The organism is Hydrocarboniphaga sp. FW305-C-57, from assembly GCF_058783045.1.
This window is the reverse complement of sequence record NZ_JBYSYG010000018.1, coordinates 1-57,671: the sequence shown is the minus strand read 5'-3', so window position 1 is coordinate 57,671 and position 57,671 is coordinate 1. Positions and strand designations below refer to the sequence as shown.

The window sequence follows — 57,671 nt, the reverse complement described above, 5'->3', positions numbered from 1 at the left end:
CTGGAGGATGTTGCCGAAGCGGCAGGCTACTCGGAGCTGTCCGCCTTATGCCGCGCGTTCAAGCGAAGGACCGGGCTCACCCCTTCCGAGTACCGAGTAACCCGCGGAACCTACTGACACCGAATCGCATCGCACCCATCGAAATGGCGACGCGCAGAGACCACGGAGCAACCTATGAACATGATGTCTTCCCCGCTCGTACCGCAAGCTGCGCCTCAGCCCGATCAGGACATCCAGCGCATCTTCGACGCGCAGCGTGAAACGGCCCTGCGGTGGCGGCGCTCGACGGCGCAGGAACGCTTGGCGCGAATCAAGCGCTTGCGCGAAGCGGTGCTGGACCATCGCGAGGAGCTGTACCAGGCCGGCGCTGCGGACTTTCGCAAACCTCCCGTGGAGGTCGATCTGACCGAAGTGCTACCGGTGGTGGCGGATGCAGCCGAGTACGCGCGGCACCTCAAGCGCTGGATGCGTCCCACATCGGTCTGGCCCACGCGTCTGACCCTGGGACTCAAGAGTTTCGTTCAGTACGAGCCACGCGGCCGCTGCCTGATCCTCTCGCCCTGGAACTACCCGGTCAATCTCAGTTTCGGGCCGCTGATCGCCTGCTTGGGAGCTGGCAACACGGCGATTCTCAAGCCCTCGGAAGTTACCCCGTATTTCTCGGCATGGATGGCGAAGATCATCCGTGAAGTCTTTCGAGAAGATGAAGTTGCGCTGTTTGAAGGCGATGCCTCGATTTCTACTGCACTGCTCGAGTTGCCGTTCGATCACATCTTCTTCACCGGCAGCCCGACCATCGGCAAGGTGGTGATGGCCGCCGCCGCCAAGCACCTTACCAGTGTGACACTCGAACTCGGCGGCAAGAGCCCGACCATCGTGGATGAGACGGCCGACCTCGATCTGGCCGTCGATAACATTCTCTGGGGCAAGTTCCTCAACAGTGGCCAGACCTGTATCGCCCCCGATCACGTCTACGTGCACGAATCAGTTCGTAAGACATTAATCGACAAGGCGGTCACCGAACTTCGAAAGCGCTACGGAAGCACACCGCAATCGCAAGCGAAATCCGCTGATCTGACGCATGTGGTCAACTTGCGTCATACGCGTCGATTGGCCGGCCTACTCGAAGACGCCAAGGCGCGTGGTGGACAGGTCATATTCGGCGACTATGTCTCGGAATCTGATCATTTCGTGGCGCCCACGCTGATCGAGAATGTGCCCGAGAACGCCGCCGTGATGCAGGAAGAGATCTTCGGGCCGCTGTGCCCGATCATTCCGTACCAGGATCTCGATGCGGTGATCCGCAAGATCAATGACGGGCACAAGCCGTTGGCCTTGTATCTCTTCAGTCGCAACGCCAAGCACGTTGAGCGCGTCCTGCAAGACACCAGCTCGGGCGGGGCCTGCATCAACCACAGCGTCGTGCAATTCACCCATGGCAACCTGCCGTTCGGCGGCGTCAACAACAGCGGCATCGGCAACGCCCACGGCATCTGGGGATTTCGCGCGTTCTCGCACGAGCGGGCCGTGATCAAAAATCGGATCATGCTCGCGCGACTTTTCTTCCCCCCATACACCGGACGCACGAGGCAGATCGTGGAACTGTTGATCCGGACCTTCAAATGGACGTCGTAGCCCGAAATGCAGATAGGGAATTTCACACGTCGACCGAAGGGGGCTGCGCAGCCGAACGACACACGATGACCGCCCTCTACGTCACCAGCAGCTTGCCCACGAAAACGCCCAGGGTGAAACCGTAGAGCGCCCACACGAATCGGCGTTTCACGCGGCGGTTACCGCTGACAGGGTCGGTGTAGAACATGAAAGGCGCATTGGGTGATGGGAAGATTTCAGTGCAAACCGCGAGCCGGAGACGTCATTCTGTCGGCGAAGGCGGACAACGTTGGGTCCAGGTCTTCCTCAACGGCGGATCAGGCCGCGGCCAGTATTGTTCTCCGCTGCAGTTTTCTCCATAGCCCCCCACCACGGTCCAGCGACCGTCACGGTGATGGATCATGAAGCCGCCGCCGTTATCGACCAGGATGGCCTGATCCACGTTGATCGAGTTGGCTGACAGGGTGACACGTTGCGGCTTGAACGCCGCGAAATAGGGAGACGGCTCCTGGTCGATGTAGCGATCGAAAATCGCGCCAGTGCGACGCCAAGGCACTTTTTTGCCGGGTGGCGATGACGGGATCGGCGGCGGATGGTCCAGGATCACCCGTGCTTCCCGAAAAAGGGCTTCGTACTCTGCATCGCTCATATCGATCAGGGTGTTGCGCATCAAAGCGAGACGCACCTGGAACACCTGCACGTAGGCTACCGCGAGCCCCACTGGCACGGTGATGGCCAGCACAACGGCCAGCAGGCTCCACCGCAACACGCCGTAAGCAATCCGATTCACCGCCACATTGTCCGTAAAATGGAAGCAACGCACCGCTGGCCCCTCGTTCCTTTATGAGCTCCCCCTACACGATCGAACCCGGCAGCCAGGCCGCCACCGGGCTCTGCAACTGTTGTGGCCGCGAAACACAGGTGTTCCGGGGCTTCGTGTTCCGAGACCAGAACGCCTTCGCGGTCTACCTGGCCACCTACACTGACGGCCATCCCGAAAACGGAACCTCAATGACGCTGAGTATTCGCGGTTGGGGCGACGGCGCCGATCGCGGCGACAAGCAAGCGGTGAACCTGCTGTGGTACCAAAGCTCGACAGGACCATCCTGCCGGATCGTCGAGCCCGAGCAAGCCCTCTTCCGCGAGAACCTGGACTTCCTCGGACCCATGCTCACGCGCGACGAAGCGATGAGCTCCGGCCGCGCCACCGAAGCTTTTCAGATCGCCGCCGCGATTTGGACCTCGGACAGTCGGCTCACTCAGTCGCTCGCCTAGAAGTTCCTCACACCATACCCAGTACGCGCAACCAGCTCGCACACCGTCCGGGCGGCCCCCATCTGGAGTCACCCGGTGTCCGGTTGGTGTCAGGCCGCAACCGTCCAGCTCCCAGGTGAGCAGCAGCTTGAAGGACGGAAAGTCGATGACGGCGCGATCCTAGTCGGAAGCTGCTGCCTGAAAGCCGTTGAACTTCAATCGATACTGCTCGGGCGACTCGGCAGGTCGACGCGTTGTCCGAAACTAGTCGAATTCCGACGGCTTGATCCAGGACGTCCCGTCCTAGCGCATCAAGCGGCGATTCATCGTAGCCAATGTGGTACGTGAACGTTGCTGGCCGTACATCAATTTAAACTGAGTATGTCGCCTCATAATTAAGCAGTCTTTGATAGGGGGAATAAATGGCTAAGCGCGGCGCTGTACCTCCAGCTGCGGCTTCAGATCAGGTGAGCCTGCTGGTTGCTCGTTCCGAGGCGGCTGAGAAGCTGGTTGATCGCATTCGTCTTGGTGGCGAAATCCAAAACAGGGCGATGTCGGCTCACTCAGAACTGGACGTTGAGGCAGTCGTCGCATTGAGAACAAAATGGGATCAATACAACCGTGAACTTCTCGGCAGAATTTTCTCGCCAGATACCATTCAAAAGTCCTACGAACGTGTCTCTCTATTTGGCGCTCTCAGGATAAATCCGACGCCGCGCCAGAGAGTCGAGTCGATCATGAGCGGGCTGCAGAGCAAGATTACGAATCTGGAGTCCATCGTTGAGCGCTTGGAGCTGATTCCGGAGTCAGGACCTGCCCCATTGGTAGCCGCCGGCGCCACAGAGGACCAGAAAGTAAAGAATGCGGTTTTTATTGTGCACGGCAGAGATGACGCGGCCAAAGTTAGCGTAGCTAGGTTTATCGAGCGGTTTGGCGTTGAAGCCATCATCCTTCATGAGCAAGCCAACAAGGGCCTCACGATCATCGAGAAGTTTGAGAAGAGCGCGAGTAACGCCAGCTTCGCAGTCGTGCTTCTTACGCCTGATGATTTGGGTTGTTCAAAAGATCAGCCGGAGAAGGCCCAGCCTCGCGCGCGCCAAAATGTGATCTTGGAACTTGGGTACTTCTGTGGGGCGCTTGGAAGAAGCCGCGTGTGCGTGCTCTACAAAGAAGGTGTTGAGATTCCTGGGGACTACCTAGGCGTTGTCTACACACCTTTTGACGACGCAGGAGGATGGCATTTGCGGCTGGCCAAGGAGATGAAGGCGGCTGGTTTGGAGCTTGATCTCAACAAGGCCATGTAGTTCGTGGCGGCCATTAGAGGGGGGGGCAGCAGGCCCGGGGCGGCGCACTGGTCTCTCCTTCGTTATGTGCGTCCGTGAACTAATGCTGTGCACCAAGTCTCCATCGTTGCTCACGAGCTCGAAAATTAATGATGAACTTCATTGCCGGTGTTGCGTCTAGCCTCATAGCAACGCTGTTGATTTATCTGGTGAAAAGGCATCTGTGGCCTGCCTTCAGCAACTCCGTTTTGTATAGGGGAATCCGCGTTGACGGTGCTTGGGAAATATTTGATCAGAAAGATAACGCGCAGCGACTGGTCGGCAAAATTCGGCTGGAACAGACAGGGCGACTAATCACTGGCGAGAGTGCGAGATCATTAACTCGAGACGGAAAAAGCTCAAATCGTCGATTTCTATACAGTGGTTCTATTCATGGAAACCAAGTAACCCTAACCTTTGAAGATAGAAAGGGTATTGGCTTCGACGTCGGAAGTTATTTGTTTATCGTCCAGAACGATGGAAACACGATGATTGGCATGGCCACATTCCATGGGAAATCGGAAAATTCGATCGTCGCCGAAAAGCGCATTCTCACCAAGGTTCTGGAGTAATCTTCGATGTGGCGCCACCGTGGTTGCTGTCGCGCACGACAGCAACCAAATATTTCCCGGTAGCCTAAGCTTGAGCCCACATCTGTAGTTGACTAAAGCTTGGCGGCCTTTTTGATAAGTGCCCACTGCTTTGCTGTGGCTGGAGTAACCGAAAGCCGATTACCTCTGCGCAGGATGATCAGCTCGTCGGGGAATTCCATCTGGCGCAACTGATCAAGCGTGAGTAAATTAATTGCTTTGTTTCTAAATTGAAAGTCGACTGCTGACCAACGCGGATCGTCACTAATGGACTTCGGGTCATAGTAATCACTCTCCGGATCGAATTGAGTTGGATCGGGATAGTGCTCCCTGATTACTTCCATCGACCCAGCGATTCCTGGGATTGCACAGCTGGAATGATAAAAAAAGGCTTTATCACCAGATTTCATCGCGCGGAGGTGATTGCGCGCTTGAAAGTTTCGTACGCCGGTCCAAGCCGTGACCTGATTATCAGCGGCGGCCAGGTCGTCGATGCCAAACTCATCGGGTTCGGATTTTAGAATCCAGTAGTTCAAGCAGTTGAGCTCCGTTTATTGAGGAAAAAATTACTGTACAAGTATGATTATTACGTAGAAGACAGGGTCGGTTGTAGGCGTTCAGACGATTCTGTGCCTCGTTCGCTTGCCAATCAGAAGTCTTCAGGGCGATTCCCTAAGGTGGTGCGCTTAGTTTGATTTGTCAGTGCGCCGGCAACTCGCGATCTGATTGCTTCTAATTTTGCGATTGCCGACTCAACGATAATTTTATTCGCATCTAAAGGATTGGCACCGACATCGCATATTAATGTTGACAAATCGGAAATGGACTGCTCAACGGAGTCTATTAACTCTTGAGCCGGACCAACATAATCGAATGTGCCCATTTCGTCCCAGGCCATATCTATGTAGGGCCACAAGCTATCTGAACTGCCATGTCCAGTAAATGCACAAACTTTTTGCAGAATGGTGCGATAATCTGATCGAGACATCATAGCTCGGGAAATAGCCGGATTATCATTTTGATAAGCAAGAATATGAATCTGGACCATTTTGGTTATGAAGCGATGTCGAAACATCGACATGCAGGCTTGTTGATCTTTAATCTCTGCCGCGACTACAAGACGAGAGAACTCACGAGTCATCGCGCCTTCGCTTAACGGAAATCCTTTGCAGGTCAAAAATAAGTAATCATTGGGTTTTGGTTCGAAGCTGCGGCGTCTAGCGTAATTCAGTAAAAGCGCTCTGTGTTTGACTATAAAAAGATCGATTTGTATCGCCAAGCCATGCTCAATTGGAATGCGGCGATAAGCTTTCTTTCGACGTTTTAATGTTTCCAATTCAAGAATGGAAGTTGAAGTGCAATCCTCGTTGCGTGAAACCAGGAGGCGAGCCAATTCTCCAGGGCGCGCCCCAGTTGCCTCGAGCAATCTCAGAAGAAGCTCTCGGCGCTTTCTTAAATACTCGGTTACAAGCTCGAAATCGGTTTGATTGACGAGAGTATTTCGGTACCTAGCATGTGCCGAATGAGGATTTCCGAGTCGGGCCACAGCCTCCCATAGACTCACGCGTAAACGACGCGAAATCGGGCCTTTAGGTTCAGGTGTGGCATTAACCGGGGAGTAACGATACTTCAGAATGGAGCGAGGTCTGCCGGCATAATCGTGAGTATCTTTGATCTCTACCGGGATCTGTGGGCCGTCTTCGCGGAGACCGATAATTCGCCTCTCGGAGGCCCAGTTTTCTTGTAGCCAAATTAAAAAGAACTTCCAGGAGTCGATGATTCGGTCGACAGTCGTTCCGTTTCTTCTGCGTTGAGTTGGGCGGCTAGGATTGGTTTCATCCTGGAGCTCTCGTATCGCAAGCTTGAAATCATTGTCGTCCAGCTCCCAAGTATTTCTTCCGGCCTTGTAGCAGTACTTAAGGAGATGCGATAAATGGGATGCAATAACTTTCAGTGAGCCGCCGTCTAATTGGCGGGTCGTGTATCTATAAGAGATGTCTGCTAGATACAACTCGATCTCGATGCAAGGCCAGCCATTTGGCCAGACCATTGCTATCGCGGCATTCTCTGTTCTAAATTGAAGGGTATAACTTGTTCCCGATCGATCGATTATCGCCGTGTCCGGAAACTTGAAATCCTTAACCAAGCGATAAAGCATCGATTTTTTCGCTCAAGGCTTCTTCAACGGGAGTGTGAGCTGATCTCGCCATAACGTTTCATGGCGCTTGAGCCTTTCCGCAAGTTCGTCGTCCTTCTTTGCAAAGGTGCGCGCTAGTATAAGTAGATCGTTATACGCTCGCCCGAGGAGAAGGCGGGCTCGATCAGCGTTGTCCAAGCTACGAGCATTGGTTTTGTATTCCGATTCTGGGGCAGGTTGGCTGTTCTTTTTTGAGAGGGTGCATAGTCTGCGAATATCTCGACGACGGCCATCGAATGCATCCCACCCTCCATTCTCCACGACTATTTCGACCGCGGCTTTCAGCGAGTTTAAGGAAATCGGTCGAAGTCCCAAATCGTCGGAGCTGAAAGCGGCAAGAGCGGGTTGAGAAGCGCAAGCTGTTAAGAATTTATCGTTGATGGATGATGGGCGCTCCAAGTATCTGGTCATCAGTGCCCATCGCTTTTTTGCTTGTGTCAGCGTTGAATCCTTCATTTAAGCTCTGGGGAAATTCGGAAGCAGATTTGGGTGCCGACTATCCCATCGTTAGTCTTGATTGAATGTGGCTCCAGTTTCAATCTACCTTTTATAAATGCGATCTCAAGCCACTCCAGCAGATCTTTCTCCTGTACAAAGCTTATAGCGCTGACTTTGAAGTGCTTACACGTGCTTCGATAAAGATCAACTACGTTTTCCGCTTCGGATGGCGACTTATTCTCATACGCCCAAAGCTGTAGCGCAGCATATTCAGCCTCCAAAGCTGGGAGTTCCATTCCAGGGAAGTTGGCTTCGATGTATGCATAAACATGGCGAGCATCAGACTGGCCGGCGATCCACCTAGCTGCGTCCAAGCTGGCATACCTGAAAGTCCAAAAGAAGGTAATCAAAAAGCTCTTGCGCGCCTCGTGAACCCGCAAATACCACCTTCGACCATGCTCATCTGGGGGGAGTCCAGTCCAGTCGCAGAACATGTCGATGTAGCGGGTTGCTTTAATTCTGGTCAGCTTGGTCATGCGAGAAGGATTTCGTCCCATCATGTACGGCAGATAAAACAGCCGGTCAAATGGAGAGCCGTAATCATAAATTTCAAACATCCCATCTTGAATTGCCCTGATCTGCTTTATTCCGCGGGCAAGTACTCGTGGAATTGGTTTCTCAGCTTCGACTAACGCATGAGCAATACCCGACTTCGAGATTTTTTGACGAAGCCAATACCCGTCGCCTTTTACGAATCGAACACAGTCAACAGGAAGATTTGTGAGTTCATTTTCGCGAATCGGTTTGAGGAGGCTGATAAGGCTAATTACGGAACCAACTAGGATGCACAGTAATTGCTCGATCGTAGGTTGTGATCGTAGCTTACTGTAATCGATTGGATTTTTCCCTACAGTAAAACCCGTATTTACATTAAGTTCGTGCAGAAGAGGTGGTACATCCCACTCGCTGCAGCCGTCCAAGTGTGCTCGGACTTTGTTCAAGTACCCCTCGACTATAGCGTCGCCGTAGACTTGAACGATCCTTAGTGCTTCTGCTGTGTATGCTAATGCTGTTTGAAGTGGCATCCACGGAGTATGCTCCGGGTCGGAGAGTTGGCGTTTCACCAGCCTATTGATTTCAGGGAGGCGAAGGGACGCAGGCTCCGGTAGGTGGTCCTTCAGATGCCTGTACAGAGAGAAGGTTTCGGTTATCGCGTTTGTGTACTTTGAAATATGGCTTATATTCCCTAGTTTTTGTGCATCCTCCAGCAATGGTGTGCGATGAGAGGGAAATTCTCTGAACGAGCTAGTTGTGATCAGAAGTGGCGAGTCGATGTCCCATTCAAACTGACGCAAGAAAGCATTAATTAGGTGTCCGGTGCGTAGGTCATCGGCTGACATCGCGAGACGTGTAGCGGTTGCGGCGCGATTTAGATAATAGGAACGGTTTTGCCCAGACCAGGTGTACATCTTTTCGGCTTTGAGGTAGTCGATGATGGCATTTTTGTCGTCGGCAGGAATGGAAAATGGATCGTTAAGAACTTCAGAAGAAGGTGCCTTTCCAATAGCGTTGCTGTACCAATAAGTTAATAGGTCTTGGGGGATTTCAAGAGCCCACGCAGCCCCGCCAAGTGCGAGCCGAGAGTAAAATTCCCTTATTGCGTGATGATCGATTGCTTTGAATGATGATGACGCTGGGTTGTAGATTCCTTCCCTCCGATACATCCATCGGATGAAGACAAGTAGCCCAGTTTGAAAGTCCAACAATGCTTCGCTAGTACTACTCCCAAAGTTAGGAAGTTGGCGGTGCAAAAACGTGATCTGAGCTGCAGCGATCCGCATTCTTTTATTCGCAGCGTCCGCCAATGTGGAGTTATTTGCTAGCTTCACGTGCCAGTAAAGGCGTGTTCCGTCGCGAAGCGTCCATACGGTGTCCTCGATATCCGACAGAAGCCATTTTGCTTTCCAGTCGCCTTTATAAGGTGCAGCCTGTGAACGAAGGTCAAGCACAATCGCTGAAATAAGCGATTGGCGAGCAGAAGGACTCGACGCTTTAATTGCAGGCATAGGAATCCTTGCTAAGAAAAAAATTTCCCCAATCTATCGAGAGTGCAAGCTTCGCCGATCGGCTCATCGCTTCCGCATGCGCGGCTCGAAGCGACGCATCTACATCTTCGGGGAGCCGGCTTTTTAGTAATGTCGCAAGATCTATAAATTGACGCGGCGTAAGACCGTTGGCATCGGCTTTATCAAGAAATTCTTCCGTCAGTCCCGAATTCAATGCTGTTGATTGGTAAAGGTATAGAGCTGTTAGTGAGCTGGATGAAACTGCAACACTTAGTTTTGCGTCGGCGGAATCGACTTCTTCTTGCTCTTTTTTGCTATGCGAAAACCGTAGATGTAGTTCGCGCGCAAGAGGGGAGTCATTTTGTCCATGCTGCTGAAGCATATTCGCTAAGAAGGCGTTCAGGTCACTCAATGATGAAAAGTCAGTGACCTCTAACATAAAGGACTGATTAGCTGCGGCGACAGTGATCCAAAGGTTCTGGAAACGACGAATAATGCGCGTGTTCCATGCCAGCAATAGAGGCGGCGGAATATAGTGATAGAGAGCAGTCCTCACTTTATTTCCGAGTTTTCGCGACATTTCGGTTGCGCTTTGAGTCCGAAACCATTCAAGTACGCCCTCTGTGCACCTAATTCGCCGAAAATTGACAGTGCCGCGATCAAGCCCCGCAGCGGCGAGTTCAGGTCGTAACGATCCCATCCAAAAACCTAGGCGATATGGGCGCCCCTCCGGATCTTGTTTTACGACTGTTAGGCCCGACAGGAACTTCACACAGAATGATTGAGATGGAAGGCCTACCTTCGATCCGCTGTTGCGGTCGAATGTCAGGAAAAGCATGTCTGCCAACTGTTGCTTTTGCTCCTGCAGCGCCGTGCGAACATCACTATTAAAACTTGCGCAGTGCTCGATTATCTCGGACGCGATGGCGCTGAGACCCTCCGATTTCATCGCATGCGCTCGGCCTTTCGCAACAGAGAACTGCTCACCGTTGTCGGTAAACTGGACATACTTGCGGCCAGTCTTGTCCACAATTCGGGCGAATGTAATGGCTTCGGGGGTAAATCGGGGGTGCTCCATCCCGATCAGTGCAGCCATCGCTGCGACGTCGTCGGAATTCGGTCTGCCTAGCAGCCAGCGAAGCCGCATCCGGCTAAATCCGAGTGTTCTTTTGTTTGTGCAGTAACTGTTTTCGAACGGCCAATGCAGTTCGGGGAGCGAGGGTAGCTTGAAATTGCTTATCTTCAGTTCCCGCGGAAGATATTCGGATTTTGTGATTTGCTTGTAACTAGGTATGCCGCCGTACTCGTGCTTTATGTATGCAAGTAGATTGGAAAGGCCATCAGCAGAACTGAGATTCAATAAGTCCGTTTTACCTTCTGCCAGTTGATGGCGTAGGGATGTGATATCGACGCTAGTGGCAGCGGCTTTGCCCCACTCCATATGGCTTCGCAGCGTCGACCAATACTCCAACAGGAACGAATGCAGAGCTCCGCGCCGACGTGTAAGTTCTCCTCGAATCTCATCAAGATATTCGGCGTCAGTCCTTGACAGCGAGACATCGCACAGCAGTGTTGAGTGATAGGTCGCTTCGCTCGATGGCGTTCCGATGTGTTGCCTGTTTGTATGAGGTGTTTCTGCTGCAGCTCGCCGGTTAGTTGGTTTTTTGACGCGAGGGATGACCACCGTGAAAGGGATCAGTGATTCGACCTTCAGGTGTTTGAAATACGCTGCAATGTTCGACACGCAAGAAAGGCGAGTATGCAGCGATGCGCGTGACTCGGTAGACGTAAGAATGTCTTCCATCACGTCCAGCACTACTTGTTGCCATTCTTCGTGGTCGTCTTCTTCGGGAAGTGAAAGCGTTACTCTCTGAAGAGCTCGACCTAACTGAATTAGGTCCTGCAGCATGGTTGGTCTGCTGCGAGGATGTAAGCGCTCGATGTACCTGATCACCGAATGGATGATCTTCCAAGCCTGAATGCCGAGGTTAGAAAAGGTTGAGAGATCGCAGTTGATCTCGTTGCCTAGATGGCCGTCATAAACGGCAAAAATCCCAGTTTCGTCGAATTTTAGACGGATCACTCAGAGACCCCAGCAGTCTTGGTGAGAGCAGGCGTCTAAGGCTGATGGAAAAAACCCAGAAGATCAATGTGTTGGCTTTCGGCCTGAGTGCGGCTATCGTATTTGACGCTTTTAACTGTCTGGAAAATGCAAGCTGATAGTTGCGCACGCCGTTCCAGGGCTCGATCTGCTTCGGACGCTTTTCGAGATCGTCGATGGAAAAGGCGTCGGGCTCGGATTTCATGAGCCAGTAGGAGGGTTTCTGGGTCGCCATGTCGTTGTGTTCTAACCATGAAAGCGCCGCAGCCCGCGTTCGGTGCAGACGGCGTGAAGTTTGATGTCCCAGGGATCGTCGGCGATCTGCGCGCATTCCTGCAACGCATAGGCGTAGCCGATGCGCCAGGGTTTGCGACGATGGCTCAGCGCAGCGAGCGTGCGGTCGTAATAGCCGCCGCCGGTTCCGAGCCTGCGGCCTTGCGCATCGAAACCCGTGAGCGGCATCACGATCGCGTCGATACGCGTCGGCATCACCCGAATGCGGCCGCTAGGCTCGTCGATACCGAAGCGATTCGATCGTAGCGCTTGCCCTATTTTCCATTCGACGAAATGCATGCGCTGCCCACGCAATCTCGGCAGCAAGATGCGAAGACGCGAATGCCGCAGCTTCTGCAGCAGCGGCGCGGTCGAGAGTTCGGAACCGTAGGAGAGATACAGCGCGACGCTGCGAATGTCGCTGCGCTCGATCACGCGCATCAGGTGATCGGCGCATCGCTGCGCGGCGCGTCGCTGGTCGCGTCGCGGAATCGTGGCCCTGCGCTTGCGCAGCGTTTTACGCAGCTGCGCCTTGTGCAGGGCTTCGGAAGAAGAAGTGGTGACTCCCGCCTGTGCCGTCATTCGCTCGGTACCTTGAGACGAGGTCTCAAGTGGGTGCCGCAATCTGGCTTTCGGGCTTCCCGCCGACAACGCGGGCTTGCACGCCCAACCAGCTTTGGCTCCCGGGGGTTTGCAAATAGGCTCAAGGGTTTAGAGCGTTCGTCGAACACCGCAGGAGACACCGTCGCCATCATAACACCGACGACGCATGCGCTTTGAGCAAACCACCCGACGCGACGATGTCGCCGACGAGCGCGTACACCTATGTGCAATGAGCCCGCGCTATTCGAGCGCGAGTGTTGAATCGATGTCGAGCTTGAGCTGGCGAACGCGCGCAAGCGCGGCCTCGTCGAGCTTGAGCACCGCTTCGGCGCCGCGCAGCTCGAGCAACTCGCGCGAGATGTTGAGCGCGGCCATCACCGCGATGCGTTCGGCTCCGAGTGCCTTGCCGCGACGACGGATCGCGGTCATGCGCTCGTTGAGGAAATCGGCCGAGGCGACGAGCGCTTCGTGCTCGTCGGGCGGGCAGACCACGGTGTATTCGCGGCCCATGATGCGCACGGTCACGCTGAGCGCATCGCTCTTCTCGCTGTCTTCGAAGCGGTCCTTGTCGCTCATGATGCATCACTCATGATCCTGCTCCGATTCGAGGTTGCGGACGCGATCGACGATGCCTTCGATGCGTCGGCGCAACTCGTTGTTGAGCGCCATCAGGCGATCACGTTCCTGCTGCGCGCGACGCGCTTCGAGCCTGGCCTGGCGATAAGCGGCGGTCAGGCGCTGGATGCGTTGTTCGAGCTGTTCGAGTTCCGAGTCCAGCATGCGCGTGGGTTGGGTGGAGACGTGCGGGATCAGTATAGCGGTCGCTATTACGATGTTCCCCTCTCCCACTTGTGGGAGAGGGTGGTCCGCAGGACCGGGAGAGGGGAAGCCCGAAAAATGCGCTCACTTTTCGAGCCAACCCTCTCTCCCCTCGCTGTCGCGAGGGACTCTCTCCCGCAAGCGGGAGAGAGGAACGTCAAGGTCTCAGCGAATGATCAGGAACAGCGCGCCCGGTCCGCGCTGGATGTGCAGCAGCAGCTCCGGCGCCTTCGGATTGGCGAGCTTGGTGAATTGCTCGATGGTCTTCACGGGCTGGCGGTTCACGCTCAGGATGATGTCGCCCGGGCGCAGGCCGGAGCGGGCGGCGGCCGACGAAGGCGACACTTCCTGGACCTGGATGCCGACATCGGTGCGGGCCCGGCGGGCGCTGGCTTCGTCGAGCGGTGCGAAGCTCGCGCCGGCCAGCGAGGGATGCAGATCGCCGCCCTTGCCATCGGTGCCGCCGGCGGTCTCCGCGCCGGCCTTGCCGATGGTCACGACGACCGTCTGCGGCTTGCCATTGCGCAGAATCGACAGCTCCACCTTCTCGCCCACGCGCATCAGGCCGACGATGTTGCGCAGCTGGTCGAAGCTCGAGATCTCGCGCCCGTTGACCTTGAGCACGATGTCCTCGCTCTTGACGCCGGCCTTGTCGGCCGGCGAGCCGGGCACCACCTGGGTGATGACCGCGCCGCGCGAGGACGACAGGCCGAAGGCCTTGGCGAGCGCCGGGTCGAGATTCTGGCCGCCGACGCCGATGCGTCCGCGTTCGATCGAGCCGAACTGCGTGAGCTGACCCATCACGGTCTTGGCGAGGTTGGTCGGAATGGCGAAGCCGATGCCGATGTTGCCGCCGCTGCGCGAGAGAATCTGGCTCGGAATGCCGACCAGTTCGCCGCGCAGGTTCACGAGCGCGCCGCCCGAGTTGCCCGGGTTGATCGAGGCGTCGGTCTGGATGAAGTCCTGATAACCCTCGCCCATGCCCTGGCGCCCGAGACCGCTGACGATGCCCGAGGTGACCGTCGTGCGCAGGTTGAACGGCGAGCCGATGGCGACGACGAAATCGCCGACCTCGAGCTTGTCCGAGTCCGCCAGCACCAGGGCCTTGAGGTTGTCGGCCTTGATCTGCAGAACGGCGATGTCGGTCTCCGGATCCTTGCCGATCAGCTTGGCGTCGAACTCGCGATCGTCGACCAGACGCACCTTGATCGAATCGGCGCCGTCGATGACGTGATTGTTGGTGAGGATGTAGCCCTTGGCCGCGTCGACGATGACGCCCGAGCCGACCGCCTGGCTTTCGCGCTCCTGCGGGGCATCATCGGGGATGTCGAAGAAGCGGCGGAAGAACGGGTCCTGCAGCAGCGGGTTCTGGATTTCCTGCTTGGCGGTGACCGCGATGTTGACCACCGCGGGCGTCGCCTGCTTGAGCATCGGCGCCAGCGAGGGCATGCCCTGCTGCAGCGGCAGCGCCGCCTGCATCTGGGCCTGGGCCGGAAGATTGAACGCAAGACCCAGTGCCAGAACGAGCGGGGCGAGGGCGAAAGTCGAGGAAGTGCGGAGCATTGAGCGAATCTCGAAAGAGAACTCGAAAAGGGCGGGTGGCGATGAGTCGCCTGTGACCATCGGGCCGATCGCAAGTTTCGCGGCTGGCCCCGTCACTTTTTAGTTCTTGTTGGCCTTAGTTCAGGCGAATGCGCGGGTTGAGGCTGTAGCGACCGGTCAGGCTCGCGCTCGCGAGCACGTGTCCTTCGATGGCCTTGAGCACGTCGGCGGCGGTGAAATCGGCCGGCACGGCGAGGCTGTCGACATCGAGCGCGAATATCTCGAAGCAATAATGATGCGGAACGCTGTCGTTCCACGGCGGGCAGGGGCCATCGTAGCCGCGATAGGTGCCGCCCATGTCGGCGTCGCCCTTGAACCAGCCGGTGTAATCGTTGACGCCCTGACGGGCGCCTTCGATGCCGCCGGGCTGCTGCTTGCCGCGTGCGGTGACGCCGTTGGAGGCCGCGCCTTCTTCGATCTGCGTGATGGTCGGCGCGATGTCGACCACGGCCCAGTGGATGAACTTGGCGCGCGGCAGCTTGAGCGGCACTTCGCGGCCTTCCTTGTTCACGTCGTCGGGCTTGGTGGGGGCGTCCGGATCGGTGCAGATGAGCGCGAAGCTGCGCGTGCCGGCCGGGGCGCCGCTCCAGGCCAGCTCGGGATTGAGGTTCTCGGAAAGACGTACGTGGCCCTTGGGGGCCTTGACGGCAAAGGCGCAGCGTCCGGGTATCACGCCGCCTTCCGAGAACGTCTTGCTGGTCAATTTCATTCCGAATCCTTGGTTTGAGAAACTGTGGCTGACTTTCGAGGGGCCATGTCGAGGCAAAAGCAGCGCGGATTATGAGTCAGAGCCGCGAGTGACGACCAGCTTGCGCATGCGATCCCGCAAGCCAAAGAGCCCGCATTTGCGGGCTCTTTGGCTTAATGCTCGGTCTACGGTCGGACGCTTGCGGTCCGATCCGGTCATCAGAACTGATAGCGCAATCCCACCTGCACGAAGTCGCGGTCGCGCAGCAGGTTGGCCGAGCCGCCGCCGAAGAACGCGGTGTAGCCCACGGCCGCGTTCCAGGCGGGGGAGAAGCGGATCGTGGTGCTGACGATCACCGACTTGCGGCCTTCGACGAAGTTTTCGCCCGGACCGGGCGAGACGCCCTGCACGTCGTGCGACCAGACGATGGTCGGTTCGATGCCGATGCCGGGCAGCACGTTCTCGTAGCGCAGGATGCTGATGATGCGATAGCCCCACGAAAAGTCGGTGACGAAGCCGCTCTTCTGCTGCGTCGGGTTGAAGCGGATGCCCGAAGGCCCGATCACGCCCGAATTCGACTGCGCCGAACCATCGGCGCCGGTGCCGTCGGCGCCCGCGCTCGCATGCGTGAAGGTGCCGGGGCCTTCGAGCTGCAGGCGCGATTTGCTCGGCAGGTCGAAGATCTGGTTGGCGCCGAGTTCGCCGATCAGGATGATCTGGTCGGCGGCGACCCAGTTGTTCGGACCGATGACATTGGTCGCGCCGAGGTTGTAGTTGGCGGTCTTGAAACGTTCCCAGCCACGAATGTAGGCGCCCGGCGCATAGCCGAGCGGATCGAGCCCGCGATAGGCCGAGACGAAGTCCGGAATGCCGTAGCGCGCGCCGGGCAGCTGGGCGATGGTGCCGGCGTTGAGCAGCGCGCCGGGCAGGCCCGGAATCGAGTTGCCGAGGTCGCCGAGGACGCCGAAATCGTAGGAATCGCCGGTGGTGCCGGTGCCGTTGCCGCGCGGGAAGATGTTCTGCAGCGCGGCGAAGGCGAGGTCGGTGTCGTCGACCTGCAGCGGCTGGTTCGGACGATAGGCGACTTCGCCCTGGATCGACAGGTCGCCGAAGGCGGTGTTGAAGCTGATGCCGTAGAGATCGATGTTCTCGGGGTATTGCAGCTGGGCTTCGACGGTGTCGAGCACGAAGGCGCTGCCGTTCTCGCCGATGTTCTGATCGCGCACGGCCGGAGCGATCGCGCCGGGCAGGGCGTTGGTGATGAACAGCGTCGAATCCAGGCCTGGGCAGGCGCCGAGCACGCCGACCGTGTCCAGCGGCGTCTTGGTGGGGCCGACTGCGGCGGGCGCCAATGCGTCCGGGCCGGACAAGCAGCCGTAGTCGCCGGCGTAGAAGCTCAGGTAGGGCAGGCGGCTGTGATAGCGGCCGGCGTAGAGCGCGATCTCGGTGCCGCTGTTGAGCCACTCGGCGTAGTACTTGAGCGAGAAGCCAAACTGGCCGCTGCTGCGCGCCTCTTTTTCGGGGCGCAGGTAGACGGTGCCCGAGGTGTCGGTGATCGCCGACAGCATGAGCTGATCGGGCAGGCCGAGGCGGTCCGGATCTTCGGCGGTCTTGCCGAAGTCGAGGAAGATGTAATCGCGCTGGCTGTCGGTGCCGATGTCGACGGTCGACAGGTACGAGCCCGCGGTCGGCACGATCGCCGGTTCCCAGTCGTACTGGTAGAAGGCTTCGAGCGTGAGGTTCGGCATGATCGTGGTCGAGGTCCAGATCGCCGGCGTCGGCTGCAGAACTTCGGAGAGTTCGAGGAAGGCCGGGCGGTACAGCGAGTTCACGTTCGGCGTGGAGAACGAGTTGAGGCTGCCGACGACCAGCAGCGTGCTCTCGCCCCAGTTGATGTTCTGGCGGCCGATCTTGATGGTGAAGTCGCGCTCGTCGCTGATGGCGTAGGTCTTGGCGACGTAGAGGTCGAGCAGCATCGCGCCGACGCCGATCTGGTCTTCGGTGACGCCGTTGCGCCGGCGCGAGGACGCTTCGCCGATGCCGCGGCGGATCTGGCCCGGACCGCTGGTGCTGTCGACCGTCTGGATGTTCGGGTTGTAATCCTTGCGATTGTGGTTCTCGGCGTCGTAGAAGCCGTAGCCGCGCACGAAGAAGTCGTAGCCCTTGTAGTTGAGCGTGAGGTCCATGGCGAGCTTGCCGATCGCCTGGGTCACGTCCCACTGGTCGTAGTTGATGTTGCCGTCGTCGTTGTTGTTCGAGAACTGGCCGGGCGCATCGACGGCGACCTGGTTGGCGTAGCTACCTTCGCCGATGTAGCTGTTGAGACCCAGTAGCTCGTGCGAAGAGTTGGCGTAGTCGAGGTGGCCCTGGCACGAGGTGCCGGCGCCGTTCGGCGCCACCGGGCAGAAGTTCGGGTTGACCTTGTTCTTGGCGATCAGGTCGTTGGAGCGGTTCTCCGCTCGCCACTGGGCGCCGACGCTCAAGTTGGTGTTGAGCACGCCGGAGATGGAGTCGTCGCCGAAGTCGAGGCGAAAATCGGTCGCCAGCGCGGCGGTCGGCAAGGCCAGCGCACAGGCCGTCAGCAAGCCGATCCAATGCGAATGCGCACGGGCACGAACCGCCGGGCGCGGACGCCCTGGTCGAACGGAATCCATCAGCTTCTCCTCTTGCTTCTAATAGTCTGTGTTCGCCGTCTTCCGATTCGTTGTCGGTGCTTGTCGGCGAGCCCCAAAATCAGGGGAAGGCTACTCCGCTTTAAAGCGGCTGATAAGCCGGAGTTTTGCTCAAATCAAAGTAAATCCAGCTCAAAGCAGATCGAGCTTGCTGGGCCGCATCTGGCGCCGACCGGCCAGCAGCAAGCGCGTTAACTGCTGCGAAAGCCGCTCCGACAGCGGACGCGGGCGCCGGTAACGGATTTCGTAGACTTCGGCCTCGCTGGCCTTCTCGAGCAGATAATCGTCCGACGTGAGAATGCGGTCGATCAGCTTGAGGCCCAGCGCCTGGCTGCCGAACCAATGCTCGCCGGTCGCCACCTTGGTGATGTCGAGCACCGGGCGGTTCTGCAATACGAAGCGCTTGAACAGCGCATGGGTTTCCTCGATCTCTTCGCGGAACTTGGCCCGGCCGCTGTCCGTGTTTTCGCCGAACACGGTCAGCGTACGTTTGAAGTCGCCGGCTGTATGCAGCTCGACATCGATATCGTGCTTGCGCAGCAGCCGGTTGAAGTTCGGCAGCTGGGCTACCACGCCGATCGATCCGACGATCGAGAACGGCGCGGCCAGAATCTGGTCGCCGACGCAGGCCATCATGTAGCCGCCGCTGGCCGCGACCTTGTCGATGGTGACGGTCAGCTTGAGCCGGCGCTCGCGCAGCCGCAGCAGCTGCGACGCCGCCAGGCCGTAGGCATGGACCAGACCGCCGCCACTCTCGAGCCGCAGCACCACCTCGTCGGCCTCCCGGGCCACCTGCAGGACGCTGCTGATCTCCTCGCGCAGCGCCGAGACCGCCGAAGCCTGGATGTCGCCGTCGAAATCGAGGACGAACACCCGGTTCCTGACCGCCGTGTGCGGACTCTTGGCCGCCTTCTGGAGCTGCTTGTCCTGCTTCTTGCGAGCCGCTGCCGCCTTCTTTTGTTCGGCAGGCGAAAGCAGTTCGTCGTTGAGTGCGTCCGAGAGCTCGCGCAGACGTTGGTTGACGTGCCGAATCTCCAAATGGCCCTGCGAACTTTCCCGGCGGGCCCGAGCGGCCGATGCAACGGTTACGATGATGATGACCACTGCTCCAAGCCATGTCAGGGTCTTGGCCAGGAACAGGCCATACTCGGTCAGAAAAACCATCGTGTTTGACGACTCCGGGATGCGAAAACAAAGGTGAAACACCACTCAGAACTGACGTTCATTGCAGGTTTCGAAGAAAGCCCGCATGCTACGCTCAAGAAAGCTTGCGGTGGTGCAACAAATTTGTATACGAATGTCGTTCAGCTTTCTCTATAATACTGTTCAGGGTTAACAAAAGCCGATAAAGGCTGGCTTGTTTAAGGGAGTTACAGGAATGAAAACGATGCTTCGCGCCGGGCTGATCCTTGGCCTGTCGTCGCTGGCTTTTGTCGGGCACGCACAAGAAGCCGACTCGAACGTCGCTTCCGAAACGCGTCCGTATCTGTCGGTCTTGTATACCTATACCTTCGAAAACTCTGACCGCGTCGGTGTCGAGGAAGGTCAGGGTGCCCAGCTCGGTGTCGGCAAGGCACTCAGCGAGCACTGGGGTTTCGAACTCAATGGTTTCTACACCGAGTTTCCGCACGACAATACGCCGGGTGCGAATGCCCAGCGTGAATACGGCGGCAAGCTCGACGGTCTGTATTTCTTCAGCCGCAATCCGAAGTTCTCGCCTTATTTCGGCGCGGGCGTCGGCGGCGTGGTGACCGAGCTGCGCGGCACGGCCCTCGACAGCTCCGATCCGTTCGCGGATGTGGGTCTGGGCTTCATGAAGTACTTCACTCTGGCGGGTGCCGATCTGGGCTTCCGCGCCGATCTGCGCTATCGCCACATCTGGTTCGACGACAACGCGCTCGGCGGCACCAACGTCGGTGATCTCGGCGAGGCGGTGCTCAAGGTCGGCCTCGTGGTTCCGCTCGGATCCAGGGCTGTTGCCCAGGGTCCGGCCGCTCCGGCCGCCTGCATGGATAGCGACGGCGACGGCATCTGCGATACCGCCGACCTCTGCCCGGGCACGCCGGCCGGCACGGTCGTCGATGCCAAGGGTTGCCCGAAGGCTTCGGCCGAAGGCGCCAACCGCAAGTTCGATGACGTCCACTTCGAGTTCGACAAGTCCGATCTGGCCGAAGCCGAGAAGAGCAAGCTCGACAAGACGGCAATGACCATCGACGGTATGTCCAAGACCTATCCGAACCTGAAGGTCGACGTGTCGGGTCACACCGACTGGATCGGCACCGACGGCTACAACCAGGGTCTGTCCGAGCGTCGCGCCAACACGGTCAAGAGCTACCTGAGCCGCAAGGGCGTCGATGCGGGCCGCATCAACACCTTCGCTTACGGTGAGTCCAAGCCGATCGCGACCAACGAGACTGCGGAAGGCCGTGCCCAGAACCGTCGTGCGGAAATCCAGACGCACGAGTAAGTCTGCATAGGCTCGATGCGACATCGAGCGTAGTTCCGAGCCCCGCCGGCGCAAGCTGGCGGGGCTTTTGTTTGGCTTGCCAAAAAGCCATCCGTCGAGCGGGCGGATCGTGCGGTTTCAGCGGCCTTGAGTCCTGTGAACCACGTCGCTAGTCTGCCCTCATAACTCGAATCGAGAACGTGATGGGGCGGCCGGGCAGATCAGGAAGGGAGCGCTTGGGTCAGGCCTGTTCGGTTGGATTGCTTGGACTGCTCGCGGGCGCTTCGCTTGCAGCCGGAGTCAGCGTGGTGCCGGTCCGGCCTTTTGTCGACGGTGACGGAGATCGGGTCGACGACACGCTCGATCAATGCCTGTATTCCGCGCCGGGTGCCGTCGTCGATGTGCACGGCTGCAGCGCGGACAACGATCAGGACGCGGACAAGGTGCCCGACAACGTCGACGACTGTCCGTACTCGCCACCCGGCGCGAGAGTCGATGGTCGCGGTTGTGCACTCGATTCCGATTTCGACGGTATTGCCGACGGGCTGGATCGCTGTCCGGATTCGGAGCTCGGCGCCATCGTCGATGAGCTCGGTTGCGCGAGCGGGCAGCGTCCGCTTGCTGCCGCCGTACCGCCGCCTCCGTCGTTCATTCCGCAGCCCGCGGCAGCGACGGCCCCGCGATCGGCGGTGCCATCCTCCACTGCGACCGCCACGGCACTCGAACAGGCGCCGCGCGTTTCTGCACCCTTGCCACCGAAGCCCGCGCCAATTCCGGCGGCGCCCAGCGGTCCGTCCGCGCGGTCCCTGCCTCCGCCCTCAGCTCACCCCGCGTCGCCGCCGGCTCCCGCAGCGTCGTCCGCGGCGGCGTTGACGGTGCATTACGGCAAGGGCGTTGCGGCACTCGGACCCGGCGAGCTGCAAAACCTGCGCAGCGCCTTGCCGGGCCTGCGTCGGCAGCTCACGGGCCATGCGTTGATCGTGGTGCAGGGCTACGCCGACCTCGACGAGGGCCCGAGCCCCGACACGCTCGCCCGCACTCGCGCGAATCGGGTGCGTCGCTTCCTGGAGCAGAACGGCTTCGAGACTCATGAGCTGTCGTCGGTCGGCCTGCCGGCCGGCAGGCCGGTGCCGGGCGCGAGGGCGGATGCGATGCGCCGCGTGGAGCTCGTGATCGAGCGCGACTGATGAGGTCGCGGCGCGGCGTGCTCTTACGTCGATTGCGTCGGGCGTGGCGGCGTCAACAGGGTCGGTGAGTGCAACTGGGCCTGTGCGGCCTGGGCTCGCGCACTGCGCCGTTTCGCCTCGTCGCCATTTTCGAGGTCGAGCCAGCCGGACAGATGCCGCATCAGCAGCTGGCCGAGCGCCTCGATGTGCGAGGCATCGGCATTGAGCGCTGGTACGTAGCGGAAGCTCGAGCCACCCGCCTGAATGAAATCGTCGCGATAGCGCAGGGCGACCTCCTCGAGCGTTTCGAGGCAATCGGCCGCGAAGCCCGGGCAGATCACGTCGAGCGTGCGCACGCCGGCCTGGGCGAGCTGAGGGACGACCAGATCGGTATACGGCTGCAGCCAAGGCTGTTTGCCTAGCCGGCTCTGGAAGCTGACCGACCAGGAGCCTTCGGCGAGCTCGAGTTTCTCGGCGAGCAGGCGCGCGGTCTTGTGGCACTGGCAGAAGTACGGGTCGCCGGCCAGGAAATACTGGCGCGGAATGCTGTGGAACGACATCAGCAGGTGATCGCCGCAGCCGTGGATCTTCCAGTGCTTGCGCAGGCTGTCGGCGAGCGCATCGATGAACGGGCCGTGGTCCTGGTAGCTGTTGATCGTGCGCAGTTCCGGCACCCAGCGACGCGGCTTGAGCGCGGCGAACACGGCGTCGAGCGCGGCCGCGGTGCTGGTCGCCGAATACTGCGCGTAGAGCGGCAGCACGAGCACGCGCCGAACGCCTTGCGATTCGAGCTCGTCGAGCGCCTTGGCGATCGACGGCTCGCCGTAGGTCATGCCGAGCGCCACCGGCACGTCGAAGCCGACATTGGCGAACAGCCATTCGCGGATCAGCGTTTTCTGGCGCAGCGAGTGATGCATGAGCGGCGAGCCTTCGGGCCCGGGCTTCATCCAGATGCTCTGGTAGCTGTGCGCGAGCTTGCGCGGACGCAGCGGCAGGATGAAGGCGTAGAGCACCATCAGCCACAGCGGCCGCGGCAGCTCGACCACGCGCCGGTCCGACAGGAACGGACGCAGATAGCGGCGGATGGCCGCGGGCGTGGGCGCTTCGGGCGTGCCGAGGTTGATCAGCAGTACGCCAGGGCGAGGGCCGTCCGCGTGCGGACGGTCGATCGGGTCGGTCACGGTGAAGTTTTGGAGCGTTCGGTATTAGGGCGCTTGCGCAGCTTTGCGGGCGATTTCGCCGTTCTTGAGGCGGCGGAAGTAGTCATGATACTGGCGCATCGCCTTGTTGCCGAGAATCAGCAGCAGCGGCAGGTTGATGGCGTACATGAAGCCCATGCCGATGGTGCTGAGCGTATCGAGCTGCCCCGAGGTCTTGATGAAGCCGAAGCAGGCGCTCGCCGCCGCCACGCACCAGAGCCAGCGGAACGGCGTCACCCAGCGCTCGCCGATCAGGTAGATCACACCCTGCTCGCCGTAGTAGCCGTAGCTGATGATGCACGAGAGCCCGAACACCCAGACCGCGATCGTGATGAGCCAGCGGCCGAGGCCTTCGTGCACGGTGTCGAAGCCCTTGGCGACGAGCGTGGAGCCGCGATAGTCGGCGAACACGCCGCCTTCGGCGTAGCCCGGGGCCTGCGCGCTGGCAACCGGCTGCCAGTCGAAGCGCATGCCTTGGCTGTTCATGACGTAGGTGCCGTAGACGCGCTGGCGCTCACCGCCGATCTCGGCCATCACGAACACCGGCGTTCCGGCCGGATTGGCGGGCAGAGCGCTGCCGCGCACCGATAGCGAAGCGGTGTCGATCTGCGGCTGCCAGTGGCCAGGGGCGGATTCGACCCAGGCCGGCGGCGTCTGCCAGCTCGCGGCCGGCGCGCGGTTCCACACGCCCGTCAGCAGTACGACGAGGCCGGTGACGGTGCAGACGAAAATCGTGTCGATGAAGGGTTCGAGCCCGGAGACCACGCCTTCGGTGACCGGCTCGGGCGTCTTCACGGCCGCATGCGCAACCGGCGCGGTGCCCAGGCCCGCCTCGCTCGAGAACAGCGCCCGCTTCATGCCCCACATGAAGGCCGAGCCGATGGTTCCGCCCATGAAGGCGCCGACGCCCTCGGTCTTCGAGAACGCGCCCGCGAAGATCGCGCGAAACGTATCGGGCAGCGCCTCGGCGTGCGTGACGATCACGTAGAGCCCGCAGAGCACGTAGACACCGCACTTGAACGGAACCAGCGTCTTGGTGACGTTGCCGATGCGCTTGATGCCGCCGAGGATCACCACGCCCGCGGCGATCGCCAGGATCAGGCCGGTGATCCAGGTCGGCACGCCGAAGTATTCGCGCGTGGTGTCGGCGACGCTCCAGGTCTGGAACATGTTGCCGCCCGTGAACGCGAACAGCAGCAGCGAAAGTGCGAACACGAAGCCGACGGCCTTGCCGATCGGCTTGAGCGCCGGTGCTAGCCCGCCGAGGCCGTCGCGCGCCACGTACATCGCGCCGCCGTGCGGATTCTCGGGATCGTGGGTGTCGCGATAGAGCAGCGACAGCGTGACCTCGGTGGTCTTGAGCGCCATGCCGACGAGGCCGACGACCCACATCCAGAACACCGCGCCGGGGCCACCGAAATCGACCGCGATCGCCATGCCGGCGATCGCCCCGAGCCCGACCGTGCCGGACATCGCGGCGGTCAGCGCCTGGAAGTGCGTGAGCGCTCCAGGCCCATGCGAGGTGTCGATGCCCTTGCCGGCGACCAGTGCGACACCGTGCGTCAGCGAGCGGTACTGGCAGAAGCCGCTCCAGAGCGTGAACAGCAGGCCGATGCCGAGCAGGGCCAGCAATACCGGAACCGACAGCAGAACGCCGTTGATGGCGTCGAGGATGGCGAAGAAGGCATCCATGCCGGTTTAAACGATCGTCGGAGTGACGACGCCCTTGCCGAGCCGGCTGTTGCGATAGCCGTAGAGGAAGTAAGTGACGAGGCCGATCGCCATCCAGCCGCCGAAGGCGATCCAGGTGTGCGGGCCGAGCTTGTACATGAGGTAGCTGCAGGACAGCACGCCGAGCGCCGGAATGAGCGGGGACCACGGCGTCTTGAACGGGCGCGGCAGATCGGGGCGCGTCTGGCGCAGCACGATGACGCCCGCGCAGACAACGACGAAGGCGCCGAGCGTGCCGATGTTGGCGATCTCGGCCAGGCGACCGAGCGGCACGAAGCCCGAGAACACCAGCATCACCAGGCCCGAGACCAGGATCGAGCCGAGCGGCGTGCCGGTCTTGGGATGCACGTAGGCGAAGAACGGCGGCAGCAGGCCGTCGCGGGCGATCGCGAACAGCACGCGCGTGAGGCCGAAGTACATCACCAGCATGACGGTTGTCAGGCCGGCGACGGCGCCGATCGAAATCAGCCCGGCGGTGGTCTTGGCCCCGATCTGCAGCAGCGCATGGGCGACCGGCGAGGGCACGTTGAGCTCGGTGTACGGCACCAGCCCGGTCAGCAGCACCGACACCAGGATGTAGAGCGCCGTGCAGGCGAACAGCGAGCCCAGGATGCCGATCGGCAGATCGCGCTGCGGATTGCGGGTTTCCTCGGCTGCGGTGGAGACGGCGTCGAAGCCCAGGTAGGCGAAGAAGATGGTCGCCGCGCCCGTGAAGATGCCGTTGATGCCGAAGTGCGCGCGGCCCTCGGCGTCGATGACTTCGGCTGGAATGAACGGCGTCCAGTTCGCCGGCACCACGTGCGGAATCGCGGCGACGATGAAGGTGAAGATGGCGAGCACCTTGACCACCACCATGATCGCGTTGAACTGCGCGCTGACCTTGGCCCCGACCGCGAGCAGGCCTCCGAGCACGAGCACGATCACGAAGGCCGGCAGGTTGATGAGGCCGGGCAGCTTGGGGTCGAGCGGCGTATGCGTGAGTGCATCGGGCAGGCCGAGGCCGATCGTGCGCAGGCCGTCGGCCGCGTAGCCCGACCAGCCCGCCGATACCGCCGGAATCGCCACCATGTACTCGCAGAGCAGCATCCAGCCGATGATCCAGGCCGGAAACTCGCCGAGCGCCGCATAGCCGTAACCGTAGGCGCTGCCGCTGCCGCCGATCGACGAGGCCATTTCCGCGTACGACAGCGCCGCACAGGCGCAGGCGAAGCCGGCGACGACGAACGACAGCACCACGGCCGGCCCGGCCTGGGTCGCGGCGGTGATGCCGCTGAGCACGAAGATACCGGCGCCGATGATCGCGCCGACGCCGAGCAGGGTGAGGTCCAGGGCGCCAAGAACGCGTTTGAGGCCCGAGTCGGTACCCGCTTCGACGATGGGCTTGGTGCGCAGCAGTTTGGCGGTCAGACTCATTGATTCTCCCAGGGCACTTCGGTCTGTGATCGTAATGTGGGCGAGAGCCCGTTGTTTGCAGAAAGTATGCCGCCCGGCCCAGGCGTGTGCCTGAGCAGATTCCCGCGACCGCGAGGCGGACGGAAACTCAGGACGCGCAACGAAAAACGGCCTGATGCGGGTCGCGCATCAGGCCGTCGTTCGGCCTTCTTTGGAAGAAGGCGGATGAAGCAGCTTACGGCCGGTTGAGGCCGAGCAGACCGCCGATGTAATCGACGACTTCGCCGATGGTGGAGCCCAGGCCGGTGAACAGGTTCTGCAGCGCCTGCACCAGGCCGCTCGGAACGCCGGCGTCGGCGTCGCCGATCAGCAGCACCTGCAGCGCGGTGGCGAGCTGGCCGTCCTGGATCAGGCCCTGGAGCAGGTCCGGCAGCGAGCCGTTGGATTCGAGCAGGTCGCCGAGCGTGGCGACGACGTCGTCGGTGACGCCGTTGGTCAGCGTCGGGCTCAGCGCGCCGAGCAGGCCGTTCGAGGTGGCGAGCAGATCGACGAGGCCGGTCTGGTCGCTGTTCTCGCCCGCGATCAGGCAGAGGGTGCCGAGCGGAGCCTGGCAATCCGAATCGGCGCCGTTGGCGAGCGCCACGACCAAGCCCTGGATGCCTTCCTCGCCGAACAGGTTGACCAGGCCCTGGCCCTGCGCGTTCGGGGTCAGCACGCCCTGGATGATCGAAGCCAGGCCGTTGTTGCCGGTGCCGTCGACGCCGAGCAGCAGTTCCTGCAGGCCGGCGGCAAGCTGGCCGTCCATGAACAGCCCGGTGAGGATGCTCGCCAGCGAGCCGTCGTCGTTCTCGAGCAGGGTGACCAGCGCGTCGGTCAGTTCACCGGTGTCGATGGCACCGGCGATCGGGCCGAGCGGGCCGTCCGGAGAAAGCAGCACGTCGACGAGGCCGCCTTCGTGATCGCTGCCGCCGAGCACGCACAGCGTGCCGCCGACCGGGACCGCGCAGCCGTCGGTGTCGACGATGCTGCCCGCGCTGCCGTTGCCGGGAAGGTCGCTACGGTCGCCTTGGGCCTCGCATCCGGCGAGTGCGGCGGAGGCCAGCACGAGGCCGGCGACCAGGGTTTTCTTGATTCCGTCAAAAGTGTTCATTAGCGAGTCCATTTAATAACAAGGGAGGATTTGCGTGTCCAAGGGAAGGCAACACGAAAGCCGCAATCGTCGCGATCGGGGCGGTAGCCGGCTCTGGAAGGCCGTTGGGCGAAACGGGTACAGCGCGGGGGTGCAGCGAAGAGTTCCTGCATAGCCACGATGCGCGCTCTGCTGTGAGGGCGCGCATCGTGGCCGTATGCCGCTATCTAAGCCTCAGAGCGGAGCCGCTGCTTCGGCGGCCGGTGCGGCCTCTTCGGTGGGCGCCGGAGCGTCGGCCGGGGCGGCTTCGGCAGCCGGAGCTTCAGCAGGCGCCGGGGCAGGGGCTTCGGACGGCGACGGAGCGGCAGCGCCTTCCAGCGGAGCGCCGTTGGCATCGACCGGCACGCTCGGCGCGGCCTGCTGGCCGGCGATGTGCAGTTCGACGCGACGGTTGAGGGCGCGGCCGGCATCGGTGCCGTTGTCGGCGACCGGGTGGCTTTCGCCGAGGCCCTTGGCGGTGAGCTTGTCGCCCGGGACGCCCTGCTCGATCAGGAACTCGCGCACCGAGTTCGCACGCAGTTCGGAGAGCTTCTGGTTGTAGGAGTCCGAACCGATGCTGTCGGTATGGCCTTCGAGTTCCATCGGCACGTCGGTGAAGTGCTTCACCTTGAGCGCCACTTCTTCGAGGATCTTGCGCGAATCCGGGGTCAGCGAAGCCTTGTTGAAGTCGAAGTTCACGCCGGTGAGCGTGATGACCTGCGAGAGGCCGCAACCGACGCCGTCGACCGGCATGCCCTGCGGGGTGCCCGGGCACTTGTCGCCGGCATCCGGCACGCCGTCACCGTCGCTGTCGGCCAGGGTTTCGGTGCGGACGACCGAGACCGGCTCGGCCACCGGCGGCGGGGTCGGGGCGCGTTCCTGCTCGTACGGGGACAGCGGCAGCTCGAGACCGGCGCTGTAGCGGAAGTCGTCGAAGCCGCTGTCGTAGTTGTCGTAGACGTAACGCGCTTCGACGCGGAAGCGCAGGCCGTAGGTGCCAATAGGCTTGGTCACCATGCCGATGCCGGCGTTGGCGAAGAAATCCCACTTGTCCTCGCTGTCCGGCACCACGTCGGTGTAGTCGCCGCCGACGCCGAGCAGCAGGAACGGCGAAAAGGTGCGGCGCTGGTTGAGCGAGTAGACGAGGTCGAGGCCGCCGGCGTGGCGGTAGAAATCGGTGAAGCCGTTGGTGTCGGTCTCCTGCACGTCGGTCTGCAGCTGGGCTTCCCAGAACCAGTTGCCGCCACCGAGCTGGCGACCGTAGAGCAGGTTGATGCCGGTGCCGTCCTTGGGGAAACGCTTCTTGTCGAGGTCGATGTAGCTGCCGGTCACACCGATGTAGCTGAGCTTGTGCGAGCTGGTTTCGGCCGAGGGCGAGGCGCTGGAGTCCGTCGATTCGGTCGTTTCGGTGGAGGTGGTTTCGTCCTGCGCCAAGGCCTGCGCGGAGATCATCGAGACGAGCAAGGCGGCCGCGGAGGCCCACGCGTTACGTCGGAAGCTAGGCATTTGAAGGTTCCCTGAGGTGATCAAACATTCTTATCAGGCTGGCGATCCAGCCAGTTGCCTTCCAGATTAAACAGCTCTTGTACGCTTGTGAAGGGTGATTCAGACCGGCGGTTGTAGGCTAGGTCGAATGCGTCCCCGGACAATTACTTACAAAGTCGCCTTCCAGACCCCTTGAAAGCTGAAAGCGCGTCCACAAGAATTAGCAGCCTCGAGGGGAGAGTGCTAACAAAGGTCGTCCAAGACCGCCGCGCCGCCTTCGATGCCCGACCAGTTTTAAACAATGAATGGAGTGAACCCTATGAGTCTGCGTCCCCTGCACGATCGCGTGATCGTCAAGCGTCTCGAAGAAGAGAAGAAGTCCGCCGGTGGCATCCTGATCCCGGACTCCGCGGCCGAAAAGCCGCTGAAGGCCGAAGTGATCGCCGTGGGCCCGGGCAAGCGCACCGACGACGGCAAGCTGCAGGAGCCGGCCGTGAAGGCGGGCGACACCGTTCTGATCGGCAAGTATTCGGGCACCGAAGTGAAGATCGACGGCGCCGAACTGGTCGTGCTGCGCGAAGACGACATCCTGGCCGTCATCAAGTAAGCCGTCGCCTCAACCCCTATTCGATTCAAGGAGCAATCAACATGGCTGCAAAAGACGTCAAGTTCGGCGACGACGCTCGCTCGCGCATGGTGCAGGGTGTCAACGTCCTCGCCAACGCCGTTAAAGTCACCCTCGGCCCGAAGGGCCGTAATGTCGTGCTCGACAAGAGCTTCGGCGCCCCGACCGTGACCAAGGACGGCGTGTCCGTGGCCAAGGAAATCGAGCTGGCCGACAAGTTCCAGAACATGGGCGCGCAGCTGGTCAAGGAAGTGGCTTCCAAGACCTCCGACGCGGCCGGCGACGGCACCACCACCGCCACCGTGCTGGCCCAGGCCATCGTCAACGAAGGCCTCAAGTCGGTCACCGCCGGCGTCGACCCGATGGACATCAAGCGCGGCATCGACAAGGCCGTCGAAGCCGTGACCGCCGAACTCAAGAAGTTCTCGGTTCCGTGCAAGGACCGCAAGGCGATCGCCCAGGTTGGCACCGTTTCGGCCAACGCTGACGACGCCATCGGCGCCATCATCGCCGACGCCATGGACAAGGTCGGCAAGGAAGGCGTGATCACGGTCGAGGAAGGCAAGGGCCTCGAGAACGAACTCGACGTCGTCGAAGGCATGCAGTTCGACCGCGGCTACCTGTCGCCGTACTTCATCAACAACGCGCAGAGCCAGACGGTCGAGCTCGACAACCCGCTGATCCTCATCACCGAGAAGAAGATCAGCAACATCCGCGATCTGCTGCCGATCCTCGAAGGCGTCGCCAAGCAGGGCCGTCCGCTGCTGATCATCTCCGAAGACGTCGAAGGCGAAGCGCTCGCCACCCTCGTCGTCAACAACCTGCGTGGCATCCTGAAGGTCGCGGCCGTCAAGGCTCCGGGCTTCGGCGACCGCCGCAAGGAAATGCTCAAGGACATCGCCACCCTGACCGGCGGCACCGTGATCGCCGAGGAAGTCGGCCTGTCGCTCGAGAAGGCCTCGATCCAGGATCTGGGCCACGCCAAGAAGGTGCAGATCGACAAGGAAAACACCACCATCGTCGACGGCGCCGGTGAGAAGAGCAAGATCGAAGCGCGCGTGCTCGAGATCCGCAAGCAGGTCGAAGTGGCCACCAGCGACTACGATCGCGAGAAGCTGCAGGAACGCCTGGCCAAGCTCGCCGGCGGTGTTGCGGTGATCAAGGTCGGCGCCGCCACCGAAGTCGAAATGAAGGAAAAGAAGGCCCGCGTCGAAGACGCCCTGCACGCCACCCGTGCGGCCGTCGAAGAAGGCATCGTCCCCGGCGGCGGTGTCGCGCTGGTCCGCGCGTCCAAGGTGCTCGAAGGCCTCAAGGGCGGCAACGACGACCAGACCATCGGCATCAACATCCTGCGTCGCGCCATTCAGGAGCCGCTGCGCCAGATCACCAAGAACTCGGGCGACGAGCCGAGCGTGGTGCTCAACAAGGTGCTCGAAGGCACCGGCGCCTATGGCTACAACGCCGCCAACGGCAGCTACGGCGACATGATCGAGTTCGGCATCATCGACCCGACCAAGGTCACGCGCCTGGCCCTGCAGAACTCGGCCTCGGTGGCCGGCCTGCTGCTGACGACCGAAGCCATGGTCGCCGAAGCGCCGAAGAAGGAAGCTCCCGCCATGGGCGGCGCTCCGGACATGGGTGGCATGGGCGGCATGGGTGGCATGGGCGATTTCTGAGGTCGTCCTGACGGGTCGCCGCCATCCTTGGCGGCGCCTTTCAAAACCAGTAGTACGAAAAGGGCGCCTTTGGGCGCCCTTTTCGTTTGCAGCAGCGGCTGCCGAAACAAAAGCTTCGAAAGGTTTTTGAAACTAAAGCGGCGAGCAGGCATCTTTGCCTCATGCGCTCCGTGATCACCCGATGGTTTCATCGCTGCCGGCTGCCGGCCGCCTTCGCACTGCTGGCATTCGGCGCGGGCTCCGCGATCGCGGAGGTGCCCGCCGCCGTGCAATCCGGGCTCTCGCGTGGCATCAACCTGTCGTTCTGGTTCGCCAATCGCGACAACCCGAAGATCGAGCCACGCCTGTTCTGGCCCGACCGCAGCGACCTGGCGCAACTGCGCAGCATCGGCTTTCGCCACGTGCGCATCCCGCTCGAACGCGCCTGGATCGCCGATGCGCGCGATCCGTCGAAGATCGACCCGGCGCATGCCGACGAGTTCGCGCGCGCGGTCGAGCTCGTCGCCTCCGACAAGCTGCTCGCGGTGGTCACGCTGACCACGACCACCGACGATCTGAATCGCATGCTCAACGACAAGTCCTGGCGCGACACCGTCGCGGCGCTCTGGTGGAGCCTTGCCAGGCAGCTGTCGACGCGCGTTCCCGCAGACAAGCTGGTGTTCGAGGTGATCAACGAACCGGCGACCGAGAACGCGGCGCTGTCGGTTGCGCTCATGCAGACGCTCGCCGGCGCGGTTCGCGACGCGGCGCCCCGGCACACGATCGTCGTCGCGGGACACAAGTATTCGTCGGTCGACGAGCTCATCACGCTGAAACCCTTCCTCGACACCAACCTGGTCTACAGTTTCCATTTCTACGAGCCGATGAATTTCACGCACCAGGGCGCCTGGTGGGGCTGGTCGATGTGGGCGAAGTTGCGCGGCCTGCCATATCCGTCGACCGAAGCGCTGGTGGCGCCGCTGCTGGCCTCGCTCGACGCCGATGCGCAGCCGCACGCGCGCTACTACGGCCAGCAGGAATGGAATCGAGGCAAGCTCGCCGCGATTCTCGACAAGGTTGCGCAATGGCAGGCGCAGAACGGCGTGCCCGTGTGGTGCAGCGAGTTCGGCGCGGTCAAGACCAATACGCCGCCGGCTTCGCGCCAGGCCTGGCTGCGTGACACGCGCACGCTGCTCGAACAGCGTCGCATTCCGTGGACGCATTTCGATTTCAGCCAGCACATGGGCATCGTCGATGGAGCGCAGGGCGAGCGACAGTGGGATCGGGCTGCGATCGAAGCGCTGGGCCTCAGCGCGCCGCGCTCGAACCAGTAGCGGCCGCGCTCGCATGCCGCCGAAGCTGCGACTGGTCTATCCGTACTACGACAATCCGCAGATGCTGCGCCGCCAGGTGCGCAACTGGAATGCGTATGCGCCCGAACTCGCCGATCACGTCGAGATCGTGCTCGTCGACGATGCGAGCCCGCAGCATCCGGCGCTGCCGATCTTCCGCGAGTGCCGGCTGCAGAAAAAGCTGCTGCGCGTCGATGTCGACATCGCCTGGCATCAGCACGCGGCGCGCAACATCGGGGCGCATGAAGTCGGCGAGGACGAAGCCTGGATGTTCATGAGCGACATGGACATCCTGCTGCCGCCCATGGCCCTGCGGCGGCTGTTCGCCAAGACGCTGCTCGCCGATCGGCACTACGGCTTGCAGCGCGTGTTCCTGCCGCGTTCGCTCGATCGCCTGCTCGGCGACGCATCGACCGGAGTGCTCGACGCGATGCTGCATCGCCCGGGCTTGAGCGCGCTGCGCGATCGCTTCGCCTCGAAGCCGCATTGCAACAGCTTTCTCGTGCGCCGCGACCGCTATTGGAAGATCAATGGCTACGACGAGGATTTCGTCGGCACCTACGGCGGCGACGGCCTGTTCCTCGACCAGCTCGGCGAGATCGCGCCGCAGGCGATGCTCGACGACGTCTACGCCATCGCCATCACGCCCAAGCTCGTCGCCGATGCGAACACGCAGCGCTGGGAGCGCGGCGGCGAGATGCGCAAGGCCTTCGAGCAGCGCCTGCAGCGCAAGCGCGAAGCCGGCGACCTGCGTTCGCGCAATCCGCTGCGCACGCCGTGGACGCGCCTGCTCTGAGACGTCTGCGAACGGCCCGGCGGACGCTGGCCTAAACTGCGCCCCTGACAGAGTCCGACGCTCATGAATCCGGGGAGTTTCGATGCCGCTTGCCGACATTGCCGATACCGTGCGCGCCAGCCGCTTCATCGGTGGCGTGCTCAGGCGCCATTCGCAGTGGGCCGAGGAAAAAGCCTATGCGCAGCCGCGCGCGGCCGGTGAGCTCGAGGCCGAACTCAGGCAACTGCTGAGCGGCGAAGCGGACGAGGCCCGCGTGATGCGCGAGCTGCGCAGCCTGCGCGATCGCGAGATGGGCCGCATCGGCTATCGCGAACTCGCCGGCCTGGCCGGGCTCGACGAAACGCTCGGCGATCTGTCCACGCTGGCCGAAGTCTGCTGCGTCGCGGCGCTCGATTACGCGATGCGCACGCTCGGTGCGCGCTACGGGCGGCCACGCGACGCTCGCGGCGCGCCCGTGAAGCCGGTGATCCTCGGCATGGGCAAGCTCGGCGGGCGCGAGCTCAATTTCTCGTCCGACATCGATCTGATCTGCTGCCACACGGCGGCAGGCGAAACCGACGGCGGCAATGCGCTCGACAATGGTGAGTTCTTCAAGCGCGTCGTGCAGCTCTTCACCAAGCTGCTCGCCGAGCGCACCGAACATGGCTTCGTGTTCCGCGTCGATCTGATGCTGCGGCCTTTCGGCAGCGCGGGTCCGGTGTCGATCGCCTTCGACGCGGCCGAGGACTACTACCAGCAGCATGGCCGCGAATGGGAGCGCTACGCGCTGATCAAGGCGCGCCCGGTGGCCGGCGACATCAAGGCCGGCAACGAATTGCTGCAGCGCCTGCGGCCTTTCGTCTATCGGCGCTATCTCGATTTCAACGCGATCGGCAGCCTGCGCTCGCTCAAGAAACTGATCGCCGACGACGTCGCGCGCCGGCGCCAGGACGACAACGTCAAGCTCGGCCGCGGTGGAATTCGCGAGGTCGAGTTCATCGTGCAATCGTTCCAGCTCGTGCGTGGCGGACAGGAGCCGCGGCTGCGCGATCCGCGTCTGCGCCCGGTGCTGCGCTACCTCGCCGAAGCCGGGCATCTGCCGGAGCCGACCGCGAAGAGGCTCGACGAGCACTACGTCTTTCTGCGCCGGCTCGAGAACGCGATCCAGATCTACGCGGACGAGCAGACGCATTCGCTGCCGCTCGCGGACGAGCCGCGCGCCGCGCTGTGCCTGGCGCTGGACTTCGAAAGCTGGCCCGCGCTCGTGCAGCGTTTCACCGAGGTGCGCGAAGACGTGCACCACGAGTTCGCGCGCGTGTTCGCCGAGCCCGGACACGAGGATCCGGAGCAGGGGTTGGCTGCGCTGATCGAGCGCCTGTGGGCCGAATCGCCCGAACTGAGCATCGAACACAGCGCGCTCGAGCCGCTCGCCCGCGAAGATTTCGGCGATGCCGCGGCCGAGGTCTGCAAGCGCCTGCGTGACCTGCGCGATGCGCGCGGAACCCGCACGCTGTCGCAGACTTCGCAGGACCGCCTGCGCGCCTTGCTGCCGCTGCTGCTCGCCGAGACCCTGCAGCAGAGCGAGCCGGCCACCGCTGCGACGCGCGTGCTCGGCGTGCTGCAGGCCATCGGCGGACGATCGACCTATCTGACGCTGCTGCGCGAATCGCCCATCGCGCGTGGGCATCTCGTGCGCCTGTGCGCGGCGAGTCCGTGGGTGTCGCAGCTGCTGTCGACCAACCCGGCGCTGCTCGATCAGCTGCTCGACGCGCGCACGCTCTACGCGCCGCCCGACAAGGCCGAGATCCGCGCCGAACTCGATCACGTGTTCTCGCAGATCGCCGATGACGAAACCGAGGCCGGCATGGATGCGCTGCGCCGCTATCGGCTCGAAACCACGCTGCGCATCGCCGCGGCCGACGTCGCCGGCAGCCTGCCGCTCGTGCAGGTTTCCGATCGCCTGACTTGGCTCGCGGAAGCGGTGCTGCAGGTCGCATTCGATCGTGCCTATGCGGAACTGCGCGCGAGCTATGGCATTCCACTGCGTCGCGATGGACAGGCGGCCGGGCTCGCCGCGATCGGTTACGGAAAATTCGGCGGCATCGAGCTCGGCTACGGCTCCGATCTCGACCTCGTGTTCGTGCACGACTGCGATGCGCCCGAGCAGGAAACCGAAGGCGGGCGCCGCCCGATCAGCGGCGACGTCTTCATGGTGCGCTGGGCGCAGCGCGTGATTCACTGGCTGCAGACCTTGACGCCGGCCGGGCGCGCTTACGAAGTCGATCTCGAACTGCGGCCGAGCGGACGCTCGGGGCTCACCGTGAGCAGCATCGAAGCCTTCGCCCGGTATCAGCGCCACGAAGCCTGGACCTGGGAGCACCAGGCGCTCACGCGGGCGCGCGCCGTTGCCGGCAGCGCCAGTATCGGCGAGCGCTTCGAGGCCATACGCCGCGAGGTGCTCAGCGCACCGCGCGACCCCGCCAAGCTGCGCAAGGACATCATCGACATGCGCGCCAAGATGCGCGCGAGCCTCGATAAATCCACCGCCACGAGCTGGGATGTGAAGCAGGGGGACGGCGGCCTCATCGACCTCGAATTCATCACCCAGTATCTGCTGTTGCGCGAGGCGCCCGGCACGCCCGGGCTGCTGCGCTGGTCCGACAACTGGCGTCAGCTCGAAGACCTCGTGAGCGCCGGGATACTCAGCGAAGCCGATCGCGACACGCTGATCGCGGCGTATCGCAGCCTGCGCGCCTGGAGCCATGCGCGCGGCCTGCAGCAGCAGCCCGTCCTGGCTCCGGCCGATGCGTTCGCGGAGCAGCGCGCGCAGGTACGCGCGATCTGGCGCAGCGTAGGGCTGGCGGACGACGAGGCGGAGGTATCCCGCAACTGAAATCCAAGCTTGGGTAGACTAGCGGCCAGATTCCAGCCGAAGCTCCGCCGTGGTCCTGAGTCATCGATTCCGCTTCCTGTACGTTCACATCGCCAAGACCGGCGGCACCAGCGTGCGTGCCTCGCTGCGCAGGCTGCAGATGCGCGATCCGATGTACCTGCTGCAGGCGATCTGCTCGCGTCTCGACCACCTGTCGGGCCACCGCATCGCGGCCAAGCTGCCGCGGCATTCGAAGATCATCGCGGCGCTCGAAATGCTGCCGCGCGATTACTTCGATTCGCTGTTCAAGTTCGCGTTCGTGCGCAATCCCTGGGATCTGCAGGTGTCGAGCTATCACCACCTCAAGCGCGAGCGGCCGCAGCTGCTGGCGGGGCAGGAGGATTTCGCCTCCTTCCTGCGCTGGAAGCTCAATCTCGAACGTCCCTGGCAATATCATCTCGACACCTCGATCACCCTGCAGACCGATTACCTGATCGACCTGCAGGGCCGCACGCTCGTCGACTTCATCGGCCGCTACGAGAGCTTGTCCGATGACTGGGACACGATCTGCAAGCGCATCGGCGTGGGCCGCCGCGAGCTTCCGCACAAGCGCAAGGCCACCGATCGCACGCGTGACTATCGCAGCTACTACACGGACGAGACCGCCGAGCTCGTCGCGCGCCACTTCGCACGCGATGTCGAAATGCTCGGCTACCGCTTCGATCCGACCTGATTTCATGGGCCCTTCTTCGCGGGAACGCAGCTGATGTGCGGCATCGCCGGAGTCGTGCATCGCGACCGTCGCGCGCAGGAGTCCGAGCTCGCGGCCATGGCCGGGCGCATCGGGCATCGCGGTCCCGAGGACACCGGCTTCTATCTCGCGGGCGGTTTCGGCATCGCGCACACGCGGCTCGCGATCATCGACATCGCAGGCGGGCATCAGCCGATCTTCGATGCACGCAAGCGCTATGCGATCGTCTGCAACGGCGAGATCTACAACTTTCCGGAGCTGCGCGCCGAGCTCGAAGCGCTGGGCCGGCAGTTCTCGTGTGCTTCGGACAGCGAGATCGCGCTGCAGGCTTTCGCGGCCTGGGGGCACGAATCGTTCCAGCGCCTGCATGGCATGTTTGCGTTCGCGCTCTACGATCACCTGACGCAGGAGCTCTGGCTGGTGCGCGACCGGCTCGGCATCAAGCCGCTGTATTACGCGGTGCTGCCCGATCGCGTGCTGTTCGCTTCCGAGCTCAAGGCGCTGCTGCCGCAGATGCCGACCGTGGAGCTGCACGAAGGTGCGCTCGCGCAGTATTTCCAGAACCAGTACTCGACCGGCGAAGACACCATCGTGCGCGGCATCCGGCGCGTCCCCGCCGGCCATGCGCTGCGCATCGATGCGAAGCTCGGCATCGAGCGCCAGCGCTGGTGGTCGGCGCTCGACGTGGAGCCGCGCCAACTCGATCGGCAGCAGGCGCTCGAAGAGTGGGAGCCGCTGATCGCGCAGGTGATGCGCGAGCACGTGCGCTCCGACGTGCCTTACGGACTGTTCCTGTCGGGCGGCGTCGATTCGGCGGTACTGCTCGGCTTGCTGACGAAGTATCAGAGCACGCCGGTGCGGACGTTTTCGATCGGCTACAGCGATGCGCAGATGCGCGACGAGCTCGACGATGCAGGCCGCATCGCGCAGCACTTCGGCGCGCATCACACGCCGATACGTCTGAGTCGCCAGCAGGTGTTTCATCGCCTGCCGCGATCGGTGTGGGCGGCCGATGATCTGATGCGTGATTACGCCTGCCTGCCGACGCTCGCGCTCGCCGAAGCCGCGGGCCGTGAGCTCAAGGTCGTGTTCAGCGGCGAGGGCGGCGACGAAGCCTTCGCCGGCTATGGACGCTATCGGCCCGGCGCGGCCGAACGCTTCTACAAGCGCCTGCGCTTCGGCGGCAGCGGCGGCTTTCGCGTGCGCGCGGAACTCGACGCCGCATGGACGCGCAAGCTGTTCGTGCCCGAGCTGCAGCCGGCGCTCGCGGCATATCGCCATGGCGTCGTCGCGGCCTGGCAGCAGACGCCGAAATCCTGGAGCGATCTGCAGCGCCGGCAGTACGTCGACATCGTCGGCAACCTGCCGGACGATCTGCTCGTGAAGGGCGATCGCATGCTCATGAGTTTTTCGGTCGAAGGCCGCGTGCCGCTGGTCGATCATCGCGTGATCGAGTTCGGGCTTTCGCTGCCCGACGCGCTCAAGGTATCCAAGAAGGCCGGCAAGACCTTCATCAAGCATTGGGCCGAGGGCTTCATTCCGAAAGATCACCTGTGGCAGCCCAAGCGCGGCTTCCACGTTCCGGTGCGCGAGTGGCTGGCCGGCGCGTTTCTCGACGGTCTGCGCGACAAGCTGCCGCGCAGCGAGGCGATCCGCCGCTGGTGCGACGTGTCGGCCGTGCAGCAATTGCTCGCCGGCGATACCGCACAGCGTTCGCGCGAAATCTGGAGCCTGCTGCAGTTCGCGATCTGGCATCGGCTGTTCATCGAGCAGGCTGCGAGCGCGCCCGGTGCGGAAGAAGATCCGCTGGCCTGGCTGTAGCGGCGCATGCACGACCCTCATTCCGGGCAGGCTTCCGGCGGCCTTGCGAACAAGCGCCTCGCCGTGCTGCTGTCGTTCTCGGGCGATGGCGGGGTCGAGCGCATGGTCACTCACCTGTGCGCCGAGTTCGCGAATCATGTGCAGGTCGATCTGCTCGCGATCAAGGCACAGGGACATCACGTGAGCCGCATTCCGCCCAGCGTGAACCTGATCCGGCTCGAGTCCCGGCATTCGTGGACCAGCGTCGGCGAGATCGCACGCTACCTGCGGCAGGCCAGGCCCGATGCGATGCTCGTCGCCAAGGATCGCGCCGGGCGCGCCGCGATCCGCGCGCGTGCGCGCGTCGGTGCGCAGATGCCGCTGTGGATACGCCTGGGCACCAACCTGTCGGCCGCGCTCGAGCGCAAGTCGGCGTTCAACCGCTGGCTGCGAACGGCGCCGATGCGCAGGCTCTACGCGCACGCGAGCGGCGTCATCGCGGTCTCCGAAGGCGTGCGCCAGGACACCCTCGCGATCACCGGCCTGCCGCCCGAGCGCGTGCGCGTGATCCGCAACCCGGTCATCACGCCGACACTCGAAGCGCAGGCGCGCGAGCCCGTCGATCACGCCTGGCTGCGGCCGCGCGAGCAGCGCAGCGAGCCCGTGATCATGGGCATGGGCAGGCTCACGCGGCAGAAAGATTTTCCGACCCTGATCCGCGCGTTCGCGGCGATGCAGGCTCAGCGGCCCGCGCGGCTGATCCTGCTCGGCGAAGGGCGCGATCGCGAGGCGCTGTCCGCGCTTGCGCACGAGCTCGGCGTCGCCGATCGCCTGCACTTCGCAGGCTTTCAGAAGAACCCGTACGCCTGGCTCTCGAAGGCGGATCTGTTCGTGCTCTCCTCGGCCTGGGAAGGCTCGCCGAATGCGCTGACCGAAGCGCTCGCGCTCGGTGTGCCCAGCGTTTCGACGCGCTGCCCGAGCGGCCCCGACGAACTGCTCGCCGAGGGCCGCTACGGCCCGCTCGTGGAGGTCGGCGATCATGCGGCCATGGCGCGTGCCATGACGCAAACGCTCGCCGCCCCGCTGCCGGCCGATACGCTTCGACAGGCAGTCGACGACTATCGCGTGGAGCGCAGTGCGGCGGCTTACCTGCGCACGCTGGGGCTGTAGCCCCGGAATCGGGACCGGTAAACCGATAGTCGCAGTAGCGAGAAAGCACCGCGTTTCAGCGTCAACGATTCCCGTCTTTCGATTCAGGATTTCCGCTGCTGCGGGCGGCCCGTAAGTGGACAGCGAAGGTTCAGGCGTTCGACAAGAAGATTGCCTCGTACCCGCAGGAGCGCGGGACCACGAATCCAAGCAAGAATTCCAAGGACGGAGGCGGCTCAATGCTTGCAAAACTGCCGATGAGGCTGCCGCTGCGCGCTGGTGAACGGCGCACGCTTTCCGCACTGATCATCTGCTGCAACGAAGCCGACCGCATCGAAGACTGTCTGCGATCACTGCACGGCTGGGTCGACGAGATCATCGTCTTCGACAGCGGCAGTACCGATGGCACCCTGGACATCGTTCGTCGTTACACCGACAAGATCTGGAAGACCGACTGGCCTGGCTACGGTCCTCAACGCAATCGGGCCTTGCAGCAGGCGAGCGGGGACTGGGTGCTCTACATCGATGCCGACGAGCGAGTCACGCCCGAGCTGCGCCAGGAGATCGACAACGCGTTGATCGATCCGCATCTCGACACCACCTTGTTCCGCATTCCGTGGCGCACCTATCTGTTCGAAGGCGAGCTGCGCCACGGGCGCTATGCAACCCCGCAGAATCGCCTGTTCAAGCGCGAAGGCGCACGGTTTCGCGATCACCAGGTGCATGAACAGATCGTGCTGCCCGAGCGCCGCGCCGCGGTGATGAAGGCGAAGCTCGAACATCGCAGCTGGCGCGACTATGCGCACCTGCAGCGCAAGCATCGTCGCTATGCGAACCTGCTCGCGAGGCAGAAGTTCGAGGAAGGCGCGCGCGGCAGCATTCCATATGCCTGCATGCGCTTCTTCACCGATTTCGTGCAGCAGTATCTGTTGCGGCTTTCGGTGCTCGATGGCTGGCGCGGGCTGATGATTTCCACCGTGCTCGCCCAGTACGCGTACTGGAAGTACGCCGACCTCAAGGCGCTAGAGCGTGAAGCGGCCCGAACCGTGGCTCCGGCCGCCAGCAAGACGCTGGCGCCGGCCTCGGCTGCGTTGCTCCGACGGTGAGCGCCCGGCAGGTCCACCTGTTCTTTCCCTACCACGCCGGTCTTGGTGGCTCGCAGATGCGTGCGCTCGAAATCGCCAAGGGCCTGCGTGAGCGCCATGGCGCCGAGGTGAGCCTGTGGGCGACGTCGTCGCGCCTGCCCGCGTCGCTGCGCAAACAGCATGGCGTTCGCTGGTTCGCTCCGTGGAGAGGCTTCGACACGCGCCTCAAATCGAGCAGCTTCGTCTTCATCGGCTCGTTCTGGAAGCCCAAGGCCTGGCTGCGCCGCGTTCGCCCGAAGCAGCTGACGATCATCGTCAACGACATGAACGTCGCCAACCTGCGCGCGCATCTGCCGCTTTATCGCGAAATGCACGCGCAGCCGCAGATCGCGTTCACCTCGCACACGCAGCGGCGCCTGTTCGACGGCGAGTCGCTCGGCGGCGTGCATGTGTCGCCGATCGATCTCGAGCGCTTCAGTCCCGCGGCGGACAAGCCCATGCAGGCCGGCCGGCTCAAGCTGGGACGCCACAGCCGCGACACGCTCGACAAGCACCAGTTTCTGTACGACCCCGAGCTCTACGCGACGCTCGTGGCCGAAGACATCGATATCGACCTGATGGGCGCGAGCTGTATCGAGCACCTGCTGCCGAAGTCGCTGAACATCCATCTGCGTCCCGCAGGCTCGATCGACGCGGCCGATTATCTGCGCGGCCTCGATTGCTTCATCTATCGCACCGGCACCTTCTACGACACCGCCGCGCGCGCGGTGCGCGAAGCCATGGCCTGCGGCCTGCCGGTGGTCTGCCATCGCTTCGGCGGACACGTCGAGAACATCGTGCACGGCGAGAACGGCTTCGTGTTCGACGATCAGCAGCAGGCGATCGAGATCGTGCGCCGCCTGCGCGACGACCTCGAATTGCGCCGGCGCATCGGCGCCAATGCGCGCGCGACGATGGAGGCGCTGTTCGCACCGGGCAAGCTCGATGCGATGTATGCGAGTTACCTCGGTGGCGATGCCGTCGGGAATGTGGGCCGTGCGAGCAACGAGTCCGTGCTGAGCCGCGTCGCATGAGCCCAGCCGCCGACGCCTCGTATCCGATCTCTCCGATCCGGCTGCTCGTGGTCCTGCCCGATCTGTCGGGTGGCGGCGCGCAGCGCGTCACCTTGCGGCTGCTGAGCCTGTTCGACGAACGGCGCTACCAGATCACCCTGCTCGTGCTCGATGGCCCTGGCGAGCTGGTTTCACTGGTGCCGCCGAACGTGCGCCTGATCTACCCGCCGCGCAGCCGCCTGCTGCGGGTCGGCAAGCTGTCGACGATGCGCAACGCGCTCAATCACGACGTGCTGATCGCGGCAATGGAACTGCGCGCAAGCTTTTGCGTGCACTTCGCGGCGACCGGCCTGCGCAAGCCGAGCATCGGCTGGGTGCGCATCGCCTTCGGCGAATACGCACGCGAGATCAGCGACAAGAACCGGCGCAAGGCCAAGCAGACCTATGGGGACTTCGACCGGCTCGTGTTCGTCTCCGACGGCGCACAGCAATCGTTCGAGCGCTGGTACGGCGAACACCGGCGCGGCGACTGGCGGCGCATCTACAACCCCTACACGATCGATCCCGCAACAGCGCCACCGGCAGTCCATGCGACACCATCCGATGCGACAGCGCGTCCGCTGATCGTCGGTGCCGGCAGGCTCGAGAAGCGCAAGGGCTTCGACGTGCTGATCGATGCGGTCGCCGCGCTCAAGAAGCGCGGCATCGTCGTCGATCTGGCCCTGCTCGGCGAAGGCCCGCTCGCCGACGAACTGCGCGAGCAGGCGCGCGTGCAGGGTATCGCCGAACAACTGCAGTTGCCGGGCTTCGTGCAGAACGTCGGCGACTGGCTGGCGCGCGCCACGCTCTACGTGCTGTCTTCGCGCATCGAAGGCCTGCCCGGCACGATACTCGAAGCCTTCGCTGCCGGCACGCCGGTGGTCGCGACGCGTTGCCCGCATGGTCCGGAAGAGCTGCTGCAAGAGGGCAAGGCCGGCCTGCTCGTGCCGATGGACGATGCCAAGGCGATGGCCGATGCGATGCAGTCGCTGCTCGAATCGCCCGAACGACGAGCCGAATTCGCCAGTGCCGGCCGGCAGCGCTTGGTCGATTTCTCGGCCGAACGTATCCTGCCCCAATGGGAAGCCCTGATCTCCGAACTGGTCACCCCGAGTCGCCCTACGTGAGCAAGCCTTTGCGCTTGCTCCACCAGATTCATCTGGCGAACGATGTCTGGGGCGGAATGGAAAAGCAGTTCGCCAATCTGCTGCTGCAGACGGCCAACGATACGCGAGTCGAGCATTACCTGATCGAAGACCTGCGGGGCCTCGCGCCGGGCGTGCGTGCGGCACTGCCGGCCCTGAAGGCGCAGGCCGAAGATGCGCGGCGCTGGCATGGCCTGGCTATTCCGAACTGGCGCGGCCTGCGGCAATCCAGGCAGCGGCGCATCGCGCGGCACTGGGACATCGACACCGTGCTGAGCTGGAACCGCTTCGGTGATCCGCGTCCGGCGCAGCTTGCACAAAGGCTAGGCGCACGCTCGGTCTACTGGGAGCGCGGAGCCGCCTGGTTCGCGCGCCATCGCGTACCGGACGTCGATTTCCTGAGCGGCTTCGACCGCTATCTCGCCAACTCCAAGGCCTGCGCCGCCATGCTGCGCCACTGGGGCGTGAAGGCACCGATCGAAATCTGCAGGCCCGGCATCCGCAGTGACCGCGCGATGCCCGCGCAGGCGCGTGCGCTCGACGGCACGCGTCCGCTCACGCTCGGTTTCTGCGCGCGCCTGCAGTCTTTCAAGGGTGGGGTGCTCGTGCTGTATGCGCTGAGCGAACTGCGTTCGTTCGGCATCGAAGCGCGATTGCTGATCGCGGGCGACGGCCCCGAGCGCGCGAAGCTGCAGGCGCTGGCCGCACGCCTGGGGGTGAGCGATCGAATCGAGTTCCTCGGCCGGCTCGACGATACCGATTCGTTCTACTCGCGCATCGACGTGCTCGTGCATCCGGCGCTGCGCGAGCCTTATGGCAACGTCTGCGCGGAGGCCTTGAGCCTGGGCATCCCGGTGGTCGCGGCCGCCGTCGATGGCCTGCCCGAAGTCGTCGATCACGAGCTCGATGGCCTCTGCGTGGTGCCGACGCTCACGCTGGCCGATTTCAGCGAACTCGGCGGCGATGCGAGCGGCGTCTATCCGCGCGTCTATCGCCCGGAGCTCGATCGGGTCGCCGAGCCCGGCGTGGTCGATCCGCTGCAGCTTGCCGAAGCGGTGCTCGCGATCGCGGCCGATGCGCAGCGCTACCGGCGCTACAGCGAAGCCGCGCTGGCCGGCGCGGCGGACAAGTTTTCGTATCCGGCGCACGTCGATCGCCTGTTCGAGCTGCTGGCCCCGCGCGAGCCTCCACCGAGCTTCAACTGCCGCGACCAGACGCGCCCGGCCTGGCAGGACCGTGCGCTCAAGGCCTGCGCGCTGATCGAAAAAGCGATCGAAGGAAGACGGCTGCCGAGCGTCGCCGACATCGGCTGCGGTGATCGCAAGCTCAGCTACTGGCTCATGCAGCAGGGCATCGCCTGTCGCTACCAGGGCTACGATCTGGTGCCGCAGTCGGCCGCGGTGCAGCGGCTCGACATTCAAGCCCAGAACTTGCCGGCCAGCCATGACGTCGTCGTGATGCTCGGCGTCAGCGAATATCTCGCGAGCCTGCCGCGCGTGCTGACGAAGCTGCGGCGCAATGCGGGCGCGCTCGTGATCAGCCACACGATCGCCGATCAGCCACGTCCGCTGGAAGAACTGCAGAGGCTGGGCTGGACCCAGCATCTGACGCGCGCCGGTTTCGAGCAGACGCTCGTCGAGGCCGGCTGGCGCGTCGTCGAATCCGTGCTGACCGACGACGGGAAGACGGTGATATGGCGCTGCGCCTGTTGAGGAGGCTCTGCTTGAGCTACTGCGCTCCGCATCTCACCCGAGGGCGGTGCTCGTTCGGGCCTGCCGAAGCTTCGCTTCGGCCGATACGGCCCTCAGCCTCACGTACTACTCGTACGGCCCGGTTCCTGCGCTCCGTCCTCGAGCGACCTGCGTTCGCTCGCCACGCTTAATCGGAGCCTCCTACGGACATGGACTATTCGCTGCTCACGCCATACCGGGTGCCGCCACGCATGACGGCGTACAAGATTCCGAACCTCGGTGACGGTTTCATTTTGCGCGCGATCGAGCGGTTGCTCGCGCCGCGTCGTTCGGTGGGTTGCTATTCCACGCGCATCGCGCCCGGGGCCGCGGCGCGCAGCGCGATGCAACAGGCCGGAACCGTGGTGATCGCGGGGGCGAACCAGCTCGACGATCGCTACCGGATCTGGCCGGGCTTCGATGCGCAGCAGTTGCGCGAGGCGAGCTGGCGCTTCGTGCCGTTCGGCCTCGGCTACAACGGCGAGCCGAATCGCAACGAGCGCATGTCCGAGCTCACGCGCGAGCTGCTCGAAGCCGTTCATGAGCGCATCGAATATTCGTCCTGGCGCTGTCCGGTGACGCTGCGCTATCTGCAGCGCGAGCTGCCGCACTTGTCCGATCGCTTTTTGATGACCGGCTGCCCGGTTTTGCTCGATACGCCGCTGCTCGAATCGCAGCGTTTCCACGCCGGTGAATCGCATGTCGCGGTGACTTCGACCGAGCGCGGCGATTTCTGGGATCGCGAAACGCGCCTGCTGCAGACGGTCGCCCGGCTGTGGCCGAAGGCGCGACGCAGCTTCGTCGTGCATCAGGATTTCCGGCGTCCTTCGTGGATCGCGCGCCTGCGCTCGCGCGACACTCCGGCGGTGGCCGATCCGGCGCGCGCTTTCGCGCTGCGCGAGTTCGCGGCCAAGCTGGGCTTCGAGGTGGTGGTTCCGCCCGGTGCCGACGAAGCGCGCCATTTCTACGAAGGCGTCGACCTGCACGTCGGCAGCCGGCTGCATGCGCATCTGCTGCTGCTGAGCCGAAACCGGCGCAGCTGGCTGCTGCCGATCGACGGCCGCGCGCTCGGCATGGCGGAGGCGTTCCCGTATCCCCTGCTCGATGCGCAGACCATCGAAAGCTCGCTCGAGAACGCGCTCGGCTACGACTTCGAGCCGCTACGCGAGCAGGCACGCGCAGCGCATGTGACCATGCAGCGCTTCATCGCGAGCTGGGCATGAGAGTCGTCACCTTTCACGTGCAGACCGTCGACGCGCATCCGAACGTGCGCTGGTCGCATGCCGAATATCTGCGCCTGCTCGACTGGATGCTGCGTTCGGTGCTGCGCTTCCACCCTGACGCCAGGCTTGCGGTGCTGACCGATGCGCAGACCGATCTGTCGCCGCTGAGCGTCGCTTTCGAGCGCATCGATCATCCGGTCGATCATCGGCGCATCATGCTGTCGCGCGCCGAGGCCCAGCAGCGCTTTTTGCAGACGCACTTCGACGACGATGTCCTGTTTCTCGATTCCGACATGCTGCTCAATGGGCCGCTCACCGAATTGTTTGAAGGCGGGCAGGACGCCGCCGACTGCGACATCGCGCTGACCGTGCGCGACGATGCCGACATGCCGGTCAACGGCGGCTTTCTGCTGCTGCGGCAGCGGCGAGCCGATGTGGCGCGCCGCTTCTTCGATGAGTACCTGCGGCTGTTTCACGAAGTGTATGCGGGCGAGGCCGCCTGGTACGGCGACCAGCGTGCGCTGCGCGATGCGATCGGCTGGGACGGCACGGGTGCTTCGTCGCGGATCGAAGCGCGCATTCGGCTGCTGCCCTGCGAGCGCTACAACCACACGCCGGGCGATCGCATCCGCAAGGTCTTGCGCCCGCAGGGCGACAAGCGCGTGCTGCACTTCAAGGGCGACCGCAAGCGGCTGATGTCGCTGTTCTGGTATGCCTGGCTCGCGGGTTTGCCGAAGCCGGTCGGCATCGTCGTCTGGGTGTTCGACGAAGCCCGGCAGCGCCTACGACTGGCGCTCAAGCCTCGTGTGGATGCGTTGCCGGCATCCCGATCGGTCCGGAGCGAATCGACGATTCGATGAACTGATCCCACTGCGGGATCACCGATTGCACGTCGTAGCGCTGCACGCGGGCGAGTCCGGCGGCACGCAGCTGTGCCCTGCGTTCGGGCGATTGCAGGACACGCTGCATCGCTTGCGCGAGCGCATCGAGATCGTTCATCGCCACGAGCTCGCCCGCGCGGCCGCCCGCGAGCAGTTCGGCCGGACCCGACGGGCAATCGTTGGCGATCACCGGAGTGCCGCAGGCGAAGGCTTCGAGGATCGTCGTCGGCAGGCCTTCGAGACGCGAAGTCAGCACGTAGGCGGTCGCGGCGCGCAGCCACGGCAGCGAGCTGCTGACGTGTCCCGGCATGAAGACGCGATCGGCGATGCCGAGCTCGCTCGCGAGCGCCGCGAGCGAGTGGCGCAGCGGCCCTTCGCCGAGCAGCACGACATCGAAGTCGAGCCCTTTGCGCAAGGCTTGCGCGGCCGAGCGCAGCAACACGTCGAAGCCCTTGCGCGCTTCGAGGCGGCCGATGCCGATCAGGCTCGGGCGCGACCGCATGGCCTGCAGCAGCTCGCGCTGCTCGGCGCTCGGCGCCTGATCGTCGACGTAGTTGTCGGCGCGAAACAGGTTCGGGATCACCGTCCAGTTCGCGCGCTGCCGGGCGGAGGGCAGCGCCTTTTGCTCGCCGAGCCAGTTGCGCATCGAGATGCGTGCGCCTTCGGCGACGAAGACCAGGTTGGTGATCTCGCGGTACGCATTGCGCGAGCGCTTGCGATGGCGTTCGGAATGGCCGCGCGCCCAGTGCTCGTACGCGATATGCACCCAGGCCGCGGCGGGCCGCTGCAGCAGCTTCGCGGCCCAGTGCACGCAGAAGGTCGCGCGTGTCTCCTGGCCCGCGATCAGCAGATCGCGATCACGTCCGTGCCATAGCGTCGCGAGCCTCGCGCCGAGCAGACCCCCGGGCCAGCTGCGCCGCAGTTTCACCGTGGGCGGAATCTGCGATTCGAGCGCCTGACCGCGCGGCCCGAGATTGAGCAGGCTGATGTCGTAGCGCTGCGCATCGAGCGCTCCGAGCAGGCTCAGGATCACGCGCGGAGCGCCACCGCCCTTGAGATCGGGAACGACGAACAGCAGCTTGCGGCGTTCGGCGCCTTCCCGGGCTGGCCTCATCGGCGATCGAACGCGGGCGCCGGATACGCCGCCGATGCCGATGTCGCCCTGCGCTGGTACTGCACGAGTGCGACGATGAACAGCAGCGGCAGCGACATCTCCACCCCTTCCTCGAGCGCATTGATGACCAGCCCGTAGATCTGCGGCAGCCAGTGGCCCGTGAAGTCGTGAACGAAGGACTGCAGCTTGTCGAGGACCTTGGTCGCCGCCGTGGTGACGAAGGCCAGCGCTGCGGTGAGCATCCAATCCTGTCGCAAGGCGCCCTGGCGCAATGCGCGGATGCCGGAGAGCACCACATCGATCAGCACGGCGATGATCGCGAGCGCGAGCAGGCCGACGAACAGTTTCTCGGCGACCGGGGCGGGAGTCTTGAGGTAGTAGTGCGACTTGAAGATGCTCACGCCGGTGATCGCGGTATGCAAGTCGAGTTCGCGTGCGCAGCCGACGAAGGCCGCGAGGCCGCACGGAATCAGGCGGCGAGGAGCCTGTCTGGCGGTCATGAAGCAGAGCAGGCCCAGCGCTGCCCAGAACACCGCGCTGAGCACTTCGAACGGGCCCTGCTCGGAAAACACCGAGTGCATTTCCTGCTTGGTCAGCAGCCACGGAAATGTCGTCAACAGCACGATGTAGATGATTTCAGCAAGCAGAACGTTGCGAAAGCGCAAAGCCGAATCCATGGCGACGATCTCCGACGATCCTGTGTCGATACAGCCAGCCGCAAGCTTTGCACGCAAAAGCTGAATGCTTCCCGCCCGTGCTTAGGCCACGTCCTGCGCTCGCATGTGCCGATACTGCGCCAGCGCGACGATGAACAGCAGCGGCAGCGACATTTCGACGCCCTCTTCGAGCGCGGCGACGACCAGCCCCCAGATTTGCGGCAGATGGTGACCGGTGATGTCGTGGGTGAAGGCTTCGACCTTGTCGAGTCCCTTGGTCGCCAAGGTGGTGACCAAGCCCAGTAGCGCGCTGCACATCCAGTCCTGCTGCAAGCCATCCTGGCGCAGCGCCCGCAGGCCCGCGGCGAGCACATCGATCAGCAGGGCCAGGATCGCCAGCGCGAGCGCGCCGACGAGCAGCTTCTGTGCGATCGGCGCAGGCGTCTTGAGGTAGTAGTGCGATTTGAAGATGCTCATGCCGGTGATGGCCGTGTGCACGTCGAGCTCGCGTGCGCAGGCCGCAAAACTGGCGAGGCCGCAGCTGATCAGCCGGCGCGGTCCGAGTTTCGCGCTGAGCAGGCAAAACACACCGAGAACCATCCGGAGCACGGCGCTGAGCACTTCGAACGGCCCCTGCTCCGAGAGCAGCCAGCGCATCTGCTGCCAGCTCAGCAGCCAGGGCAGCGGGAGCAGCAGCAGGATGTAAACGAATTCGGCGAGCAGGACGCTGCGGAATCGCTGGAAAACAGGCACGGGGACTCCTCTGTCGTTATCGGTATCGATGAATCTGTGATCGCTGTCGGCAGCGCTACGGCGCGGCGCGGCGCTCGCGGTAGACCGAGAGGTTTCCGTCGACCATCGTGTCGATCGAGAACGCTTCGGCGATCAGCCGCGGGCCGCCATCGGCGAGGCGTCGGCGCATTTCCGGCTGTTCGATCAGCTCGTCGAGCGTTTCGCCCAGGCGCTGCGCGTCGCCCGGTGGCACGAGCCGGCCATTGAGGTCGTCGCGCACGGCCTCGGGCATGCCGCCCGCGCGACTCGCGATGATCGGCACGCCGGCGGCCGAGGCCTGCAGCAGCGAGACGCCGAGGCCTTCCATGAGCGCCGGATGCACGAGCAGATCGAGACAGCCGACCCAGCGCGTCAGGTCGCGCCGGAAGCCCGCGAAATGCACGGGCACCGCGAGCGAGCGCGATTCGGCTTCGAGCGCGGCACGCAGCGGCCCCTGGCCGAAGATCACGATCGCGAGCTTCTGCGTCGTGTGGCGGCGCGCGAGCGCTTCGAACAGCACGCGGTGGCCTTTGCGCTCGATCAGCTGCGCGACCACGCCGATGATCAGGGCATCGGAATCGACGCCGAATTCGGCGCAGAAGGCCGCGCGCGGTTCGGGCTGCGTCCACGGCGCCGAATCGACGGCCGAGCGCACCACGCGCACGCGCGCGGGTTCCACGCCTTCGGACAGCAGCACGTCGGCGATGCCCTGCGAGATGCAGATCACGCGATCGAACAGCCTGTACTTGAGGCGCGCGAGCCACGGCGTTTCGGGGTTGTCGACGCGTCGCGACAGGATCGCGCGCACGCCGGCCTTGTGCGCGGCCAGGCCGCCGAGCACGTCGGCGCCGCGGCGGCTGTGCAGATGCACGAGATCGGGTCGTTCGTCGCGCAGCACGCGCGCCAGGCGAAACGCGAAGCCGAGGTCCGCATCGCCCGAGCAGGGCACTTCGATCACCTTCACGGCGCTGCCCGCGAAGTGCTGGCCGATCGCCGCGCCGGGCGGACACACCAGCACGTTGTCGACGCCGCGCTCGGCGAGTCCGGCGAGCAGGTAGGCGACCTGCTGGGCGCCGCCGTAGAGATGCAGGCCGGTTTCGACGTGGACGATCTTCATGCGCTCGGCCTGGCTCATGCGGGGCCCAGCAATTCACGCGCCGCAGCGGCGACGCGCAGAGGAGTGATGCCGCGCAGGCAATCGAAGCGCCCGTCGCAGGTCGGGTGGCGCTTGCACGGCGCGCAGGGCAGGGCGTCGTAGATCACCTCGAGCGGCGATGCCGCGCCTTGCAGATACGGACAGGTTGAGCCGAACAGTGCGAGCGTCGGCCTGCGCACGGCGGTGCCGATATGCGTGAGCCCGGTGTCGACGCCGATGACGAGCCCGGCCTGCGCGATCCAGGCCGGCAGCTCGGAAAGCCTGGTGCGTCCGGCGAGGTTCACCACCGGCACCGCGCTCGCCTCGACGATGCGCTGCGCCGCCTCGACGTCGGCCGGCCCGCCGAAGATCGCGCAGGGGCGATCCAGCCGGGCTGCGAGCTCGGGCCAGTATTCCTCCATCCAGTGCTTCTGCGGCCGCGTCGTGAACGGGCACAGGGCGATGAAGCCCGCTTGCAGTCCGTGCCCGGCGAGCGCCTCGCGGGCCCGCTGCGCAGCCTCGTCGCGAACCATCAGCGTCGGCGGCGGCGCGGCCTGGCCGGTGATCGCCTCGGCCAGGAAGCGATACTCCGAAGCGATGTCGCGAATGTCGCCGCCCTTGGGCAGCGAGTGATCGAGCAGGAAGCCGAGTGGCTCCTTTGACGCGAAGCCGATGCGCGTCGCCCCGGGCGCCAGCGCGGCGAGCAGGCGCGACTTGGCGAGCCCCTGCGCATCGATCACCCAATCGAAGCGCCTGGCGGCGAGTTCGCGGCGCAGTTTCAGCCAGCCGCGCGGCGATCCGTAGATTTCGCTGGAAACACGGATGACCTCGTCGATGCGCGGATCGCCGTCCAGGATCGAGGCGAAACCGGTCTGCGCGAGCCAGCCGATATGCGCCTGCGGCCAGCGCGCACGCAGCCCCGCGAGCAGGGACGTGGCGAACACGAGGTCACCGAGCGCGGAGAGTCGCACGATGAGAATGCGCGGCTGGCTGCCGCGACAGCTGAGCGTTTGGGCGAGGGCCAAAGCGGCGGGCGTCGACGGGGGCGGGCGCCTATAATAGCCGCCGCTCGCAGGCCGCCTTCGACAGATCAAGGGCCGCGATATCCCGAACACCCTCACGAACACACAGGATTCCCGGTCATGAGCTTTTCCGATCGCGACGGCTACATCTGGTTTGACGGCAAGATGGTGCCCTGGCGCGAAGCCACCACGCATACGCTGACCTATACGCTGCACTACGGCGCTGGCTGCTTCGAAGGCGTGCGCGCCTACGAGACTTCAAAGGGCACGGCGATCTTCCGCCTGAAGGAACACACCAAGCGCCTGTTCAACAGCGCCAAGATCATCGGCATGGCGATGCCCTGGAGTGAAGACGAGCTCAACGAAGCCCAGCTCGAAGTGCTGCGCGCGAACAAGCTCAAGGAAGCCTACCTGCGCCCGATGGTGTTCTACGGCAGCGAAGGCATGGGCCTGCGCGCCGCCGGCCTCAAGACCCACGTGATCGTCGCCGCCTGGACCTGGGGCAGCTACCTGGGCGCCGAGAACATGGAGCGCGGCATCCGCGTCAAGACCAGCTCGTTCCAGCGCCAGTACGTCAACGCCGCGGTCTGCCGCGCCAAGGCCAACGCCAATTACCTGAACTCGTCGATGGCCCTGAACGAAGTGCTCAAGGACGGCTACGACGAAGCGCTCATGCTCGATCCGGAAGGCTTCGTCGCCGAAGGCTCGGCCGAGAACATCTTCGTCGTCACCGACGGCGTCATCAGCACGCCCGACGTCACCTCGGCGCTCGACGGCATCACGCGTCGCACGGTCATGAAACTGGCCGAAGACCTCGGCTACAAGGTGCGCGAGCGCCGCATCACGCGCGACGAAATCTACGTCGCCGACGAGGCCTTCTTCACCGGCACCGCGGCCGAAGTCACGCCGATCCGCGAGCTCGACAATCGCGCGATCGGCAGCGGCTCGCGCGGCCCGATCACGCAGAAGCTGCAAGCCACCTATCTCGCCCAGGTCAAGGGCCAACGCGAGGAGTATCCGGAGTGGCTCAGCCACATCTGAGCCGCTCCGTGATGTGAAGAACGCCATGTCCGAGTCGCGGACATGGCGTTTTCGTTTGCGCGCCCCGAACCCGCTCAGGTCTGTAGCGGGGGCAGCGCCTGCGGAGGCTCGAGCTTCTGCCGGCGCGAGTCGAGCGCCTCGCCGTAGACGGCCACGGTGCGGCGGATCATCGCCTCGTCGGTGAATTCGCGCTCGTAGCGTTCGCGCGCCGCCGCGCCGAGTGCGAGGCCCAGGCCGGCTTCGTCGCGCAGCCGGCGAATCGCGCTCGCCAGGCCCTCGACCGACTCGGGCTCGGCGAGCAGGCCGGTCACGCCGTCGACGATCATCTCGGCGTTGCCGTCGACCGCGGTCGCGATCACCGGCTTGCCGACCGACGCGGCCTCGATCAGCGTGAGGCTGAAGCCTTCCTGGCGCGATGGTGCGAGCACGAAGTCGAAGCTCGCCATCAGCGAGCCGACGTCGTGGCGTTCGCCGAGAAAGCGCAGCCGGTGGGCGACGCCGAGCGACTCGGCGAGTTCGCGCACCTGCCGGCCCCAGCGCGTGCGATCGGGGCCGACGACGACGAGGAAGAAGTTGTGCAGGTCCGCATGCTCGGCCATCAGGCGGACGATCAGGTCGTGACCCTTCTGCGGCACCAGCCGCGAAACCATGCCGCCGATCAGCGCATCGGGCGGCAGGTCGAGTTCGGCGCGCAGCTCGGGCGCGTTGCCGATGCCGGGCAGCAGATCGACGACGCCGTTGTAGACCACGCGAATCTTGCGCTCCGGGCGCCCGTGCTCGATCAGCGTCCGGCGCACCGAATCGGAGACCGCGATGATGCGACGGGCCGCTCCGAAGAAGCGCCAGGAGCGCGGCGAATGCGCGGTCGCGACCGCGGGCAGGCGGGCGAGCAGCCCGGCCATCGCCGCGTAATGCGAGCCGCGCTGCGAATGCCCATGCAGCAGGTCGGCGCCGAAGTGGCGCGCATAGCGGGCCAGGCGCAGCATCGACGGCAGGTCCAGATAGCCGCGCATGCGCAGATCGAGCATCGGCAGCCCGAGCTCGGCGACCCGCCGGCCGAGCCAGCCCTTGCCCGGCCCCGCGTAAGCGACCTCGTGCCCCCGCGCGCGCAGTCCCTGCATGAGCGCGAGCGCATGGCGCTCGACACCACCGACGGTGCGCGTGTGGATGACGATGAGGATTTTCATGGGCGGACTATATGACGGCAGACGGGGAACGGAAGACGTAGAAGCGGCAGCTGCAGCGAAATCGCTTGCGCGTCGCGCCGGCCGGTTTTTCCCGTCTCCCGTCTCCCGGTCTGTTGTACCCTCGCCAGCCCATGCCCGAGACGAGCTTTTCATGAGTCTTCTGCCCCGCTTCGCCAAGGCCCGCGTGCTCGTGGTCGGCGACGTGATGCTCGATCGTTACTGGACCGGCAGCACCTCGCGGATCTCGCCCGAAGCGCCGGTGCCGGTGGTGCGCGTGAGCCGCGATCAGGCGCGTCCGGGCGGCGCGGCCAACGTGGCGCTGAACCTCGCGGCGCTCGGCGTGCAGACCGGCCTGCTCGGCGTGATCGGCGCGGACGAGGCCGGCGATGTGCTGCGCGAGCGCGTCGTCGAAGCGGCGATCGCCGCGCACTGGATCGAAGCGCCGGCGCATCCGACCATCACCAAGCTGCGCGTGCTCTCGCGCAACCAGCAGGTGATCCGGCTCGACTTCGAAGAATCGTTCGCGGCCGGCGATGCCTTCGCGCGCGAGGACTTCGCCAAGGCTTTCGATGCACTGCTGCCGCAGGTCGATGCGGTGCTGCTGTCCGACTACGGCAAGGGCACGCTGGCCCAGGTAGAGCGGCTCATCGAGGCCTGTCAGCGTGCGGGCAAGCCCGTCACGGTCGATCCCAAGGGCAGCGACTACACGCGCTACCGCGGGGCCACGCTGCTGACGCCGAACGTGCCCGAACTCGAAGCCGTGGTCGGTGCCTGCGCGGACGAGGCCACGCTGGTCGCCAAGGGCGACGCGCTGCTGCGCGAACTGCAACTGCAGGCGCTGCTCGTCACGCGCAGCGAGAAGGGCATGACGCTGCTGCGCAGCAACGCCGCTCCGCTGCATCTGCCGACGCAGGCTCGCGAAGTGTTCGACGTGACCGGCGCGGGCGACACGGTGATCGCTACGCTCACGGCCGCGCTCGCGGCCGGCGCCGATCTCGAACAGGCGGTGACGCTGTCGAATGCGGCGGCCGGCATCACCGTCGGCAAGCTCGGCGCGGCCACGGTGTCGCCGGCCGAACTCGAGGCCGCGCTCGATCCGCATCCGATCGGCGACAGCGCCGCCGGCGTGTTCGACGAAGACGCCCTGCTCGGCTGGATGCAGCAGGCGCGCGCGCAAGGCCAGCGCGTGGTGATGACCAACGGCTGCTTCGATCTGCTGCACGTCGGCCATCTGCGCTACCTCGAACAGGCGCGCAAGCTCGGCGACCGGCTCATCGTCGCGGTCAACGACGACGATTCCGTGCGCCGCCTCAAGGGGCCGACGCGCCCTCTCAACGCGGTGGCCGATCGCATGCGCCTGCTCGCCGGGCTCAAGTGCGTCGATGCGGTGGTCGCGTTTTCCGAAGACACGCCGGCCCGGCTGATCGGCCGCGTGCTGCCCGACATTCTCGTCAAGGGCGGCGATTACACGGTCGAGCAGGTGGCCGGCCACGAGGCCGTGGCCGCGGCCGGCGGGCGTACCGTGATCCTCGATTTCTATAACGGCTATTCGACGACCTCGACGATCGCCAGGGCGCAGAAGCCCGCCTGATCCGCGAACGCCGGGCTCGCACAGCTGAACGGCGGGTCTTGGGAAGATTGACCTAGTCCGCGCAACAGAAGCGAAATTCCTACTTCGCCGCCGAGGGCGCCGCGTTTTAATGCGCCATCGTTTAGGTGGAGACGCAGCATGGACGGTAGCCACGCTCCCTGGAGCTTGCTGTTCAAGAACGCGCTGGTATTCGACGGAACCGACGCCACGCCGCGCGTGCAGGACGTCGCGGTGGCCGATGGGCGCATCGCCGCGATCGGGCCCGATCTGCCGGCCGCGCAGGCCACGCAAACCGTCGATGCGAGCGGCCGCTGGCTGATGCCCGGCCTGCTCGACATCCACACGCATTTCGATCTCGAAGTCGAACTGGAACCCGGCCTGCCCGAAGCCGTGCGCCACGGCACCACCACCGTCGTGGTGGCCAACTGCTCGCTCGGCCTCGCGTTCGGTGCGCAGCGCCGCGACGGCGCCGATCCGATCGTCGATTGCTTCGCGCGCGTCGAGAACGTGCCCAAGACCGTGCTGAGCAAAGTCGCCGACATCGTCGACTGGCACGATTCGGCCGACTATCTCGCGCACTTCGATCGCAAGGCGCTCGGCCCCAACGTGGCACCGATGATTCCGCATTCGATGCTGCGCATCGAAGTGATGGGCCTGCAGGATTCGATCACGCGTGATCCGACCGCGAGCGAACTCGCGCGCATGGAAGCGCTCGTCGAGAAAGGCATGCGCGAGGGCTACATCGGCTTTTCGACCGACGCGCTGCCGTTCCACTACCTCGCCAACCAGCCGAACACGCGCAAGCAGATTCCGACGCAGTTCGCCGGCTACGGCGAGCTCAAGCGGCTCACCCACGTCGTGCGTCGCTGGGGCCGCGTCTGGCAGGCCACGCCGCCGAAGGACGACAAGCTCGCGATCATCCGCAACTTCCTGCTGACCTCGGGCCTGCTGTTCGGCCGCACGCTCAAGACCACCGCGGTCGCGGCGATGGAGTTCAACACCAATCGCTCGCTGCTGCCGATGGCGATGATGCTGTCGCGCATCCTGAACTCGAAGCTGCTGCGCGGACGCTTCCGCTTCCAGGCGCTCGCGGCTCCGTTCCAGACCTGGGCCGACGGTGTCATCACGCCGATCTCCGAAGAGATTCCGTGCCTGCGCGCGCTCAACGAATGCGATCTCGAAGATCGCGCCGCGCGGCTCGCGATCATGAACGATCCGGCCTGGGCCGCGGACTTCCGCCGCATGTGGAACCACGGCAAGCGCGGCTTCAACCTCGCGCGCATCGCGCGCTGGCTGCGTCGCGAGAGCAACGTGCTGTCGCGCGAGCTGCGCGACATGCGCATCGATCGCGCGCCGGTCGCGGAGTGGGCCGGCGAGACGCTGCAAGCGGTGCACGAGCGCCTGTTGAACTGGCAGCGCAACGGGCAGGGCGCGCGCAGCGAAATCGAGCGCGAGACCTTCGCCTCGTTCGCGAAGGCTCCCGACGATGCGGATTTCCTCATCCATCTGCTGCGCCGCTTCGATACCGGACTGCGCTGGACCACGATCACCGCGAACGCGGACGCGCGGACGATCAAGCGCCTGCTGTTCGAACCGCTGCTGCTGCCGGGCTTCAACGACAGCGGCGCGCACCTGACCAACATGGCGTTCTACGACGGCAACCTGCGCATGCTCAAGCTCGCGCAGGAAGACGGCGTTTCGCGCGTGGCGACGGCGGTGCGGCGCCTGACGAGCGAGCCCGCGGAATTCTTCGGCCTCGATGCGGGTCGTTTGGAAGTCGGCGCTGCGGCAGACATCGCGGTGGTCGATCCGCAGGCGCTCAAGCGCTGGGATCCGGAGCGCACGGTCGAATACGTCTGGCGCGACTGCTTCGCGCATCACCAGCTCGTGAACCGGCCCGAGGGCGTGGTCGCGGCGGTGGTCGTCGGCGGCAAGCTGTTGTGGCGTGACGGGGCTTATCTGCCGGTGTTCGGGGTGGAGTCCGCCGGGCGGGTGTTGCGGCATCGCGAGCATGGGGTGGTGAGTTCTGCTGCTGCGGCTTTGGTTGTTTGATTCGGGGTAGGTTGTGCGCTGAGGGTTTTTGGCCTTCCCGGCCGGGGGTTACTTTCTTTGCTCCTGCCAGTACTGTCCGGTTAATTCCCGAATAAAGACAGCTGGTTGCCCGAATCGCTGTCGAGATTTTGTAGAGCGGGAG

At 63.6% G+C, this 57,671-nt stretch carries 48 protein-coding genes, 1 other RNA gene and 1 pseudogene (1 of these 50 running past the window's edge); 24 read left to right on the top strand and 26 right to left on the bottom strand.

What is annotated here, in order from left to right:
* Window positions 1–117: the 3' end of an AraC family transcriptional regulator gene (locus tag AC3WUM_RS23815; protein ID WP_492413619.1), read on the top strand. 885 nt of this gene lie to the left of the window's left edge; 117 of the gene's 1,002 nt are visible here — the last part of the coding sequence; its start codon lies off the left edge, out of view; it ends in the stop codon at window positions 115–117.
* Window positions 118–174: 57 nt separating this feature from the next.
* A complete protein-coding gene (locus AC3WUM_RS23810) occupies window positions 175–1,635 on the top strand; it encodes an aldehyde dehydrogenase family protein (protein ID WP_492413617.1) in 1,461 nt (486 codons plus the stop codon).
* Between the two features lie 241 nt (window positions 1,636–1,876).
* On the opposite strand, the gene AC3WUM_RS23805 is transcribed toward AC3WUM_RS23810, so the two are convergent.
* A complete protein-coding gene (locus AC3WUM_RS23805; protein WP_492413615.1) occupies window positions 1,877–2,437 on the bottom strand; it encodes a hypothetical protein in 561 nt (186 codons plus the stop codon).
* Window positions 2,438–2,457: 20 nt separating this feature from the next.
* On the opposite strand from AC3WUM_RS23805, the gene AC3WUM_RS23800 reads away from it, so the two are divergent.
* From AC3WUM_RS23800 to AC3WUM_RS23790, 3 genes are all read left to right on the top strand, one after another.
* Entirely contained in the window at window positions 2,458–2,889 is a 432-nt protein-coding gene (locus tag AC3WUM_RS23800; protein ID WP_492413613.1) for a hypothetical protein, read from the top strand.
* Window positions 2,890–3,290: 401 nt separating this feature from the next.
* The gene (locus AC3WUM_RS23795; protein ID WP_492413611.1) at window positions 3,291–4,172 is read left to right on the top strand and encodes a TIR domain-containing protein; all 882 of its coding nucleotides are present in this window, start codon (window positions 3,291–3,293) and stop codon (window positions 4,170–4,172) included.
* Between the two features lie 131 nt (window positions 4,173–4,303).
* A complete protein-coding gene (locus AC3WUM_RS23790) occupies window positions 4,304–4,762 on the top strand; it encodes a hypothetical protein (protein WP_492413609.1) in 459 nt (152 codons plus the stop codon).
* Window positions 4,763–4,854: 92 nt separating this feature from the next.
* On the opposite strand, the gene AC3WUM_RS23785 is transcribed toward AC3WUM_RS23790, so the two are convergent.
* From AC3WUM_RS23785 to sohB, 14 genes and pseudogenes are all read right to left on the bottom strand, one after another.
* On the bottom strand, window positions 4,855–5,316 hold the full coding sequence (locus tag AC3WUM_RS23785) for an EVE domain-containing protein (protein WP_492413607.1): 462 nt from the start codon (window positions 5,314–5,316) through the stop codon (window positions 4,855–4,857).
* Between the two features lie 113 nt (window positions 5,317–5,429).
* Window positions 5,430–6,938 carry a tyrosine-type recombinase/integrase gene (locus tag AC3WUM_RS23780; protein WP_492413605.1) on the bottom strand — a complete coding sequence of 503 codons (1,509 nt, stop codon included), beginning with the start codon at window positions 6,936–6,938 and terminating at the stop codon, window positions 5,430–5,432.
* A 12-nt stretch (window positions 6,939–6,950) separates the two neighbouring features.
* On the bottom strand, window positions 6,951–7,433 hold the full coding sequence (locus AC3WUM_RS23775) for a hypothetical protein (RefSeq protein WP_492413603.1): 483 nt from the start codon (window positions 7,431–7,433) through the stop codon (window positions 6,951–6,953).
* Window positions 7,430–9,481 (bottom strand): hypothetical protein, encoded by a 2,052-nt coding sequence (locus tag AC3WUM_RS23770; protein ID WP_492413601.1) that lies wholly within the window; start codon window positions 9,479–9,481, stop codon window positions 7,430–7,432. The genes AC3WUM_RS23775 and AC3WUM_RS23770 overlap by 4 nt, the downstream gene beginning before the upstream one ends.
* Window positions 9,468–11,564: a hypothetical protein gene (locus AC3WUM_RS23765; RefSeq protein WP_492413599.1), complete on the bottom strand. Its 2,097-nt coding sequence runs from the start codon at window positions 11,562–11,564 to the stop codon at window positions 9,468–9,470. The genes AC3WUM_RS23770 and AC3WUM_RS23765 overlap by 14 nt, the downstream gene beginning before the upstream one ends.
* 133 nt (window positions 11,565–11,697) lie before the next feature.
* A pseudogene (locus tag AC3WUM_RS23760) lies at window positions 11,698–11,817 on the bottom strand (EVE domain-containing protein); the annotation flags it as partial.
* An 11-nt stretch (window positions 11,818–11,828) separates the two neighbouring features.
* The gene (locus tag AC3WUM_RS23755) at window positions 11,829–12,347 is read right to left on the bottom strand and encodes a 5-formyltetrahydrofolate cyclo-ligase (protein ID WP_492413679.1); all 519 of its coding nucleotides are present in this window, start codon (window positions 12,345–12,347) and stop codon (window positions 11,829–11,831) included.
* Window positions 12,348–12,414: 67 nt separating this feature from the next.
* Window positions 12,415–12,597: non-coding RNA, 6S RNA (gene ssrS, locus AC3WUM_RS23750), on the bottom strand.
* A gap of 101 nt (window positions 12,598–12,698) precedes the next feature.
* Window positions 12,699–13,034: a cell division protein ZapA gene (locus tag AC3WUM_RS23745; RefSeq protein ID WP_492413597.1), complete on the bottom strand. Its 336-nt coding sequence runs from the start codon at window positions 13,032–13,034 to the stop codon at window positions 12,699–12,701.
* 6 nt (window positions 13,035–13,040) lie between these two features.
* A complete protein-coding gene (locus AC3WUM_RS23740; RefSeq protein ID WP_007185614.1) occupies window positions 13,041–13,238 on the bottom strand; it encodes a hypothetical protein in 198 nt (65 codons plus the stop codon).
* 204 nt (window positions 13,239–13,442) lie between these two features.
* Entirely contained in the window at window positions 13,443–14,840 is a 1,398-nt protein-coding gene (locus tag AC3WUM_RS23735) for a DegQ family serine endoprotease (RefSeq protein ID WP_492413595.1), read from the bottom strand.
* Between the two features lie 115 nt (window positions 14,841–14,955).
* Window positions 14,956–15,588 carry a YbhB/YbcL family Raf kinase inhibitor-like protein gene (locus AC3WUM_RS23730; protein WP_492413593.1) on the bottom strand — a complete coding sequence of 211 codons (633 nt, stop codon included), beginning with the start codon at window positions 15,586–15,588 and terminating at the stop codon, window positions 14,956–14,958.
* Window positions 15,589–15,785: 197 nt separating this feature from the next.
* Window positions 15,786–18,221: a DUF1302 domain-containing protein gene (locus AC3WUM_RS23725; protein ID WP_492413591.1), complete on the bottom strand. Its 2,436-nt coding sequence runs from the start codon at window positions 18,219–18,221 to the stop codon at window positions 15,786–15,788.
* A 150-nt stretch (window positions 18,222–18,371) separates the two neighbouring features.
* Complete coding sequence (gene sohB, locus AC3WUM_RS23720) at window positions 18,372–19,403, bottom strand: protease SohB (protein WP_492413589.1); 1,032 nt, start codon at window positions 19,401–19,403, stop codon at window positions 18,372–18,374.
* A gap of 214 nt (window positions 19,404–19,617) precedes the next feature.
* Here sohB and AC3WUM_RS23715 point away from each other — a divergent pair, with 214 nt between their 5' ends.
* Together AC3WUM_RS23715 and AC3WUM_RS23710 are read left to right on the top strand one after the other, a co-directional pair.
* Window positions 19,618–20,706, top strand: coding sequence for an OmpA family protein (locus AC3WUM_RS23715; RefSeq protein WP_492413587.1), 1,089 nt, complete (start codon window positions 19,618–19,620; stop codon window positions 20,704–20,706).
* 215 nt (window positions 20,707–20,921) lie between these two features.
* Window positions 20,922–21,872, top strand: a complete 951-nt coding sequence (locus tag AC3WUM_RS23710) for a thrombospondin type 3 repeat-containing protein (protein ID WP_492413585.1) — start codon at window positions 20,922–20,924, stop codon at window positions 21,870–21,872.
* Window positions 21,873–21,895: 23 nt separating this feature from the next.
* Here the strand turns inward: AC3WUM_RS23710 and hemH are convergent, their stop codons facing one another.
* The 5 genes from hemH to AC3WUM_RS23685 form a co-directional block, all read right to left on the bottom strand.
* The gene (gene hemH / locus AC3WUM_RS23705) at window positions 21,896–23,032 is read right to left on the bottom strand and encodes a ferrochelatase (protein WP_492413583.1); all 1,137 of its coding nucleotides are present in this window, start codon (window positions 23,030–23,032) and stop codon (window positions 21,896–21,898) included.
* 24 nt (window positions 23,033–23,056) lie between these two features.
* The gene (locus tag AC3WUM_RS23700) at window positions 23,057–24,742 is read right to left on the bottom strand and encodes an alanine/glycine:cation symporter family protein (protein WP_492413581.1); all 1,686 of its coding nucleotides are present in this window, start codon (window positions 24,740–24,742) and stop codon (window positions 23,057–23,059) included.
* Between the two features lie 6 nt (window positions 24,743–24,748).
* Window positions 24,749–26,194, bottom strand: coding sequence for an amino acid permease (locus AC3WUM_RS23695; protein ID WP_492413579.1), 1,446 nt, complete (start codon window positions 26,192–26,194; stop codon window positions 24,749–24,751).
* 214 nt (window positions 26,195–26,408) lie between these two features.
* A complete protein-coding gene (locus AC3WUM_RS23690; RefSeq protein ID WP_492413577.1) occupies window positions 26,409–27,323 on the bottom strand; it encodes a hypothetical protein in 915 nt (304 codons plus the stop codon).
* Between the two features lie 213 nt (window positions 27,324–27,536).
* A complete protein-coding gene (locus AC3WUM_RS23685) occupies window positions 27,537–28,847 on the bottom strand; it encodes an OmpA family protein (protein ID WP_492413575.1) in 1,311 nt (436 codons plus the stop codon).
* A gap of 298 nt (window positions 28,848–29,145) precedes the next feature.
* Here AC3WUM_RS23685 and AC3WUM_RS23680 point away from each other — a divergent pair, with 298 nt between their 5' ends.
* The 14 genes from AC3WUM_RS23680 to AC3WUM_RS23615 all read left to right on the top strand — a co-directional run bounded on the left by AC3WUM_RS23680 (window position 29,146) and on the right by AC3WUM_RS23615 (window position 46,939).
* On the top strand, window positions 29,146–29,433 hold the full coding sequence (locus AC3WUM_RS23680) for a co-chaperone GroES (RefSeq protein ID WP_492413573.1): 288 nt from the start codon (window positions 29,146–29,148) through the stop codon (window positions 29,431–29,433).
* 41 nt (window positions 29,434–29,474) lie between these two features.
* Window positions 29,475–31,127, top strand: a complete 1,653-nt coding sequence (gene groL, locus AC3WUM_RS23675) for a chaperonin GroEL (protein WP_492413571.1) — start codon at window positions 29,475–29,477, stop codon at window positions 31,125–31,127.
* Between the two features lie 161 nt (window positions 31,128–31,288).
* Window positions 31,289–32,440 carry a glycoside hydrolase family 5 protein gene (locus tag AC3WUM_RS23670; protein WP_492413569.1) on the top strand — a complete coding sequence of 384 codons (1,152 nt, stop codon included), beginning with the start codon at window positions 31,289–31,291 and terminating at the stop codon, window positions 32,438–32,440.
* A 13-nt stretch (window positions 32,441–32,453) separates the two neighbouring features.
* Window positions 32,454–33,254, top strand: coding sequence for a glycosyltransferase family 2 protein (locus AC3WUM_RS23665; protein ID WP_492413567.1), 801 nt, complete (start codon window positions 32,454–32,456; stop codon window positions 33,252–33,254).
* Window positions 33,255–33,336: 82 nt separating this feature from the next.
* Window positions 33,337–36,126: a bifunctional [glutamate--ammonia ligase]-adenylyl-L-tyrosine phosphorylase/[glutamate--ammonia-ligase] adenylyltransferase gene (gene glnE / locus AC3WUM_RS23660; RefSeq protein WP_492413565.1), complete on the top strand. Its 2,790-nt coding sequence runs from the start codon at window positions 33,337–33,339 to the stop codon at window positions 36,124–36,126.
* A 49-nt stretch (window positions 36,127–36,175) separates the two neighbouring features.
* Window positions 36,176–36,838 (top strand): sulfotransferase family 2 domain-containing protein, encoded by a 663-nt coding sequence (locus tag AC3WUM_RS23655; RefSeq protein WP_492413563.1) that lies wholly within the window; start codon window positions 36,176–36,178, stop codon window positions 36,836–36,838.
* A 33-nt stretch (window positions 36,839–36,871) separates the two neighbouring features.
* Window positions 36,872–38,677: an asparagine synthase (glutamine-hydrolyzing) gene (gene asnB, locus AC3WUM_RS23650; RefSeq protein ID WP_492413561.1), complete on the top strand. Its 1,806-nt coding sequence runs from the start codon at window positions 36,872–36,874 to the stop codon at window positions 38,675–38,677.
* Window positions 38,678–38,683: 6 nt separating this feature from the next.
* Window positions 38,684–39,826: a glycosyltransferase gene (locus tag AC3WUM_RS23645; protein WP_492413559.1), complete on the top strand. Its 1,143-nt coding sequence runs from the start codon at window positions 38,684–38,686 to the stop codon at window positions 39,824–39,826.
* A 218-nt stretch (window positions 39,827–40,044) separates the two neighbouring features.
* Entirely contained in the window at window positions 40,045–40,911 is an 867-nt protein-coding gene (locus tag AC3WUM_RS23640) for a glycosyltransferase family 2 protein (RefSeq protein WP_492413557.1), read from the top strand.
* Window positions 40,908–41,963, top strand: coding sequence for a glycosyltransferase (locus AC3WUM_RS23635; RefSeq protein WP_492413555.1), 1,056 nt, complete (start codon window positions 40,908–40,910; stop codon window positions 41,961–41,963). Before AC3WUM_RS23640 ends, AC3WUM_RS23635 begins: the two co-directional genes overlap by 4 nt.
* Window positions 41,960–43,108, top strand: a complete 1,149-nt coding sequence (locus AC3WUM_RS23630; protein ID WP_492413553.1) for a glycosyltransferase — start codon at window positions 41,960–41,962, stop codon at window positions 43,106–43,108. Before AC3WUM_RS23635 ends, AC3WUM_RS23630 begins: the two co-directional genes overlap by 4 nt.
* Window positions 43,105–44,838: a glycosyltransferase gene (locus tag AC3WUM_RS23625; protein ID WP_492413551.1), complete on the top strand. Its 1,734-nt coding sequence runs from the start codon at window positions 43,105–43,107 to the stop codon at window positions 44,836–44,838. Before AC3WUM_RS23630 ends, AC3WUM_RS23625 begins: the two co-directional genes overlap by 4 nt.
* Window positions 44,839–45,026: 188 nt before the next feature.
* The gene (locus AC3WUM_RS23620) at window positions 45,027–46,079 is read left to right on the top strand and encodes a hypothetical protein (RefSeq protein WP_492413549.1); all 1,053 of its coding nucleotides are present in this window, start codon (window positions 45,027–45,029) and stop codon (window positions 46,077–46,079) included.
* Window positions 46,076–46,939: a glycosyltransferase family protein gene (locus tag AC3WUM_RS23615; protein WP_492413547.1), complete on the top strand. Its 864-nt coding sequence runs from the start codon at window positions 46,076–46,078 to the stop codon at window positions 46,937–46,939. Before AC3WUM_RS23620 ends, AC3WUM_RS23615 begins: the two co-directional genes overlap by 4 nt.
* Here AC3WUM_RS23615 and AC3WUM_RS23610 read toward each other — a convergent pair.
* The 5 genes from AC3WUM_RS23610 to AC3WUM_RS23590 form a co-directional block, all read right to left on the bottom strand.
* On the bottom strand, window positions 46,875–48,074 hold the full coding sequence (locus tag AC3WUM_RS23610) for a glycosyltransferase (RefSeq protein ID WP_492413545.1): 1,200 nt from the start codon (window positions 48,072–48,074) through the stop codon (window positions 46,875–46,877). The two genes, AC3WUM_RS23615 and AC3WUM_RS23610, sit on opposite strands and share 65 nt — an antisense overlap.
* On the bottom strand, window positions 48,071–48,751 hold the full coding sequence (locus AC3WUM_RS23605) for a hypothetical protein (RefSeq protein ID WP_492413543.1): 681 nt from the start codon (window positions 48,749–48,751) through the stop codon (window positions 48,071–48,073). Before AC3WUM_RS23605 ends, AC3WUM_RS23610 begins: the two co-directional genes overlap by 4 nt.
* A gap of 81 nt (window positions 48,752–48,832) precedes the next feature.
* The gene (locus AC3WUM_RS23600; protein WP_492413541.1) at window positions 48,833–49,483 is read right to left on the bottom strand and encodes a hypothetical protein; all 651 of its coding nucleotides are present in this window, start codon (window positions 49,481–49,483) and stop codon (window positions 48,833–48,835) included.
* Window positions 49,484–49,538: 55 nt separating this feature from the next.
* Window positions 49,539–50,618: a glycosyltransferase gene (locus AC3WUM_RS23595; RefSeq protein WP_492413539.1), complete on the bottom strand. Its 1,080-nt coding sequence runs from the start codon at window positions 50,616–50,618 to the stop codon at window positions 49,539–49,541.
* A 14-nt stretch (window positions 50,619–50,632) separates the two neighbouring features.
* Complete coding sequence (locus AC3WUM_RS23590) at window positions 50,633–51,661, bottom strand: glycosyltransferase family 9 protein (RefSeq protein WP_492413537.1); 1,029 nt, start codon at window positions 51,659–51,661, stop codon at window positions 50,633–50,635.
* Window positions 51,662–51,778: 117 nt separating this feature from the next.
* Between AC3WUM_RS23590 and AC3WUM_RS23585 the strand changes: the two genes are divergently transcribed.
* A complete protein-coding gene (locus AC3WUM_RS23585) occupies window positions 51,779–52,699 on the top strand; it encodes a branched-chain amino acid transaminase (RefSeq protein WP_492413535.1) in 921 nt (306 codons plus the stop codon).
* Between the two features lie 74 nt (window positions 52,700–52,773).
* Here the strand turns inward: AC3WUM_RS23585 and AC3WUM_RS23580 are convergent, their stop codons facing one another.
* Window positions 52,774–53,886 (bottom strand): glycosyltransferase family 4 protein, encoded by a 1,113-nt coding sequence (locus AC3WUM_RS23580; protein ID WP_492413533.1) that lies wholly within the window; start codon window positions 53,884–53,886, stop codon window positions 52,774–52,776.
* A gap of 151 nt (window positions 53,887–54,037) precedes the next feature.
* Here AC3WUM_RS23580 and hldE point away from each other — a divergent pair, with 151 nt between their 5' ends.
* Window positions 54,038–55,477 (top strand): bifunctional D-glycero-beta-D-manno-heptose-7-phosphate kinase/D-glycero-beta-D-manno-heptose 1-phosphate adenylyltransferase HldE, encoded by a 1,440-nt coding sequence (gene hldE / locus AC3WUM_RS23575; protein WP_492413531.1) that lies wholly within the window; start codon window positions 54,038–54,040, stop codon window positions 55,475–55,477.
* A 138-nt stretch (window positions 55,478–55,615) separates the two neighbouring features.
* Window positions 55,616–57,529 carry an N-acyl-D-amino-acid deacylase family protein gene (locus AC3WUM_RS23570; protein WP_492413529.1) on the top strand — a complete coding sequence of 638 codons (1,914 nt, stop codon included), beginning with the start codon at window positions 55,616–55,618 and terminating at the stop codon, window positions 57,527–57,529.
* Window positions 57,530–57,671 lie beyond the last annotated feature (142 nt).

What these genes read in the sequence shown, in the direction of transcription:
- AC3WUM_RS23810 (WP_492413617.1), top strand. Translation starts at nt 175, where the DNA reads ATGAACATGATGTCTTCCCCGCTCGTACCGCAAGCTGCGCCTCAGCCC.
- AC3WUM_RS23800 (WP_492413613.1), top strand. Translation starts at nt 2,458, where the DNA reads ATGAGCTCCCCCTACACGATCGAACCCGGCAGCCAGGCCGCCACCGGG.
- AC3WUM_RS23795 (WP_492413611.1), top strand. Translation starts at nt 3,291, where the DNA reads ATGGCTAAGCGCGGCGCTGTACCTCCAGCTGCGGCTTCAGATCAGGTG.
- AC3WUM_RS23790 (WP_492413609.1), top strand. Translation starts at nt 4,304, where the DNA reads ATGAACTTCATTGCCGGTGTTGCGTCTAGCCTCATAGCAACGCTGTTG.
- AC3WUM_RS23780 (WP_492413605.1), bottom strand. Translation starts at nt 6,938, where the DNA reads ATGCTTTATCGCTTGGTTAAGGATTTCAAGTTTCCGGACACGGCGATA.
- AC3WUM_RS23775 (WP_492413603.1), bottom strand. Translation starts at nt 7,433, where the DNA reads ATGAAGGATTCAACGCTGACACAAGCAAAAAAGCGATGGGCACTGATG.
- AC3WUM_RS23770 (WP_492413601.1), bottom strand. Translation starts at nt 9,481, where the DNA reads ATGCCTGCAATTAAAGCGTCGAGTCCTTCTGCTCGCCAATCGCTTATT.
- AC3WUM_RS23745 (WP_492413597.1), bottom strand. Translation starts at nt 13,034, where the DNA reads ATGAGCGACAAGGACCGCTTCGAAGACAGCGAGAAGAGCGATGCGCTC.
- AC3WUM_RS23740 (WP_007185614.1), bottom strand. Translation starts at nt 13,238, where the DNA reads ATGCTGGACTCGGAACTCGAACAGCTCGAACAACGCATCCAGCGCCTG.
- AC3WUM_RS23735 (WP_492413595.1), bottom strand. Translation starts at nt 14,840, where the DNA reads ATGCTCCGCACTTCCTCGACTTTCGCCCTCGCCCCGCTCGTTCTGGCA.
- AC3WUM_RS23730 (WP_492413593.1), bottom strand. Translation starts at nt 15,588, where the DNA reads ATGAAATTGACCAGCAAGACGTTCTCGGAAGGCGGCGTGATACCCGGA.
- AC3WUM_RS23725 (WP_492413591.1), bottom strand. Translation starts at nt 18,221, where the DNA reads ATGGATTCCGTTCGACCAGGGCGTCCGCGCCCGGCGGTTCGTGCCCGT.
- sohB (WP_492413589.1), bottom strand. Translation starts at nt 19,403, where the DNA reads ATGGTTTTTCTGACCGAGTATGGCCTGTTCCTGGCCAAGACCCTGACA.
- AC3WUM_RS23715 (WP_492413587.1), top strand. Translation starts at nt 19,618, where the DNA reads ATGAAAACGATGCTTCGCGCCGGGCTGATCCTTGGCCTGTCGTCGCTG.
- AC3WUM_RS23700 (WP_492413581.1), bottom strand. Translation starts at nt 24,742, where the DNA reads ATGGATGCCTTCTTCGCCATCCTCGACGCCATCAACGGCGTTCTGCTG.
- AC3WUM_RS23695 (WP_492413579.1), bottom strand. Translation starts at nt 26,194, where the DNA reads ATGAGTCTGACCGCCAAACTGCTGCGCACCAAGCCCATCGTCGAAGCG.
- AC3WUM_RS23690 (WP_492413577.1), bottom strand. Translation starts at nt 27,323, where the DNA reads ATGAACACTTTTGACGGAATCAAGAAAACCCTGGTCGCCGGCCTCGTG.
- AC3WUM_RS23685 (WP_492413575.1), bottom strand. Translation starts at nt 28,847, where the DNA reads ATGCCTAGCTTCCGACGTAACGCGTGGGCCTCCGCGGCCGCCTTGCTC.
- AC3WUM_RS23680 (WP_492413573.1), top strand. Translation starts at nt 29,146, where the DNA reads ATGAGTCTGCGTCCCCTGCACGATCGCGTGATCGTCAAGCGTCTCGAA.
- groL (WP_492413571.1), top strand. Translation starts at nt 29,475, where the DNA reads ATGGCTGCAAAAGACGTCAAGTTCGGCGACGACGCTCGCTCGCGCATG.
- AC3WUM_RS23670 (WP_492413569.1), top strand. Translation starts at nt 31,289, where the DNA reads ATGCGCTCCGTGATCACCCGATGGTTTCATCGCTGCCGGCTGCCGGCC.
- AC3WUM_RS23665 (WP_492413567.1), top strand. Translation starts at nt 32,454, where the DNA reads ATGCCGCCGAAGCTGCGACTGGTCTATCCGTACTACGACAATCCGCAG.
- glnE (WP_492413565.1), top strand. Translation starts at nt 33,337, where the DNA reads ATGCCGCTTGCCGACATTGCCGATACCGTGCGCGCCAGCCGCTTCATC.
- asnB (WP_492413561.1), top strand. Translation starts at nt 36,872, where the DNA reads ATGTGCGGCATCGCCGGAGTCGTGCATCGCGACCGTCGCGCGCAGGAG.
- AC3WUM_RS23645 (WP_492413559.1), top strand. Translation starts at nt 38,684, where the DNA reads ATGCACGACCCTCATTCCGGGCAGGCTTCCGGCGGCCTTGCGAACAAG.
- AC3WUM_RS23640 (WP_492413557.1), top strand. Translation starts at nt 40,045, where the DNA reads ATGCTTGCAAAACTGCCGATGAGGCTGCCGCTGCGCGCTGGTGAACGG.
- AC3WUM_RS23630 (WP_492413553.1), top strand. Translation starts at nt 41,960, where the DNA reads ATGAGCCCAGCCGCCGACGCCTCGTATCCGATCTCTCCGATCCGGCTG.
- AC3WUM_RS23620 (WP_492413549.1), top strand. Translation starts at nt 45,027, where the DNA reads ATGGACTATTCGCTGCTCACGCCATACCGGGTGCCGCCACGCATGACG.
- AC3WUM_RS23615 (WP_492413547.1), top strand. Translation starts at nt 46,076, where the DNA reads ATGAGAGTCGTCACCTTTCACGTGCAGACCGTCGACGCGCATCCGAAC.
- AC3WUM_RS23610 (WP_492413545.1), bottom strand. Translation starts at nt 48,074, where the DNA reads ATGAGGCCAGCCCGGGAAGGCGCCGAACGCCGCAAGCTGCTGTTCGTC.
- AC3WUM_RS23605 (WP_492413543.1), bottom strand. Translation starts at nt 48,751, where the DNA reads ATGGATTCGGCTTTGCGCTTTCGCAACGTTCTGCTTGCTGAAATCATC.
- AC3WUM_RS23595 (WP_492413539.1), bottom strand. Translation starts at nt 50,618, where the DNA reads ATGAAGATCGTCCACGTCGAAACCGGCCTGCATCTCTACGGCGGCGCC.
- AC3WUM_RS23585 (WP_492413535.1), top strand. Translation starts at nt 51,779, where the DNA reads ATGAGCTTTTCCGATCGCGACGGCTACATCTGGTTTGACGGCAAGATG.
- AC3WUM_RS23580 (WP_492413533.1), bottom strand. Translation starts at nt 53,886, where the DNA reads ATGAAAATCCTCATCGTCATCCACACGCGCACCGTCGGTGGTGTCGAG.
- hldE (WP_492413531.1), top strand. Translation starts at nt 54,038, where the DNA reads ATGAGTCTTCTGCCCCGCTTCGCCAAGGCCCGCGTGCTCGTGGTCGGC.
- AC3WUM_RS23570 (WP_492413529.1), top strand. Translation starts at nt 55,616, where the DNA reads ATGGACGGTAGCCACGCTCCCTGGAGCTTGCTGTTCAAGAACGCGCTG.